The 56652-nt window shown below is 48.5% G+C and carries 55 protein-coding genes, 1 pseudogene and 3 riboswitches; of the genes and pseudogenes, 40 read left to right on the top strand and 16 right to left on the bottom strand.

The features are described from left to right. Positions 1-145: 145 nt before the first annotated feature. From J7E21_RS12305 to J7E21_RS12295, 3 genes are all read left to right on the top strand, one after another. Positions 146-622: a metal-dependent hydrolase gene (locus J7E21_RS12305; protein ID WP_215108152.1), complete on the top strand. Its 477-nt coding sequence runs from the start codon at positions 146-148 to the stop codon at positions 620-622. Positions 623-682: 60 nt separating this feature from the next. After that, a complete protein-coding gene (locus tag J7E21_RS12300) occupies positions 683-871 on the top strand; it encodes a hypothetical protein (protein WP_215108150.1) in 189 nt (62 codons plus the stop codon). Between the two features lie 256 nt (positions 872-1127). Next, positions 1128-2771: an SLC13 family permease gene (locus J7E21_RS12295; RefSeq protein ID WP_215108148.1), complete on the top strand. Its 1644-nt coding sequence runs from the start codon at positions 1128-1130 to the stop codon at positions 2769-2771. 15 nt (positions 2772-2786) lie between these two features. On the opposite strand, the gene J7E21_RS12290 is transcribed toward J7E21_RS12295, so the two are convergent. Both J7E21_RS12290 and J7E21_RS12285 read right to left on the bottom strand, forming a co-directional pair. Next, the gene (locus tag J7E21_RS12290) at positions 2787-3983 is read right to left on the bottom strand and encodes an MFS transporter (protein WP_215108146.1); all 1197 of its coding nucleotides are present in this window, start codon (positions 3981-3983) and stop codon (positions 2787-2789) included. A 119-nt stretch (positions 3984-4102) separates the two neighbouring features. After that, a complete protein-coding gene (locus tag J7E21_RS12285; protein WP_215108144.1) occupies positions 4103-4534 on the bottom strand; it encodes a hypothetical protein in 432 nt (143 codons plus the stop codon). 162 nt (positions 4535-4696) lie between these two features. Between J7E21_RS12285 and J7E21_RS12280 the strand changes: the two genes are divergently transcribed. The 13 genes from J7E21_RS12280 (at position 4697) to J7E21_RS12220 (ending at position 17239) form a co-directional block, all read left to right on the top strand. Beyond that, positions 4697-5374, top strand: coding sequence for an SOS response-associated peptidase (locus J7E21_RS12280; protein WP_215108142.1), 678 nt, complete (start codon positions 4697-4699; stop codon positions 5372-5374). Positions 5375-5404: 30 nt separating this feature from the next. Further along, complete coding sequence (locus J7E21_RS12275; protein ID WP_215108140.1) at positions 5405-6283, top strand: patatin-like phospholipase family protein; 879 nt, start codon at positions 5405-5407, stop codon at positions 6281-6283. Then, entirely contained in the window at positions 6283-6729 is a 447-nt protein-coding gene (locus tag J7E21_RS12270) for a GNAT family N-acetyltransferase (protein ID WP_215108138.1), read from the top strand. Before J7E21_RS12275 ends, J7E21_RS12270 begins: the two co-directional genes overlap by 1 nt. Positions 6730-6896: 167 nt before the next feature. Next, a complete protein-coding gene (locus tag J7E21_RS12265; protein WP_483313496.1) occupies positions 6897-7100 on the top strand; it encodes a DUF896 domain-containing protein in 204 nt (67 codons plus the stop codon). Between the two features lie 15 nt (positions 7101-7115). Beyond that, positions 7116-7988, top strand: coding sequence for an Hsp33 family molecular chaperone HslO (gene hslO, locus J7E21_RS12260; protein ID WP_215108136.1), 873 nt, complete (start codon positions 7116-7118; stop codon positions 7986-7988). 110 nt (positions 7989-8098) lie between these two features. Beyond that, positions 8099-8701: an alpha/beta hydrolase gene (locus J7E21_RS12255; RefSeq protein WP_215108156.1), complete on the top strand. Its 603-nt coding sequence runs from the start codon at positions 8099-8101 to the stop codon at positions 8699-8701. Between the two features lie 99 nt (positions 8702-8800). Then, positions 8801-9772 carry a glutaminase A gene (glsA, locus tag J7E21_RS12250; RefSeq protein WP_215108134.1) on the top strand — a complete coding sequence of 324 codons (972 nt, stop codon included), beginning with the start codon at positions 8801-8803 and terminating at the stop codon, positions 9770-9772. Positions 9773-9926: 154 nt separating this feature from the next. After that, positions 9927-11975, top strand: a complete 2049-nt coding sequence (locus J7E21_RS12245; RefSeq protein ID WP_215108126.1) for a catalase — start codon at positions 9927-9929, stop codon at positions 11973-11975. 123 nt (positions 11976-12098) lie between these two features. Beyond that, positions 12099-13172 carry a YsnF/AvaK domain-containing protein gene (locus tag J7E21_RS12240; RefSeq protein WP_215108124.1) on the top strand — a complete coding sequence of 358 codons (1074 nt, stop codon included), beginning with the start codon at positions 12099-12101 and terminating at the stop codon, positions 13170-13172. Positions 13173-13268: 96 nt separating this feature from the next. After that, complete coding sequence (locus tag J7E21_RS12235) at positions 13269-13469, top strand: YwbE family protein (protein WP_215108122.1); 201 nt, start codon at positions 13269-13271, stop codon at positions 13467-13469. Between the two features lie 19 nt (positions 13470-13488). After that, positions 13489-13665 (top strand): hypothetical protein, encoded by a 177-nt coding sequence (locus J7E21_RS12230; protein WP_215108120.1) that lies wholly within the window; start codon positions 13489-13491, stop codon positions 13663-13665. A gap of 77 nt (positions 13666-13742) precedes the next feature. After that, the gene (locus J7E21_RS12225) at positions 13743-15872 is read left to right on the top strand and encodes an ATP-dependent helicase (protein WP_215108118.1); all 2130 of its coding nucleotides are present in this window, start codon (positions 13743-13745) and stop codon (positions 15870-15872) included. A gap of 86 nt (positions 15873-15958) precedes the next feature. After that, positions 15959-17239 (top strand): MDR family MFS transporter, encoded by a 1281-nt coding sequence (locus tag J7E21_RS12220; protein ID WP_215108116.1) that lies wholly within the window; start codon positions 15959-15961, stop codon positions 17237-17239. Positions 17240-17282: 43 nt separating this feature from the next. Here the strand turns inward: J7E21_RS12220 and J7E21_RS12215 are convergent, their stop codons facing one another. Further along, the gene (locus tag J7E21_RS12215; RefSeq protein WP_215108114.1) at positions 17283-17594 is read right to left on the bottom strand and encodes a DUF3243 domain-containing protein; all 312 of its coding nucleotides are present in this window, start codon (positions 17592-17594) and stop codon (positions 17283-17285) included. 161 nt (positions 17595-17755) lie between these two features. On the opposite strand from J7E21_RS12215, the gene J7E21_RS12210 reads away from it, so the two are divergent. Beyond that, positions 17756-18619, top strand: a complete 864-nt coding sequence (locus J7E21_RS12210) for a VLRF1 family aeRF1-type release factor (protein ID WP_215108111.1) — start codon at positions 17756-17758, stop codon at positions 18617-18619. 28 nt (positions 18620-18647) lie between these two features. Here the strand turns inward: J7E21_RS12210 and J7E21_RS12205 are convergent, their stop codons facing one another. Both J7E21_RS12205 and hmpA read right to left on the bottom strand, forming a co-directional pair. Further along, positions 18648-19328 (bottom strand): hypothetical protein, encoded by a 681-nt coding sequence (locus J7E21_RS12205; RefSeq protein WP_215108109.1) that lies wholly within the window; start codon positions 19326-19328, stop codon positions 18648-18650. A 119-nt stretch (positions 19329-19447) separates the two neighbouring features. Continuing rightward, entirely contained in the window at positions 19448-20629 is a 1182-nt protein-coding gene (hmpA, locus tag J7E21_RS12200; protein ID WP_215108107.1) for an NO-inducible flavohemoprotein, read from the bottom strand. Between the two features lie 216 nt (positions 20630-20845). Here hmpA and J7E21_RS12195 point away from each other — a divergent pair, with 216 nt between their 5' ends. Continuing rightward, on the top strand, positions 20846-21280 hold the full coding sequence (locus tag J7E21_RS12195; RefSeq protein WP_215108105.1) for an RrF2 family transcriptional regulator: 435 nt from the start codon (positions 20846-20848) through the stop codon (positions 21278-21280). A gap of 145 nt (positions 21281-21425) precedes the next feature. Here the strand turns inward: J7E21_RS12195 and J7E21_RS12190 are convergent, their stop codons facing one another. Together J7E21_RS12190 and J7E21_RS12185 are read right to left on the bottom strand one after the other, a co-directional pair. Then, positions 21426-21848, bottom strand: a complete 423-nt coding sequence (locus tag J7E21_RS12190; protein WP_215108103.1) for a pyridoxamine 5'-phosphate oxidase family protein — start codon at positions 21846-21848, stop codon at positions 21426-21428. A gap of 46 nt (positions 21849-21894) precedes the next feature. After that, positions 21895-22116 carry a hypothetical protein gene (locus tag J7E21_RS12185; RefSeq protein ID WP_215108101.1) on the bottom strand — a complete coding sequence of 74 codons (222 nt, stop codon included), beginning with the start codon at positions 22114-22116 and terminating at the stop codon, positions 21895-21897. Positions 22117-22250: 134 nt separating this feature from the next. Here J7E21_RS12185 and J7E21_RS12180 point away from each other — a divergent pair, with 134 nt between their 5' ends. The 3 genes from J7E21_RS12180 (at position 22251) to lipA (ending at position 25392) form a co-directional block, all read left to right on the top strand. Continuing rightward, positions 22251-23270, top strand: coding sequence for an STAS domain-containing protein (locus J7E21_RS12180; RefSeq protein ID WP_215108099.1), 1020 nt, complete (start codon positions 22251-22253; stop codon positions 23268-23270). A gap of 148 nt (positions 23271-23418) precedes the next feature. After that, a riboswitch (TPP riboswitch) is annotated at positions 23419-23524 on the top strand. A gap of 144 nt (positions 23525-23668) precedes the next feature. After that, on the top strand, positions 23669-24451 hold the full coding sequence (locus tag J7E21_RS12175) for a lipoate--protein ligase family protein (protein WP_215108154.1): 783 nt from the start codon (positions 23669-23671) through the stop codon (positions 24449-24451). Next, positions 24448-25392, top strand: coding sequence for a lipoyl synthase (gene lipA, locus J7E21_RS12170; RefSeq protein WP_215108091.1), 945 nt, complete (start codon positions 24448-24450; stop codon positions 25390-25392). The genes J7E21_RS12175 and lipA overlap by 4 nt, the downstream gene beginning before the upstream one ends. A gap of 77 nt (positions 25393-25469) precedes the next feature. On the opposite strand, the gene pepT is transcribed toward lipA, so the two are convergent. The 5 genes from pepT to J7E21_RS12145 all read right to left on the bottom strand — a co-directional run bounded on the left by pepT (position 25470) and on the right by J7E21_RS12145 (position 30562). Beyond that, positions 25470-26687 (bottom strand): peptidase T, encoded by a 1218-nt coding sequence (gene pepT, locus J7E21_RS12165; RefSeq protein WP_215108089.1) that lies wholly within the window; start codon positions 26685-26687, stop codon positions 25470-25472. 87 nt (positions 26688-26774) lie between these two features. Further along, the gene (locus J7E21_RS12160) at positions 26775-27980 is read right to left on the bottom strand and encodes a M20 family metallopeptidase (RefSeq protein ID WP_215108087.1); all 1206 of its coding nucleotides are present in this window, start codon (positions 27978-27980) and stop codon (positions 26775-26777) included. Positions 27981-28000: 20 nt separating this feature from the next. Beyond that, positions 28001-28834, bottom strand: a complete 834-nt coding sequence (locus J7E21_RS12155; protein ID WP_215108085.1) for a MetQ/NlpA family ABC transporter substrate-binding protein — start codon at positions 28832-28834, stop codon at positions 28001-28003. Between the two features lie 56 nt (positions 28835-28890). Then, entirely contained in the window at positions 28891-29541 is a 651-nt protein-coding gene (locus J7E21_RS12150; protein ID WP_215108083.1) for a methionine ABC transporter permease, read from the bottom strand. Beyond that, positions 29531-30562 (bottom strand): methionine ABC transporter ATP-binding protein, encoded by a 1032-nt coding sequence (locus J7E21_RS12145; RefSeq protein ID WP_215108081.1) that lies wholly within the window; start codon positions 30560-30562, stop codon positions 29531-29533. Before J7E21_RS12145 ends, J7E21_RS12150 begins: the two co-directional genes overlap by 11 nt. Before the next feature lie 129 nt (positions 30563-30691). Next, positions 30692-30804: riboswitch (SAM riboswitch) on the bottom strand. A 186-nt stretch (positions 30805-30990) separates the two neighbouring features. Next, positions 30991-31106, top strand: a riboswitch (SAM riboswitch). Positions 31107-31214: 108 nt separating this feature from the next. Between J7E21_RS12145 and J7E21_RS12140 the strand changes: the two genes are divergently transcribed. Together J7E21_RS12140 and metX are read left to right on the top strand one after the other, a co-directional pair. Beyond that, positions 31215-32504, top strand: coding sequence for an O-acetylhomoserine aminocarboxypropyltransferase/cysteine synthase family protein (locus J7E21_RS12140; RefSeq protein ID WP_215108079.1), 1290 nt, complete (start codon positions 31215-31217; stop codon positions 32502-32504). A gap of 12 nt (positions 32505-32516) precedes the next feature. After that, the gene (gene metX / locus J7E21_RS12135; RefSeq protein WP_215108077.1) at positions 32517-33536 is read left to right on the top strand and encodes a homoserine O-acetyltransferase MetX; all 1020 of its coding nucleotides are present in this window, start codon (positions 32517-32519) and stop codon (positions 33534-33536) included. 52 nt (positions 33537-33588) lie between these two features. Here the strand turns inward: metX and J7E21_RS12130 are convergent, their stop codons facing one another. Beyond that, complete coding sequence (locus J7E21_RS12130; RefSeq protein ID WP_215108075.1) at positions 33589-33819, bottom strand: helix-turn-helix domain-containing protein; 231 nt, start codon at positions 33817-33819, stop codon at positions 33589-33591. Between the two features lie 447 nt (positions 33820-34266). Here J7E21_RS12130 and J7E21_RS12125 point away from each other — a divergent pair, with 447 nt between their 5' ends. The 9 genes from J7E21_RS12125 to trhO all read left to right on the top strand — a co-directional run bounded on the left by J7E21_RS12125 (position 34267) and on the right by trhO (position 43996). Beyond that, complete coding sequence (locus J7E21_RS12125) at positions 34267-35130, top strand: EamA family transporter (RefSeq protein ID WP_215108073.1); 864 nt, start codon at positions 34267-34269, stop codon at positions 35128-35130. Positions 35131-35237: 107 nt separating this feature from the next. Next, complete coding sequence (locus J7E21_RS12120) at positions 35238-35606, top strand: histidine kinase (RefSeq protein WP_215108071.1); 369 nt, start codon at positions 35238-35240, stop codon at positions 35604-35606. Positions 35607-35859: 253 nt separating this feature from the next. Beyond that, positions 35860-37110: a mechanosensitive ion channel gene (locus J7E21_RS12115; RefSeq protein ID WP_215108069.1), complete on the top strand. Its 1251-nt coding sequence runs from the start codon at positions 35860-35862 to the stop codon at positions 37108-37110. A 508-nt stretch (positions 37111-37618) separates the two neighbouring features. Continuing rightward, entirely contained in the window at positions 37619-37888 is a 270-nt protein-coding gene (locus J7E21_RS12110; RefSeq protein ID WP_215108067.1) for a hypothetical protein, read from the top strand. Positions 37889-37891: 3 nt separating this feature from the next. Further along, entirely contained in the window at positions 37892-39541 is a 1650-nt protein-coding gene (locus tag J7E21_RS12105) for a solute symporter family protein (protein ID WP_215108065.1), read from the top strand. After that, positions 39542-40108 (top strand): hypothetical protein, encoded by a 567-nt coding sequence (locus tag J7E21_RS12100; protein WP_215108063.1) that lies wholly within the window; start codon positions 39542-39544, stop codon positions 40106-40108. Between the two features lie 21 nt (positions 40109-40129). Next, positions 40130-41701 (top strand): acyl-CoA synthetase MbcS, encoded by a 1572-nt coding sequence (gene mbcS, locus J7E21_RS12095; RefSeq protein ID WP_215108061.1) that lies wholly within the window; start codon positions 40130-40132, stop codon positions 41699-41701. A 224-nt stretch (positions 41702-41925) separates the two neighbouring features. Beyond that, positions 41926-42876 carry a 2-hydroxyacid dehydrogenase gene (locus J7E21_RS12090; protein ID WP_215108059.1) on the top strand — a complete coding sequence of 317 codons (951 nt, stop codon included), beginning with the start codon at positions 41926-41928 and terminating at the stop codon, positions 42874-42876. Between the two features lie 157 nt (positions 42877-43033). Then, the gene (gene trhO / locus J7E21_RS12085; protein WP_215108057.1) at positions 43034-43996 is read left to right on the top strand and encodes an oxygen-dependent tRNA uridine(34) hydroxylase TrhO; all 963 of its coding nucleotides are present in this window, start codon (positions 43034-43036) and stop codon (positions 43994-43996) included. Positions 43997-44055: 59 nt separating this feature from the next. Here the strand turns inward: trhO and J7E21_RS16445 are convergent, their stop codons facing one another. Together J7E21_RS16445 and J7E21_RS12080 are read right to left on the bottom strand one after the other, a co-directional pair. Next, a complete protein-coding gene (locus J7E21_RS16445; protein ID WP_285228750.1) occupies positions 44056-44184 on the bottom strand; it encodes a hypothetical protein in 129 nt (42 codons plus the stop codon). Next, the gene (locus J7E21_RS12080; protein ID WP_483313495.1) at positions 44177-44977 is read right to left on the bottom strand and encodes a MerR family transcriptional regulator; all 801 of its coding nucleotides are present in this window, start codon (positions 44975-44977) and stop codon (positions 44177-44179) included. Before J7E21_RS12080 ends, J7E21_RS16445 begins: the two co-directional genes overlap by 8 nt. A 198-nt stretch (positions 44978-45175) precedes the next feature. Between J7E21_RS12080 and J7E21_RS12075 the strand changes: the two genes are divergently transcribed. The 3 genes from J7E21_RS12075 to J7E21_RS12065 are packed head-to-tail and all read left to right on the top strand — an operon-like array spanning position 45176 to position 49049. Continuing rightward, the gene (locus J7E21_RS12075; RefSeq protein WP_215108053.1) at positions 45176-46657 is read left to right on the top strand and encodes an aldehyde dehydrogenase family protein; all 1482 of its coding nucleotides are present in this window, start codon (positions 45176-45178) and stop codon (positions 46655-46657) included. Between the two features lie 13 nt (positions 46658-46670). Next, a complete protein-coding gene (locus tag J7E21_RS12070; RefSeq protein ID WP_215108051.1) occupies positions 46671-47837 on the top strand; it encodes a saccharopine dehydrogenase family protein in 1167 nt (388 codons plus the stop codon). A 15-nt stretch (positions 47838-47852) separates the two neighbouring features. Next, positions 47853-49049, top strand: coding sequence for an acyl-CoA dehydrogenase family protein (locus J7E21_RS12065; protein ID WP_215108049.1), 1197 nt, complete (start codon positions 47853-47855; stop codon positions 49047-49049). A 70-nt stretch (positions 49050-49119) separates the two neighbouring features. Here the strand turns inward: J7E21_RS12065 and J7E21_RS12060 are convergent, their stop codons facing one another. Next, complete coding sequence (locus J7E21_RS12060) at positions 49120-50031, bottom strand: diacylglycerol/lipid kinase family protein (protein WP_215108046.1); 912 nt, start codon at positions 50029-50031, stop codon at positions 49120-49122. 94 nt (positions 50032-50125) lie between these two features. On the opposite strand from J7E21_RS12060, the gene J7E21_RS12055 reads away from it, so the two are divergent. From J7E21_RS12055 to J7E21_RS12035, 5 genes and pseudogenes are all read left to right on the top strand, one after another. After that, the gene (locus J7E21_RS12055; RefSeq protein WP_215108044.1) at positions 50126-51304 is read left to right on the top strand and encodes an alanyl-tRNA editing protein; all 1179 of its coding nucleotides are present in this window, start codon (positions 50126-50128) and stop codon (positions 51302-51304) included. Between the two features lie 70 nt (positions 51305-51374). Beyond that, entirely contained in the window at positions 51375-53513 is a 2139-nt protein-coding gene (locus J7E21_RS12050) for a beta-propeller domain-containing protein (protein WP_215108042.1), read from the top strand. Positions 53514-53642: 129 nt separating this feature from the next. After that, a pseudogene (locus J7E21_RS12045) lies at positions 53643-54783 on the top strand (zinc-dependent alcohol dehydrogenase). Positions 54784-54876: 93 nt separating this feature from the next. Further along, the gene (locus tag J7E21_RS12040; RefSeq protein WP_215108040.1) at positions 54877-55632 is read left to right on the top strand and encodes a threonine/serine exporter family protein; all 756 of its coding nucleotides are present in this window, start codon (positions 54877-54879) and stop codon (positions 55630-55632) included. Positions 55633-55644: 12 nt separating this feature from the next. Then, positions 55645-56112: a threonine/serine exporter family protein gene (locus J7E21_RS12035; protein WP_215108038.1), complete on the top strand. Its 468-nt coding sequence runs from the start codon at positions 55645-55647 to the stop codon at positions 56110-56112. Positions 56113-56652: the final 540 nt, after the last annotated feature.

The raw sequence follows: 56652 nt of genomic DNA, 5'->3' as shown, positions 1-56652 counted from the left end.
CCTCCTGATTTGGTTTGTTGTGGTGACTACCATTATACAGGATTTGGGGAGGTGCTCTATTTTCTTGGCGTTACACACTTAGAGCCGCAAGGGCTCGGAATTATGAAATTAACTCACATAATTAAGAAAAGGAGCGCACACAGCTATGACAGGGAAAACCCACATCACAGGCGGCATCGCAGCAAGTCTGGCATTTGCGCAAATCACCAATTACGAACCCACGATTTTACTAATCGGCGGCGTGGCGGGGGCATTGATCCCAGATATTTGCCACGGCTCCAGCAAAATCGGAAGAAGATTGCCTATTTTGTCAAAACTAATCAGTACTATTTTCGGGCACCGAACCCTTACGCATAGCCTGCTGTTTCTGCTTCTGGCGTCCCTGCTGTTCCAGGCCGTGTTGCCCAATGAGGCTCTAGCAGCCGGTATTTTGGTCGGCATGATCAGCCATATTGTGCTGGATATGGCAACTAAGCGAGGCGTGAAGCTGTTGTTTCCGCTTTCTTTGACCGTGCGCCTACCGATTACCACATCGACGGGAAGTTTCGCAGAACATCTGGTCTTTGTTGCATTGTCGGTGCTATCGGTTTATTTCGGCTATGATTTGTTCATTTCAGCTTAAAACGTTTTAAGCGGTGTTCTTCGGGAATAGAAAAGAAAATAGCCCAAAGGAGGAAACGCAATGCCTAGAGATGATTTTTCTAAAGATGCCAATCCATCCTCGGGAGGCGACCGAAGAAAACGGGAAGAATTCGAAGGAATCGACCGCGAATCGCGGGAGGATGGCCAGAAGATGAGAAAACAAGGCGCCCATAGCAATACAGGCGTGGGCGATGAACGGAATCCAATCGGCGAATCGGAAGAAAAATAAATATCACCAATTAAGAGGAAGAGCTCGCGAATTTGATTCGGCGGCTCTTTTTCTATGGGGGCAGCCATCAGGAATCCAACCATTAAATAGGATTTTTGTTGAAGGAGCGTTGAGGAACACAGTATCCGCTTGCGTAATATAACGAAAAAGCTGTAAAGTATGTCCTTTTTTCTCTTGTTATGGAAAATGAAACACGCTACACTTAATCAGGTTAAATAGTTAAAAAATTCATTTTTTTCGAAATGGGGAGACTCTTATGATTTCAGCTACTTGGAACTGGATGTGGGAAAAGCATTACCAGGCAAAGGATACGATGCGCTTTTTCGCAAAGCCTGGCTCAGTGCCGAAATCGGATGACCGGGACCGTGCAGAAGATGCAGGTACATACGATGAACGTTTTAAAAAGAAAAGCTATAACAGGCCGCAGCTGATCGGCTTAGTGGTTGGCCCGCTGTTGTTTATTTTGACGATGCTGTTTTTTAACCCCGAAGGCTTGCAACCGGAAGCAAAAGCGATTTTAGCCAGTACACTTTGGATTGCTACATGGTGGATCACCGAAGCGATTCCGATTCCGGCGACTTCTCTTTTGCCGATTATTTTGTTTCCGCTTTCAGGCGGCTTGGAAGTCGGTGAAACCACCTCAGCTTATGGCAATGATACGATTTTCCTGTTCATGGGCGGTTTTATGATTGCCTTGACGATGGAAAAATGGAATCTCCATAAAAGGATTGCGTTGACGATCATTTCTGCGATTGGTACAAATACCGAGCGGATTATTCTCGGATTTATGGTAGCGACAGGATTTTTGTCGATGTGGATCTCCAATACGGCGACAGCGATGATGATGGTGCCAATTGGTCTTGCGATCATTTACCAAGTATCGGAAGCGCTCAAGGATGATGACTCGATCGATACATCCCAGGAAAACTTCGGGTTCGGCAAAGCACTCATGCTCGGGATTGCGTATTCCGCTTCTCTAGGCGGGATCGGCACGTTGATCGGAACACCGCCGAATACGCTTCTTGCGGGTGCAGTAAATGAAATCTACGGCATCGAAATCACATTTGCGCAGTGGATGCTGTTCGGTGTGCCGCTTGCCTGGATCTTTATCATGGTTGCCTGGTTCTACTTGATTAAAATTGCTTATCCGCAGAAATTAAAAGAGTTGCCTGGGGGAAGTGGTGTCATCAAAGAACAAAAGAGGGAGCTTGGCAAAGCGTCTTATGAAGAAAAAGTAGTATTTGCCGTTTTCCTTCTGGCGGCATTTGCCTGGATTACACGCTCGTTCTTGCTCGTCGGCTTTTTGCCTGGACTGAACGATGCGATGGTCGGTTTGATCGCAGCAATGATCTTGTTCGCGATTCCTTCGAAAAATCGTTTAGGCGATAATTTGCTGGACTGGTCGACTGCTGTGAAATTGCCATGGGGCATCTTGCTGCTCTTTGGCGGTGGCTTGGCGATTGCGGCTGGCTTTACCCAATCGGGATTGTCCGAATGGGTTGGCGGCCAATTGATCGGCTTGCAAGGTGTTAACGTCTTGATCATTGTTCTTGTCGTTTCGGCGTTCGTGTTGTTCCTGACGGAAATTACGTCGAACACGGCGACTGCTTCGATGATGTTCCCGATCATGGCTTCTTTAGCGGTAGCGCTCGGCATCCATCCATATGCATTGATGGTGACCGCTGCAGTGACGGCTTCTTGTGCGTTTATGCTGCCGGTAGCGACACCGCCGAATGCTGTTGTGTTCGGCTCCGGCTATTTAAGAATCATTGATATGGCCCGTACAGGGTTCATCTTGAATATTTTCGGGATTATCTTTGTCGGCCTAGCCGTCTATTACTTCCTGCCGATTGTGTGGAATATCGACTTAATGACCACTCCTGACAGATTCCTGGAGTAGCAAAAAAGAGCCGCCTCATGTAAATGAGGCGGCTCTTTTTCTGTACCAAGTGACGGCTAACACGTAAACGATGGGCAACGCTGCACAAAGAATGATCAACACATCCCAGCCGAACTGTGTCCAGATCGGGCTGAGCAGCGAGCTTCCAGCGGCCACACCGATATAATAGGAAACCAAGTACAGGCTCGAAGCGCTGCCTTTATGGTGGGCCGCTTGCATGCCGACAGAAGCGGCGGTCAGTGAATGAGCAGTGAAAAACCCGAGGCATGTAATGCATAAGCCAAGCGCGAAGATCCATAGCACAGGGGAGAGTGTCATTAAAATGCCTGCAGACAGGATGAACACGCCGATGATGCGCACGCGCCGCAAGCCGAAAGTCTCGGCGGCTCTTCCTGCGAGCGGCGATCCGATTGCACCGATGCCGTAGGCGAAGAACAGATAGGAAATGGCTTGCAGCGACATGGAGTAGGGAGGCGCCTGCAAATAAAACGGCAAATACGTCCACACACCGGTGAAAGAGACTTGGAGAATGGCACCTAAGCCGAAAACGACGAGCAATGCCGGGTTTTTCAAATGGAATAAAAATCCTTCGATGTCTTTTGAGAAAGTTAGCTGGCTCGCCTCAAAATGGTGTGAGCGCGGCAGCAGGAAAAGCACGGCGATAAACAAGGCGATGCCGGTTACACCGAATGCGATAAACGTAAACTGCCAGGAAAACGCATCGGTCAAAAATCCAGTCAAAACGCGGCCGAGCATGCCGCCGAGTGCGTTGCTCGATATGTATAAAGCGGTAGCGTAAGCGATATTTTTGCGGTCGATTTCCTCACTGATGTATGCGAGTGCAGCGGCGGGGACGCCGGCAAGCGCAAACCCTTGGATAAACCGCAAGACCAGGAACAAGGTGAACGACTCGACAAATGGAAGAATAAAAAATGGAATGGCCGAACCGAGCAGCGACCAGATGATATATGAACGGCGGCCATTGCGGTCAGAGAGAAATCCGAGAATGATCAATCCTGCAATCAATCCGATAATCGTCAGCGACATGGACAGACTTGAAGTGGCGACCGTCACATCAAAATCCGTCACAAAAAGCGGCAGCAACGGCTGGACAGCGTATATATTGGCAAAAATGAACAGCGAAGCTAAAAGCAGGCTTGCGATGATTTTCCAGAATCCACGGTCACGTACCGTATATTTGCGGTTTTCCATAAGAGCGCGTCACTTCCGTTTCGTCGGTGCTTGATTGTTTTCCATTCTACCATTCATCAGTAAAATATTGTAAGGATGAAAGGGATTAAAAAAACCCGCATAAAGTATGCGGGCAGGTGTTAAAGCTTATCGAAATACGCGAGAATTTGTTTGCGAGAAGGTTCTTGCAGACGATAGCGCAATTCTTTGTTTTGAGTGTTGACGAGATGATAGGCCGGGTTTTCGACGATCGTAAACTTCCAATGCGGTTTTACATTCTTTTTCTTCAATTGAAGTTCAGGAGGCAACATCTTATCTATAAAACTCTCCAGTTTAGCCATCAGGAATGTGTCCATATAACGGACGATGACGAACCCTTGATGTTTTTCCGGATCATATTTTGACAAATTGTATTCACTGACATCAAAGCCCTTTTCATATCGTTGGACAGACGGTGAAAGGACGAAAAAATCTTCATTGTAAAAAACATTTGAGTTGCCGAATTGTTTGAGGCCCAATTCCTCAATCAAAAGATCCTTATTGACCAAATTCATTTCGCGCGCAGTAGCCATGAAATTCCTCCTCATTTCCTTATAGTCACTCTATTATACCATTCTTTTGGCTCAAACGCTGTAAGGGCCGTCTAATAGGTAGGAACAGCGGATTGCTGGAAAAGTCTGAAAAATCTGTTATATTGGAGGTAAGAAAATCCGTCACGTGAGGAGTGGATTTTGTTGTGTGGAAGATTTGCATTATATGCGGATTATGAAGCCTTGCTTGTTAGGTTCAGTGTAGGAGAGTCAGCCCTAGACCAAAGCTCATATGAAGCGAACTACAACGTTGCACCATACCAACAAATTGTGGCGATTATCAATGATGGAGAGAAGAACCGCCTTGGTGCGCTGCGGTGGGGCCTGATTCCTTCTTGGGCAAAAGATAAAAAAATTGGCTACAAGATGGTCAATGCCCGCGCGGAGACAGCGGCGGAGAAGCCAAGCTTCAGGCATGCATTCAAGAGAAAGCGCTGTTTGATTCCGGCGAATGCATTTTATGAATGGAGAAAAGATCAGTCGGGAAAAACGCCGATGCTGATTCACTTGGCGTCCGATGAGCTGTTCGCATTTGCAGGCTTATGGGAGTCTTGGACCGCTCCAGATGGCGAACTGATCCATAGCTGTACGATTTTAACGACGCAGCCGAATGCATTAATGGCGGATATTCATGACCGCATGCCGGTGATTTTATCGAAACAAGCGGAGGGAGTTTGGCTAGACCCGGCTGTGCAGGATCCACATGTATTGCAAGAACTCATCAAGCCTTACGATGCGGAAGAGTTGCAAGCATACCCGGCGTCGGAAGCTGTGAACTCACCGAAAAACAATGGGGCGGAATTGATTCGGGAAATTGGATGAGCAAATTAGACATGAAAGGGGAGTGCAGTGATGAAGAGCGGGCTGATTCTAGAAGGCGGCGGCATGCGCGGCGTCTATACAGCAGGGGTTTTACAGAAATTCTTGGAAGAAGACTTATTTACGGATTATGTCGTTGGGGTTTCCGCAGGTGCTTGCAATGCGGTTTCGTATCTTTCCCGGCAAAGCGGCAGAAACCGGGAAGTAATGATCGACTACGTCAAACACCCCGATTATATTTCAGTCAAGAATTTACTGACGAAACGCGAACTGTTCGGCATGAACTTGATCTTTGATGAGATTCCGAATCGGCTCGTCCCGTTCGATTACAACGGGTTCGGAGCAGCCGGAGAAGAATTTGTCGTCGGCACGACAGATTGCATGACCGGTGAAGCGGTTTATTTCCACAAGCCGTTGCCGCCGGAAGAGCTGCTCGCAGTCGTGCGGGCGTCCAGTTCATTGCCGTTTATGTCACGGCCAGTCGAATACGACGGCCGCTTGCTGATGGATGGCAGCCTTGCCGATCCGTTGCCGATCAGACGTGCGCTGTCGGATGGCGTCACCAAGCCGATTATCGTCTTGACGCGTGAAGGCAGCTACCGCAAACGGCAGACGCCGTTCATTCGGATCGCCCCAACGTTCGCTCGCCAGTATCCGGGACTCGCGCGGGCACTCGAAGAACGCCAGCGTGTCTATAACGAATCACTCGCACACATTGAAGCGCTTGAAGAAGAGGGGCGCGCCATCATCGTCCGCCCGCGCAGCCTGCACCGTTTGCGCGGCATTGAGCGTGACCAGGAGCGGCTTGCCGCCTTGTACATTCAAGGCTACCGCGATGCAGAACTGATTGTGCCGCGTGCCAAACGCTTTGTCGATTCTTCCGTGGCCTTAACGCTTGAAAGGAGTTTGTGATGATTACCACAATAGACCATACAGACGAGAAAATAGCCAAGGCGATTCAGTCTATCCAACGGCCGGCATACCGGATTGAAGCCGAGTTGATGGGGTTTGACGGCATTCCGCATATAACCGAGACTGTCGAAGAAATCCAGCAAAGCAGCGAGACCTTCCTGGGCTTCGTGGATGGCTATTTAAAAGGGTTCATTTCATATAAAGAACAAGACGGCATCGTCGATATTTACCGGCTCGTCGTCGATCCGATGCAATTTCGGCGGGGCATCGCCCGGCAATTGGTCGATCAATTGCTAAAGGATAAAAAGCCTGCTGAATTCATTGTCAGCACCGGCACCGCCAATACGCCGGCGCGCAAGCTTTACGAATCGTTTGGATTCGAAGAAGAAGAGACCTTTGAAGTCGCGGATGGGGTGACGTGTACGCAGTTTCGGTTAACGGTATAACAGAACAGCGCCTGCACAGCGATTTTTCGCTGCAGGCGCGTTTTGCATGCAAGCACATTTATTTATTTTTAATTCGAGATAATATAAAATGGAGAAAGTGGATATGTCCCTGTCCGCACAGAAAGGAGTGCGATTCAGATGATAAAAAGCTTACCGTGCATTAATGAATTATCAACAAAAGCACGCCTTCCGGATTGACCTATGCAAAAACACAAGAACAGCAAGCGCTCCGGAGTGAGTATCTCCTCCAAATCCGTGGCCAAGTCGAGATGCCGGTAACGAATATGACGGTAATCGACCCACTTGGAGCGGATGTTACACCCGGCAAAGAAAGCATTAAAATAAGCGAAACACGCCTAATGGCATTTTAGAGAGGAAGAAAATAGATGAGTGATTATTTAGTGAAAGCCTTGGCGTACGATGGCCAGATTCGTGCTTTCGCCGCACGCACGACGAAAACAGTGGGCGAAGCACAGCGCCGCCACTATACATGGCCAACCGCTTCTGCGGCGCTCGGCCGTTCGATGACAGCGAGTGTTATGCTCGGAGCGATGCTGAAAGGTGAAGAAAAACTGACGATCAAAATCAACGGCGGCGGCCCAATCGGCACGATTCTAGTCGATGCCAATGCCAAAGGGGAAGTGCGTGGCTATGTCTCCAATCCGCAGACGCATTTTGATTTGAACGAGTCCGGCAAACTCGATGTCCGGCGGGCGGTCGGCACAGAAGGGACACTGACCGTCTCCAAAGATATCGGGTTGCAGCATCCGTATGTCGGCCAAGTACCGATCGTCTCCGGTGAACTCGGCGATGATTTCACGCATTACATCGTCACGTCCGAACAAACTCCGTCTTCAGTCGGTGTCGGAGTAATCGTTAACCCTGACAATACGATTCTAGCATCAGGCGGATTTTTGATTCAGCTGATGCCGGGAACTGATGAAGAAGTGATCAGTCAGCTCGAACAGCGCCTCAAGATGATTCCAACCATTTCCAACATGGTGCGTGACGGCTTGACACCGGAAAATATTCTGGAAGAAGTGCTCGGCAAAGAAAACGTCAAAGCACTCGATACGATGCCGGTCCATTTCCAATGCCAATGTTCACGCGAACGCATCCACAATGCAATCCAAGGTCTCGGTTCAGTAGAAATCGAAGACATGATTGTTACCGATGGCCAAGCAGAAGCGCAATGCCATTTTTGCAATGAAACGTATATCTTCACGAAAGACCAGCTGCAAGAAATGCTGGTGCAATAAGCTTTTCAAGCCTGCGGCATGTTCCGCAGGCTTTTTGATTTGGATGAAGAGGAGAGGTATGATATGATTTTCTCGAATTCAAGATAATTGAAACGGGAGGAGTTTTTATGATGAAACATATTTATAACCCACCACAAGATGCATCAAAGCCGACATTTCTTCTTTTGCATGGCACCGGAGGAACAGAAACCGATTTATTGCCGGCTGCCGGCCATATCGATCCGGAAGCAGGCGTCTTGAGCGTCCGTGGGAATGTCTCCGAAAATGGCATGCCGCGTTTTTTCAAACGTTTGTCTGAAGGCGTCTTCGACATGGAGGACTTGCGCGAACGGACGGAAGAGCTGCATGCATTCATCGGCCAGGCCGCAGAACAATACGGATTTGAGCGGGATAATGTCATCGCGATTGGCTATTCAAACGGTGCGAATATTGCCGCGAATTTGCTGTTTACGTACAAGGATTCCTTAAAAGCGGCGATGCTTCACCATCCGATGGTGCCAGACCGCAACGCGGAATTGCCTGATTTAGGCGGCACGCGCGTCTTTATCGGTGCGGGTACGAACGATCCGATCTGTCCGAAAGAAGAATCTGAAGATCTGGATAAACTGCTCCGCGGTGCGGGTGCTGACGTGGAGCTGCACTGGGAACACCGCGGCCACCAACTGGCGATGGAAGAAATTGCAGCAGCAAAAGCATGGTATGAAAAAGGCTGAACAAAGCTCCTTCCAAATTAGGAGGAGCTTTTGCGACTTTAAGTTTTGACAAGCAGGCGGAGCTTCGGCCATGATTAAAGAAAATGAACCGGAGGAGAGATGGCGGTGCAAAACAACACGCGCATAACCGAGCAGCTTGAAGCTTGGGTAAAAGAAAACAAAGGGCATGCCATACTCGGTACAACCGCCCAGTATATTCCAGCCTTAGGGAAAGTCGATCCGGGAAAACTCGGAATTTGCATGATCGATGAAGACGGCCATTATTATTGTGCTGGTGATACAGATGTTGAATTTACATTGCAAAGCATATCAAAAGCGCTGACATTTGTAGCGCTCAGCCACCATTACGGTCTGGAGTTCGTGTTGGAGCGTGTGGACGTTGAACCGACGGGCGAAGCGTTCAATTCCATTATACCATTTGAAATCCACCGCCCGAACAAACCATTCAATCCATTCATCAACGCAGGAGCGATTACGATATCTTCGCTGCTTCCGGGGCAGAATGCGCAAAAGAAGTTCGAGTATTTAAAAGGGTTTCTCGAGGAGCTTCTTGGGCATCCGATCGAAATCGACAAAGAAGTGTACGACTCGGAATGGTCAACATCCCATCGGAACCGTGCGCTTGCGTATTATTTAAAAGAAGCGAAATTCCTTGAACTTGAAGTGGAAGAAGCGCTCGACATCTATATCAGCCAGTGTTCTATCAAAGTTTCAGTTAAGGACTTGGCGCTGCTCGGGCTAATCCTCGCTTATGACGGCTATAATCCGGTCACGAAGGTAAAGCATTTTTCAGAAGAAATCGCACAAGTGACGAAAGTGCTCATGGTCACATGCGGAATGTACAATTCGTCCGGTAATTTCGCCGCGCATGTTGGCATCCCAGCAAAAAGCGGTGTCGCAGGCGGCATTATGGGAGCTGTCCCGCCGAAACTGCACTCGCAAACTTATGAATTCCGAGCGGGTGCTGGCATTGGCGTTTACGGTCCGGCGATTGATGTCCAAGGAAACAGTGCAGCAGGAACGATGATGCTGCGCCAAATTTCAAAAGAATGGGACTTGAGCATTTTCTGAGTCCCGAAAAATATTGGACTAAGGTCTTGCAGTGGAATAAATTCGCTGCAAGGCCTTTTTTTGCGTTTTTTGTGATTTTTCTATTAATTTGTTTTCAAGCATTGTGAGTGGGTAGAGAAAGACTAATGTGAGAAATAGAAAGAGGAGTGAGACCATGTCGAAAGATCAAAAGAAAGTTGATGAAAATAGCAAGAACGAGCAATTAGAGCAGTTCCGGACTGATGACAGCGGCAAAGAATTGACGACAAATCAGGGGCTTAAACTATCCGAAGATGAGTTTTCGTTAAAAGCAGGTGACCGTGGCCCTACTTTAATGGAGGATTTCCACTTCCGCGAAAAAATGACGCATTTTGACCACGAGCGCATTCCGGAACGCGTCGTCCATGCGCGCGGATTTGCAGCACACGGCGAATTTGAAGCTTATGACTCTCTTGAGCATTTGACGAAAGCGAAGTTTTTATCTGAAAAAGGCAAGAAAACACCTGTGTTTGTTCGCTTCTCCACTGTAGCAGGGTCCCGCGGTTCAGCGGAGACGGTGCGCGATGCACGCGGCTTTGCCACCAAGTTTTATACAGAGGAAGGTAATTATGACCTTGTCGGGAATAATATCCCGGTGTTCTTTATACAGGACGCCATCAAGTTCCCGGATTTGGTCCATGCCATTAAACCAGAGCCGCATAACGAAATCCCACAAGCAGCTACGGCCCACGATACATTTTGGGATTTTGTAGTGAACAATCAAGAATCAGCCCATATGGTCATGTGGACGATGTCCGACCGGGCGATTCCACGCAGCTTCCGGACGATGGACGGTTTCGGGGTTCATGCGTTCCGCTTCGTCAATGCAGAAGGTAAATCGCATTTCGTGAAGTTCACCTGGAAATCGACGCTTGGCGTACACTCTCTTGTATGGGATGAAGCTCAGAAAATAAACGGAAAAAATCCAGACTTCCACCGCGCAGATTTGCATGAATCAATCGAAAGCGGCGACTATCCGGAATATGAACTGGGTGTTCAAATCGTTCCAGAAGAAGATGAGCATAAGTTTGACTTTGATTTGCTCGATGCAACGAAAATGTGGCCGCAGGAAGAAATCCCGATCCACATCGTCGGCAAGATGACTTTGAACCGCAATGTCGATAATGTCTTTGCGGAAACCGAGCAAGTGGCATTTCACGCAGGACATGTCGTTCCGGGCATCGATTTCTCAAACGACCCGCTTCTTCAAGGACGTTTGTTCTCTTACACCGATACGCAATTGATCCGTCTCGGCGGACCGAACTTCCACGAGCTGCCGATCAACCGCCCTGTTTGCCCGTTTCATAACAATCAGCGCGATGGCTACGGCCGCCAAACAATCAATAAAGGAAAAGTTTCTTATCAGAAGAGCTCGTTTACAAATGGCACCCCGGCACCCGTCAGTGAAGCAGACGGCGGCTTTGTCCATTACCAGGAAAAAGTGGAAGGCCAAAAAGTGCGCAAACGCAGCGACAGCTTTAAAGATCATTTCTCGCAAGCAACGATGTTCTGGAATAGCATGAGCGATCCTGAGAAAGAGCATATTATCGAAGCATTCAGCTTTGAGCTGGGCAAATGCGACAGTATAGAGATTCGCCAGCAAGTCGTAGACATGTATGCGAACGTCAATCTCTTACTGGCACAGGAAGTCGCCGACAATATTGGCGTAAAAGCGCCTGAGACCGGCAACACCGATACGAGCAAAAAATCACCGGCTTTAAGCCAGGAAAATACGATCAAATCCGCAAAAACCCGCAAAGTCGGAGTTATTATTGCGCCGGACTTTAACGGCAAGGAAGTCATGGACGTATTGGGCCAATTAGAATCGAAAGGCCTGCAATACGAAACCATCAGCGATAAGCAAGGCAAACTGGACGCCGGTGACGGCAAGCAATTAAAGGTCGATCATACTTTCACTACTGCGGATCCGGTATTGTTCGATGCGATCTATGCAGTCGGTGGCCCGGTCGTCAGCAAGAAGTTTGCAAGGTCAGCTGCTTATTATGTGACGGAAGCATTCGGGCATTTCAAGCCGATTGGCGCAACGCATGACGGCAAAAAATGGTTGGACGCAAATGGCTATACCGGAAAACCGGGAGTAGTGACGGGTGATTCCATGAAGAGCTTTGCTGACAGCTTTGTAGAGGCGATTGCAGCCCATCGCCACTGGTCGCGCGAAGTTTGAAGAATATGGTGGAAAAGTAGTAGTTTGGCACATTTTGAACTGGGAATGTTTAATACCATAGATGATTGGGAATTTCAAGACTAGAACGCAAAAAACTTATTTTAAAAAATGGAGGAATTCGAAATGACTAACAATAAATTCATGGGAACATTCGAAACAGAAACAGAAGTTCTGAAAAAGATTGACGAAATGAAAGCACAAGGATCACGTGAAGAAGACATGTACGTCATGGCACGCAACGAAGATCAGATTTCGATGGTGCGCGGACGCACAGATATAGACTATAAATCATCTGAAGGCGGCTGGATGGATAAGTTCATGGGCTTCCTTTCCGGAAACGAACCGACTCGCGAAGCTTTCTCTAACATGGGAGTAGACGATCAGGAAGCGGATCGCTACTATGAGGATGTACAAAGTGGCAAAATCTTGCTCTTTGTTGACCGTGAATTCGGCGCAAACTACGAAGGACAAGCTCCATATGACAACACGTCCACTGGCAATGTCGACAGCACGACAAGCCAGACAAAAGTCGACAACTCAGCAGTTGCAAGCGACGGCTTGACTGTCGATACGAACGAAGAAAATGATGTTGCTTACAACACAGAGCGCGATGCACTAGGTTCTGATACTGCAGGTGCCGGAAAAGATACGGGTACAGGGTTCGGCCTTGGAACAGATGATCGTGCCACTGGCGGGACACTTCCAAGTGGAGCTGGCCACGATACAACAGGAACAAACCGCTCAGTCGAAGATATCGACCGTGACCTAGGCCGCGTTGATACAGAAGAAGAGCGCTTGCAGCTTCATGAAGAACGTTTGCAAGTCAACAAAGAGCGTGTCCAAACGGGCGAAGTCCATGTGGATAAGCATGTTGTAGAAGAAGAGCAATCGCTGGAAGTTCCAGTTGAGCGCGAAGAAGTGTATGTCGAGCGCCGTCCAGTCAACGAAGAAACAACGACTGGCACGCATGATTACACAGAAGGCGAAGACATCCACGTACCGGTTTCTGAAGAGCGCGTCGACGTTACAAAAAAAGACGTAGTATCTGAAGAAATTGCAATCGGAAAAAATAAAGTCCAAGACACGGAGCATGTCAGCGAGACGGTCCGTAAAGAAGAAGTCGACATCCATAAAGATGGCGACCTTGTCGAAGAAGACGAAACTAGCCGCACCGACCGCAACCGTGATAAATTATAAAATGTGAAATATGAAAGGCGGGGGCAATCCCCCGCCTTTTTTGTATGCATGAAATAAATCGACTATAATGAAGACAGACTCTTAGGAGGGATGTATATGGACGGGAAAAAAAGAAGCGATGTAAAACCGGGTATCGAGGTGAACGTCATTTTGAAGCAAGACCAGCGAACCGGCAAGAAAACAAAAGGCGTCGTAAAGGATTTGTTGACGAATTCTGCAACGCACCCGCACGGCATTAAAGTGCGCCTGCAAGATGGGCAAGTCGGACGTGTTTGTGAAATCTTAAGCGGGAAATAAATGCGAGGAGGGATCTGCGGTGAGTGAGCAGCGAAAAAACGAGGATTTGCAGCAAGCGGATCCTCGAAGAATCGGAAAGAACCGCACGAGCAAAGAGCAAGATGAAGCCGAACGGGTACATGAAGATTTAGCTGCACGAAAAGATCAGCGCAAAACCGGCGATCCCGCCAAACCGCAGGAGCGGAATTTCATTTAAGCAAAAAGCGGGCCGCTAACTAGGGCCTGCTTTTATGCTATTATGATAAGGATTGCCAACGCATAAAGGAGTCTATTATGAGCGATTTTTTTGAACGCAAAAAACAACAACTCGGTGTCGAGTTAAATAAAATACAGAAAAAAGCTGTTACGAAAACACAAGGGCCGCTGTTACTGCTCGCGTGCCCAGGGTCGGGTAAGACAACGACGATGATCATGCGGATCGGCTATTTAATCGAAGAGCAAAAGGTCTCGCCAAAACGCATCAAAGCGATCACTTTCAGCCGGGCATCCGCCAAGGATATGCTCGAGCGTTACGAACGCTTTTTTCCCGAGCTTTCGCCGGTTGATTTTTCGACGATCCATAGCCTCGCCTTTCAAATTACACGGGAGCATTTAGCTTCGGACGATTACATCATGATCGAAGGAAATGATGTGAATCGCCTAAGTAAAAAGCGCTTGCTGCGCGATATGTATGCGACTGAGAATGATGAGCCGATCACCGATGATCAATTGGAAGAATTGGTGTCTTTCATCAGTTTTGTCAAAAATAAAATGCTGCCGAAGAAAAAATGGAAGCAGCTCGACGAACCGTTTCCAAGTGCCATCGATATTCTCACGACCTATGAAGAGTTCAAGGAAAACCACGAACCGCGGCTTGTGGATTTTGATGATATGCTGACGGTCGCTTTTGACGCGCTCAGCAAGAATTCGAAATTGCTGGCAAAATATCAACAGCGATGGGACTACGTTATGACAGATGAAAGCCAGGATACGTCTATGGTCCAACATGCCATCGTGGAAATGCTCGTCGAACGGCACCGTAATTTATGTGTTGTTGCAGATGACGATCAGTCGATTTATACGTGGCGCGCTGCAGAGCCAAGTTATTTACTGAAGTTCCGGGAAGTTTACCCGGATGCTTATATCATGAAGATGGAGCGCAATTACCGCTCATCGGGTCTGATTGTCAGCACCGCCAACCAGTTTATCAAAACGAACAAACTGCGCCATGACAAAAACATGTTCACCCATATGCCTGAAGGCGAGCCGGTCATGCTACGCCGGCTTGCCTCGCAGGAAGCGCAGCTGAAGTATATTGTGAAAGAACTTTCAGGATTAGAAGAATATGGAGATACAGCGATTTTATACCGCAACAATTCTTCCTCCACTTTGTTGATGGATGAGTTGGACCGACTCGGCATTCCGTTTTATATGAAAGACGCCGACAATCGATTTTTCAGCCATTGGGTCGTCCAGGATGTCCTGAATTTCATGCGCTTTATCTTGCGCCCTGACCGGGTGGATTTGTACTCTAAAGTCGCTTCCAAAACGAATGCCTATTGGTCTGCATCACAGTTGCGCCAACTCGGCCGTATGGAAGCGACGAAAAAGCATGCTTTTGATGAAATCACACTGGCGATCCAGTTGAAGGATTACCAACTGCGGATTATAGGAGAGCAGCGGAAAGTGATGGAAGCATCGAAAGAGATGACACCAGTGAAAGTGATACGGGCCATCCGCCGCGATATAGGCTATGACCAGATGCTCTCGAGCCGTGCAGAGAAATTCGGCATGAAGCTCGATTATTTGCAGCAGATCCTCAGCACGCTCGAACAAATTGCCGAACCGCTTCCGACGATGACCGATTTTGCAAAACGCCTGAAACAGCTTGAGGCGGCAACAAACCAAGCAAAAATCGAAAAAACCGATGACATGCTGACATTGTCTACAATGCATAGCTCTAAAGGCTTGGAATTTGACCGGGTATACTTGATCGATTTGGTGGAAGGCGTAGTACCGACAGAAGAAGATGCGGAAGACCCGGCTTTGCTCGAAGAAGCACGGCGCCTTTTCTATGTCGGCATGACGAGAGCAAAGCGCCATCTGGAATTGATCAGCTATGATAAGGAGTCCCGTTTTGTAGAGGAAGTGCGGCGCATCGCCTTGCCTAACATGAAAAAAACAGAAGCCCGCAAGCCTGCTCCTCTAGCAGCTCCGAAAGCGAAGATCACCATGCCGGATAATCCCGATGCGGTCAGCTCTATTGACGAACTGCACATAGGTGCGTCAATCCGGCACCGCGTCTTCGGAAACGGCAAGATTATAGAGGTTGACGAAGAGAAAATCGGGATTCAATTTGCTAAAGAGCATAAGGAATTCCTGCTGGAAATTTGCCTGCAATACCAATTGCTCGAATTAGTATAAGGAATTTCTCAGAATGCCGGCAGATGAAAATATATATTTATCACGGCTATTAGTTAGACCGATGACGGAAAAGTGAGGCGCCGAAGATGAAGATCAGGGATTGGAACCGCAGCCTGAAAGTCCGGCTTGTCGGCGAGTTTTTCATGAATACAAGTTTTTGGATGGTGTTTCCGTTCCTGGCGATTTATTTTGCAGAAGAATTCGGAAAAGGGATGGCGGGGTTGTTGCTCATTGTCTCTCAAATGTTTGCCGTAGCCGCCAATTTATTGGGCGGCTATTGTGCGGACCGCTTCGGGCGTAAGCGGATGCTTGTGTCGGCTGCTACCGCGCAAGGCTTCGCTTTCGCCTTGTTTGCCTTTGCGAACTCACCATGGCTCAGTTCACCGGAACTCGGCTTTGTGGCCTTTACACTGGCAAGTATGTGCGGCTCATTGTACTGGCCGGCGAGCCAGGCGATGATCGCCGACGTTATACCGGAGAAATACCGCAGTGATGTGTTCGCGATTTTTTACACGACCTTGAATATTGCGGTCGTTATCGGTCCGTTATTTGGTGCCATTCTGTTTTTCTCGTACCGTTTTGAACTTTTACTTGGTGTAGCGGTCATTTCGATGTTGCTCGGGTTAGTACTGCATTTGTTCACTGATGAGACTTTGCCATCTGAAGTGCTGGACAAATGGCAGACAGGACAGGTGTCAGGCTGGAGAGGCGCAGTGTTTAAGCAATTGAAAGAGTATGGCATCATTTTGAAAGACCGTGTCTTTTTGTTGTTCGTCATTGCAGGGGTATTGGGAGCGCAGACCTTTATGCAACTGGATCTGGTCATCCCGATTTATTTGAAGGAAACAATCGACCGCCAAGTGATTCTCGACTTTTTTGGGCGGGAATGGTCAGTCACGGGGGAAACGTCATTCGGTATTTTGCTTGCACAAAACGGGATGATCGTCGCGCTCTTGACCGTTGTGATTACACGCTGGGTGACGAAATTCCCGGAAAAATGGGTATTTTTCTTTTCAGCTTTATTGTTCGGCATGTCGATGGCGATCTTCCCGATGACGTCTTGGTTCTGGGTGTTCGTTGTCGCAATGGCGGTGTTCACGTTCGCGGAATTGATGATCGTCGGGTTGCAGCAAAGTTTTATCTCGAAACTCGCACCTGAATCGATGCGCGGGCAATATTTTGCTGCCGCAAGCCTTCGCTATACGATCGGCCGGATGATTGCGCCGATCTCCATCCCTATGACTGCCTGGTTCGGCTTCGGTTGGACCTTCATCATCCTTGGCATGTTTGCTGTATTCAGCGGGTTTGTTTATCTCTGGATGTTCCAGTTATATGAAAAGAGAACAGCCGGTAATACAGTTGGCTGACAATAAAAAAAGTCTGAGCATATAGCTCAGACTTTTTTGGTGTTTAATTTTGTTCTTTAGCTAATTTTACGAGCATGTGGGCTAGCATATGCTGTTCTTCTTTGTCACCGACTTGCCATAAGCGCTGTAAGAGGTATTCTTCGCTGTTTTTCGGATCTTCTTTTTTCGCCAAATAATCGGCTACTTTCGTTGCGAGCTGTGCGATGCGCTCTTCACTTAATCCCATTTTCTCGCCCATTGCGACTTTGTCGCCTAAGTAATCGATGAATGTCGAGAACTCTGCCAAAATTTGTTCTTTCTTTTTACTGTCTGTGTTTTGCAGTTTTTCTTCTACTTTTTTATCGATATTTTCCATGAATAGTTCACTCCTCATCGTTTTGCAGCTATTCATTGTTTACCACTGTCTCCATGCTTTAAACGTGTGAATATTGAAAAATAAACAATTAGGTTTCGTTTAAGTACGGCAGGTTGGGGTATTCAGATAACAAGTAAGGATTAAAGGAGGATGATGGCTGAATGACATTATACGACGAAATCCAAGAACTGAAGAATTTCGAGTGTCCAGATCGCTGCGTCTTGAGCGTTTACCTCAATACAAACCCAGCGGACCCGGAAGCTCAAAATGGTGCATGGAAAATCCAATTGAAAAATGGGTTGAAGCGCATCGAAGAATATTTGACTGCCTCGAACAATGAAAACGAATTGAAAGCGTATAAGCAATTGCGCAAAAAAGTGGAAAAGGAAATAGCGGACAATCAAGGCGACCTCCAGAAGGGTGTCGTTATTTTTGCATCACCCAAAGATGATCTATTCTGGGTGAAGCATTTACAGATCTCCGTCAAAACCGATTTCCAATGGGAAACAAAACCGGCACTCGATCAATTGCGTTATATTTACAAAGCGTATCCGTATGCTGGTGTTATTTTGCCGAGCTTTAAAGGCATCCGTGTCCTCGATACATCCGTTGGCATCGTCAACGAAGAGGTGTATTATGAATTCGATGCGGGACTTGAAGTGTGGACAGAGCAAAAAGGGGTCAGAAGTTCTGGGCGCATCCAAGGACGAAGCGCTGCAGGCTCTCAAGGCGGCGGTGCTGCTGGAGGAAACAGTCCAGTCATTGGCGGCAGCGGCGGCGGAAGCCCCACGGATCAACTCGACCACCGCTTAAAAGAAAATTTGGACCGTTTCTACAAAGATATGGGCTCGAAGATCGAGAAACTGAAAAAAGAACGCCGCTGGGAAGAAATTCACGTCATCGGAGAAGCCGAACATGCACAGTCCTTCGCAAAAGTGCTCAACCAAAAACCGAACAGCTGCATCCATAAAAACTTTATCAACAATAGTACAGATAAAATTCTCCACGAAGTATTCGAGAAATAACAAAAGCTCCGGCATTTGCCGGAGCTTTTTAGTTTGCTTGCGGACAGAACGTGCACGTGCCGAACGGCGGCAATTCCTTGTACAAGCAGCAAGTTTTTCGCAGCGGTGCAGATACTGCGCGTTCAAGTGGTACGTTGCCGACGAGCTTGTGCCAATAAGAAGTCCGGAGCGGTTGCCAGTTTGCCGGATCTGACAACCATTCCACATCTTCTGCTACCAGGCGCGGATGGTGTTGCTGCATGGTCGCGTAATGCCATATAAGAGAGCCAAGAACATTGTCCCAGCAGGTGATGGGAGAGATTTTCGCGTGCGCCCGCAATTGCTGGAGCAGTGCGTCTGTTTGGTCGACCAGAATATAATGATACGCTTCTCCGCGTTGCTCTTTTGGAACTTTGATAAAGTCAGCTGAATCCACGTGGAACGACATGAGCGGTAAGCCATAATTTTGCATACGGCCAAAGCGTAGGTTTTCAGGTGCCGTCTTGAAATAGCCGCCATGCTGGTGGATCAGGCTAAATTGTGCCGTAACGAACAATGCGAACTGACGGAAAAAGTAGGACACGGCGACGCCGTTTGTTTCGGTTCCGCACCATTCTTTTAATTCCTCGACCAATGGTTTCGGTTCTGCCGAAAAGGGGAGGGCAGCGGGCCGGTCAACGATGACCGTTTGCATTTGAAGTGCGTGTTTTGCCTCGGCAGGCAAGTTCATCTCGATTCCCCCTTTTTCTTCATGCTAACGGAAGAAAGATCGGCTGCCAAGTATCGCTCGTTAAACATGCTTTCAAAGAAAAAATGCCTCTTCCCGAATAAGGAAGAGGCATTTTAAGTTTAAACTGTTTGAAGCGCGACAGCAGGGCCGAAGAATTCATAATGGATCTGCTCATCAGACATGCCGAGTGCGTGCAATTCGCTGATCATTTTTTCCATGAATGGAACCGGACCGCAAACGTATACATCGCCGCTTACATCGACCATATCTTCCAATATTTCACGAGTGATATAGCCTTGCGGTTCGTCGGAATACAATGCTTTGTATTTCGCATTGTCCATGGACGCCACGTGTTTTTGGATGTCTTTGTCGAAGGCGTGCAAAGTTTCATTGCGTGCAGCATGCAGGAAGGAAACCGGGCGTTCCGGTGTTTGGGTTGCCACGGTTTCGAACATGCTCATCATCGGTGTGATGCCGACTCCGCCGCTGACAAATGCGACAGGAGTTCCACGTTTTGCATCGAGCACGAATTCGCCGGCAGGTGCACTGACTTCAATGCGGTCGCCTTCGTTTAGTTCTTCGTGCAAGTAGACGGAAACGATGCCGTTCGGGTCGTTGTCGGATTCGCGTTTGACGGAAATGCGGAACTCATCCGGACGTGATGCTTGGGATAGGCTGTACTGGCGGTTGAAGAGGAATTCTTCTCCAGGAATCGCCAAGCGCACTGTGATATATTGTCCAGCATCATATGATGGAACACTTTTGCCATCTGCCGGTTTCAAATAGAAAGAAGTGATATTTTCGCTTTCTTTGACTTTGCGGGCAATGGTGAAATCCTTGAAGAAGATCCAGCCGTTTTCTTGAGCAGCTACTTGTTCGTACATGCCGTCCTCCATGTTGATGAAGACATCGGCGATGACGCCGTAAGCCTCTGCCCAAGCGTTCATGATATCATCAGTCGCTGCATCGCCGAGCACTTCTTTGATCGCTTTCAGCAAATATTCTCCGACGATCGGGTAATGTTCTGCTTTTATACCTAAGCTGATGTGCTTGTTGGCGATCTTGACGACTGCCGGAAGGATCGCTTCCAAATTATCGATATGGACAGCAGCCGCGTACACTGTATTGGCAAGTGCCGCTTGCTGGCGCCCCTGTTTTTGGTTTGCTTGGTTGAATATATTTAAAAGTTCAGGATGCGCTTCGAACATATTGCTGTAAAAAACGGTTGTAATAGTCTTTCCGTGTTCAGCTAATACAGGGGCGGTGGATTTGACGATTGTTCTTGTTTGTTCGGATAACATAGTCAATCTCTCCTTTTGTTTTCTATAGTCTTACTATACAATGGATAATGATTTAAAGATATATTTAAAATACATCTTTAAAATTTGGACACATTTTCTTTCACAGAAAAGTCACACATGGAGTTTCCTGTTGAAATGCCGATATCCTTCCGAATGCGTTTCCTTTCCAGAAACTTGGGCGGCAAGTATAATGAACGTGCAGGGAAGGTGAAACTGATGAGGTTAACGATGTATACGGATTACTCATTGCGCGTGCTGATTTATTTAGGAACAAAAGAAGAAGATAAACTGACAACTATCCAGGAAATTTCTGATGCTTACAATATATCCAAAAACCATTTGATGAAAGTGACGTTTGAACTCGGTAAAGCCGGCTTTATCGAAACCGTCCGAGGGCGCGGTGGGGGCATCCGCTTGGCCGATCGTCCGGAGAATATCAATATCGGAACTGTCGTGCGCCAGATGGAAGAAGATTTTCAATTAGTGGAATGCTTCAGTTCTGAACACAACACATGTCCCATTTCTCCGATCTGCGGGCTGCGCGGAGTTCTCGGTAAAGCCTTGCATGCGTATTTATCCGTTTTGGATGAGTACAATCTGAAAGATCTCTTATTCAATAAAGAAGGATTGCGCGATTTATTGCGCACATAGAAAGATCAGCTGATTGTAATGGAGGTCGACGCTATCCGCGGGTATGGCTGGAATCGCCACCTCCATTACAATCAGTCGATTTATTTCAATATGAAAAGAGCTATCACCAAAAGTCATTTTCATGGCTTTTGGGATAGCTCTTTTTTTACAATTCGATTGTTTGCGGCTCTTTGCCTTTGCGGTTCATTAAACGTACGCGTGACGGTGTAATGGCGAGAATGATCAGATTCGTGTCGTCAGGGCCCTCGAACCAGCCGCGCAGATGTTCGGTCCATACTTTGTCGATCATTTCGCGGTCATCACGAAGCGACATTTGCCCTTCGATTTCCAAAAAACTGTCGCCTTCGCCTTCGCCTTCATAGCCTAGCAAAATGTGGGCATTCGGGTTTTTCTCGAGCTCATCCACTTTTTGGGTTTGCTTACTGGTCGCCGTATACAAAGTGAACTCGTCATTGAAGAAAGTCATATAACGGGAATGCGGCTTATTGTCTTTGATCGTCGCCAATGTTCCAATCATGCTGTCCTCTAATATTTGAAGTGCAGCTTTTTTTAGTTCTTGTTGTGCCATTGCAATCTCTCCTTTGCATTTTTATCCGAAGGTAAATTTAATCTGGTTATTTTTCGTCGCTTGATGAACTGTCCTTTGTCTCGCGTGGATTGGCTTCATCTTCCATGTCCTGCTTCAAGTCTTCCAAAGGGATAGCGTCGACGTTCATTTCCTCTTCGTGCATTTCGTGTAAGGTTTTTTTATCTGTCTTAACTTGCTCGGGGTTATCCATTGGAGCCGCATCACTTGTTTTACGGTCTTTTTCGTTAAAATGGTCTTTTTCTGACATAATTAGCACCTCTCCTTTAACGTTCTAGTCTATCTATTCCTTAATCGGAGTGCTTTAAAACATTAGAGCTTGCTGGTGGAAACTTGCTATCGTATGATTAATTAATGGGATTTAATAAGGAGAGTGGTTGTACAATGGCGCAACAATCAAAAATGACAGTAGGCGGTTTAAGTTTCGAATGGGATCTTTCGGAAGGGCGTTTCCTGTTTGAAGGACGGGATTCAGTGTTGTTTTGGACCTCAACTGCCATGAAAATGTTTTTTGACTCCATCGAAGAAATATCTGGCGAGGAAGCAGCAGCAGTTGTGTTGGAGACGACCGGTTTCCGCCAAGGGCAAGTTGTCGGGGATTATTTCCATAAAGCGGGCGGGATTTCAGTTCTTAAAGCGGCTGAACTCATCACCAATACATATGCATCGGCCGGATGGGGATTAGCAAAGATCCACAATCTGGATGTTGGAGCAGGTACGTTGGAAGTTGCTTTGAAAAACAGCTGGGAACATCAAATTAATGTCGCGCAAGAAAAAAAGGTAGGCGGCAGCTTTTTGCCGGCGCATTATGCGGGCATTTTCAGTTCACTACTCGAACGCAGCATTTGGTATAAAGTGGTTCATTACCAAATCGAAGGCTATGATGAGAGCCTGATCCGTTATTTCCCGTCGGATCAGACGATTGAGAAAAACATCCATTCACTGGCACGGCGCAAGGAAGCGGAAAAGATCCGCGAACTTGAGCAGCTTGTAGATGAAAAAACGGCCGACCTCCATGACATGATCCAGGAAATTTCATCGCCGCTTATCCCGGTGCTGGAAGGTATTGTGGTTGTGCCGCTTTTGGGCCGTTACGATGAAGCGCGGGCTGAAGAGCTGTTGATCAAGACACTCGAAAATCTACCGAGGCATAAAGCGAAATACCTGCTGCTCGATTTGACAGGGCTGAATGAAAATTTCAATCAGCACGCAGCGATGCTCATCGAAAAACTGGCAGCAACTGCATCCCTTATTGGAACCGAAACCTTGCTGGTTGGCATCTCACCGCATATGAGCATGACCATTACAGAAACAGGTGTCGATCTTTCAGGCAGTCAATGTTTCCGCACACTTCAACACGGCATTCATTTTGCCTTAGCTCAAAACGGCAGAACGATCGTTTAGCCAAAGCAGCTTTAGTCATCCTCCACGGGGATCACGAAGCTGCTTTTTTGTTTGCGGATGTTCAGAAAAAAATTAAAAGTGAAAAAATACTATTTTGTATATTGAGATTTCTTCAAGGGAATGGTAAGCTCAAAAAGAATAATACATAGCTGACTACTAGGGGAGCCGGAATTGACTGGCTGAGATGAGCAAAGCTCGAACCCTCTGAACCTGAACTGGACCATGCCAGCGGAGGGAAGTGGTGCGTATGCTTCTATCTGTCTGCATACACCGCTTTCCCATGGGGAAAGCGGTGTTTTTTGTGGCGCTGGAAGTCACACATAAGCGGAAAGGAGACGAGACATTTGGAGGAAACATGGAGCTATATCGAATCAGGACCCTGTACACCGGCTTATAATATGGCGATGGACGAAGCGATGATGAATTGGCAGCGCAAAACCGGTATGCCACCCGTCCTCAGGTTTTACAGTTGGGCACCGGCTGGAATTTCAGTCGGCTTTTTTCAGAAACTGAACGGCAGCATTGATCTCGAAGCGGCAGCGAACTTAGGCATACCGTTAGTCAGAAGACAGACCGGGGGAAAAGCTGTGCTGCATGATCAGGAATTGACGTATAGTGTCGTGATTCCAGAGCATCATCCATCCATGCCGAAATCGGTGAAAGAAGCATATTTGGTCATTTCGCGCGGATTGCTCGAAGGCTACCGGAACTTAGGGATCCATGCAGAACTCGCGGCTGAGACGAAGCGGCAAAAAGAGTCTTCTGCAGTGTGCTTTGAAGAGCCTTCGTGGCATGAGCTGACTGTAGCAGGCAAAAAAGCGGCGGGCAGTGCACAGACACGGAAACAAGGAATCATTTTGCAGCATGGTTCGATTCCGCTCTCGCTCGATGAAGCCATCTTGTTTGAACTGTTTGTTTATCCGAGTAGAGCGGTGAAGGAAAGAGCGCGCAACGCGTTCCGCAAACGCGCAGTAGCGATCAATGACTTAGTGGAAGAGCCAGCAGACTTCAACAAGGTGCAGGCAGCGTTTAAAAGCGGTTTCGAGACAGGGCTTAATATCCGATTGGAGAAATTCGAACCCCCGACTGAACTGCTCGAAGAAGTACGTTTACTGGAAGCGAAATATGCGAGTGAAGAATGGAACTATCGACGAGAAGAGAAAGGGGAGCTTATGCGATGACGAAAGCGAAACAGCGAGAACGGAAACCCGACTGGTTGAAAGTGAAATTGAACACGAACGAAACCTATAATGACATGAAGAAACTGATGCGTGAAAAGAACTTGAATACGGTATGCGAAGAGGCCAAATGCCCGAATATCCATGAATGCTGGAGTGAGCGGCGCACGGCCACCTTTATGATCCTAGGCGATACATGCACGCGGGCTTGCCGTTTCTGCGCCGTCAAAACAGGCGTACCGAACGAATTGGATTGGGGCGAGCCAGAGCGCGTAGCGGAGTCGACGGAAATCATGAACTTGAAGCATGTCGTCGTCACAGCGGTCGCGCGCGATGATTTAAAGGATGGCGGTGCTGCGGTGTTTGCCGAAACGGTCCGTGCAATCCACCGGAAAATGCCGGCCACAACGGTCGAAATCCTGCCGTCCGATATGAAAGGTGATTACGAAAGCCTGCACATGTTGATGTCCAGTGAACCGGATATTTTCAACCACAATATTGAGACAGTCCGCCGTTTAACGAAACGTGTCAGAGCGAAAGCGACGTATGATCGGTCATTGGAACTGTTGCTGCGCGTCAAGGAAATCGCGCCGCATGTGCCGACCAAGTCGAGCATCATGGTCGGGCTCGGGGAAACAAAGGAAGAAATCCTGCAGGCGATGGACGATTTATTGGCGCACAAAGTCGACATCATGACGATTGGCCAGTATTTGCAGCCGACGCTCAAGCATTTGGATGTGGACCGCTATTACCACCCGGATGAGTTCGCCGAGCTGAAGGAAATCGCACTCTCGAAAGGCTTCAAGCATTGCGAATCAGGGCCGATGGTGCGCTCGTCGTACCACGCCGATGAACAAGTAAGCGAAACCGCTGTGCAGCGGCGCATCAAGTATATGAAAGGCTACGAATCGGCTGGCGAAAAACTCGATCAAATTGATTTTTAACAATAGCAAAAGCCCGCTCTCCGCGAAATTTCTGCGCGGAGAGCGGGCTTTTGTAGTTGAAAATACGGTTGGAAAAACTATTTTGCTGTTTTTGCCACCTCGATGATCACTTGTGTCGCTTTTTCCATGTTCTGTGCGGAAATGAATTCGAATTTGCCGTGATAGTTTTCGCCGCCGGTAAAGATATTCGGTGTCGGCAAGCCCATATACGACAATTGGGAACCGTCCGTCCCGCCGCGCACCGGGAGAATGTCCGCTTGGATGCCCAGCGATTGGATCGCTCGTTCTGCCTGATCGACAATTTCCATCACCGGTTCGATTTTTTCGCGCATATTGTAATACTGGTCGTCCAATTCCAGTTCAATCGCGTCTTCACCGAATTCTTCTTGCAACTTCATGGTGACTTGTTGCATATGGCTCTTTTTCGCTTCGAACTGTTCTTTATCAAAGTCACGGATAATATACTGGAGTACCGCTTCTTCAACGGAACCGTTGAAATTATTCAAATGGATAAAGCCTTCATAGCCTTCCGTCTTTTCCGGTACCGCATCTTGAGGCATTTCGGCTTGGAAACGAATTGCAAGAGTGATGGCATTGACCATCTTGTCTTTTGCAGAACCAGGGTGGACGCTCGTTCCGTGGACAGTCAATTTACCCATCGCCGCATTAAAGCTTTCGTATTGCAGCTCGCCTAATGGGCCGCCGTCCATTGTATACGCATAATCGGCGCCAAAACGGGCGACATCGAATTTATGCGGGCCGCGCCCAATTTCTTCATCCGGTGTAAAGCCGACGCGGATTTTGCCGTGCTCGATTTCCGGGTGCTGGATCAAATATTCCATCGCTGTCATGATTTCCGCGATGCCGGCTTTGTTATCGGCGCCTAGCAGGGTCATGCCGTCCGTCGTGATCAAGGTGTGAGCGATGTAATTGTGCAATGCTGGGAAATCAGCGGTTTTCATCGTCACTTTATCATTAAGAGCAATGTCTTTGCCATCGTAGTTTTCGATGCGCTGCGGATTGACGTCTTTCCCAGTAAAGTCGGTGGCGGTATCGACATGCGCCAAAAAGCCGATGACGGGACGTGTTTCTTCCGTCGTAGCCGGCAAGGTGCCGAATAGGTAACCGTGTCCGTCCACTTCAACTTCCTCAAGCCCGATTGCTTTCATTTCTTTTTCCAGTTCTTTCACTAAATCCCATTGCCCCGGAGTAGAGGGGGTTGCTTCATTTTCAAAATCAGATTGCGTGTCGATTTTCGCGTAACGGACCAATCGTTCGATCAAAGTTTCGATCATTATAAAGCCTCCTATAATATGTAATGCTTCAATTTTACCATGAAATTCGGAATACATAGAAAAAACAGCGCCGGGGCACTGTTTTTGTTAGTCTTGCTGTTTGGCTGATAAAGCTTGCTGGTGGGCTTGTTTGACTTGTTCGAGTAAAGAAGCTTCCGTCAGCAGGCGGTAGCCGGTGTTCGCCAGAGCTTTTGCACCTTTGATCAATGCCTCGTTGCCTGCTTTTGAACGGGCCGCTTCGCGGAACTCTTCGGTATGGGCGATCAAGCTTTCAGGACCGATCTTGATGTAGCCATGTGCTGTCGGGACTTCGTAGCTGATGTTGCCAGCATCGGTGGAGCCGAGTCCAGAAATGCGCGACGCGGCAACTTCTTCGCCGAGCGTTTCGAGTTCCGCTTTGACGATTTCATCGAGTGCTGGAGTCACGACCAGGTCTTTCACTTCGTTTTGGAAGCGCTCGATTTCGACGCGGGCACCGGTCGCCAGGGCAGCGCCTTCTGCAATCGCACGGACTTTTTCCGCGGTATCGGCCGTCTTCTTCCATGAATTGCCGCGGATGTAAAAGCGGGCGGAAGCAAATTCCGGAATGATGTTGGGCGCGTCACCTCCGTGGGTGATGATGCCGTGGACCCGTGCGTCATCCGGCAATTGCTGGCGCAGGGCGTTGATGCCGTTAAAGAGCAAAAGTACCGCATCCAGTGCGTTAATGCCTTTTTCCGGAGACCCGGCAGCGTGTGCAGGTTTTCCGTAAAAGTGAAAACTTAGCGGGTCTACGGCGAGCGACGGACCAGTGACCGCAGAATTTCCGGAAGGGTGCAGCATCAGTGCAGCGTCGATCTCTTCGAGCAATCCGTGTTTGACGAAACTGCCTTTGGCGCTGCCATTTGGACCGCCTTCTTCTGCAGGAGTACCGAGGACGACGACGCGTCCACCAGTGGAATCCAAAGTTTTACTAAGTGCGATGGCTGCTGCGACACTTGTCGTGCCGATAATATTATGGCCGCATGCATGGCCGATTCCCGGCAAAGCGTCATATTCAGCGAGAAACGCGATGGTCGGGCCCGGCTTGTTGCTTTTTTTGCTAGCGAAAAATGCGGTATGGTGGCCCGCGACGCCCACTTCAACTTGGAAGCCGGCTTCTTCAAGCAAACCGGTGAGCAAATCGCTCGCAAAAACTTCCTCGTTGCCGATTTCTGGATTTTCATGGATGGCATGGCTGATCCGCAAGTATTGGGCGCGATTGTTTTCAATCGACTCGGTAATCGTTTCGCGCGCTTCAGTAATGATGGTCATCTGAATTCCTCCTTAATGGATCACTGATAATCGACTAATTCTTCAACGGATACGAAAGTTGGGATTTGTGCACCTTTTGAGTATTCGACGACAAATTCAGCGGTATCATCTTCCTGATACAGTTCGACGATGCGCTGGAACGCTTCGTTATCTTCCTGGCCGGCTTGTGCGGCAATTAAATTAATGTAAGGTTTAGCGGTATCGCTTTCGCGTGCAATCGGGTCTTCCGATGGATTCAATCCGGCATCGATTGCAACGCCGTTATTGATGATGGAAGCTTCGACATCAGCCATAGCGCGCGGTGTGTGGCCGGAAGTCATCGGCATGATTTCAATGTTTTTCGGGTTGTCGACGATATGTTCAGCCGTCCCGGTCAAACCGGCATCCTCGGACAAGGTGATGAGTCCTGCTTCATCCAATAGCAGCAAGGCGCGGCCCATATTGGTCGCTTCGTTCGGCATTGCGATTTGAGCGCCCTCCGGAAGGTCGTCGATCGATTCGTATTTTTCGGAATACAAGCCCATCGGTGCAATGACGGTAGAGCCGATCGGCACGATGTCGACATTATGCTCTGCCACGAATTCATCGAAATAAGAAATTGTTTGGAATGCGTTCAAATCGAGTTCACCTTCAGCGAGTGCCAAATTCGGCGCCACATAATCCGAGAACGTGATGATGTCGAGTTCGATGCCTTCTTCAGCGGCTTTGTCGCCGACATAATCCCAGATAGTCGTATCCGAACCGCTGATGCCGAGCGTGACGGTTGTTGTTTCGCCGGCAGAGTCGTCGCCTCCGCAGGCTGTGAGTAGAGTAGCTAAGCCGGCTGTTGCAAAAAGAGCTGTAATTTTTTTCATGATGAAATCCTCCAATGTTTTTTAAAGTAGTTGAATTAATGGTGTTTATAGAGTAACTAACTGCGCCTCACGCGGCGGGACATGAGGTTGCCGAGCGATTGGACGCCTTGGACGAGTACGACGAGTATCGCGACCGTCAAGAACATGACCATGGTGTCGAAGCGCTGGTAGCCGTAAGTGATGGCCAAGTCACCGAGTCCGCCGCCTCCGATGGCACCGGCCATGGCGGATGCCCCGATCAAGCCGACGATGGCGATAGTCAAAGCGAGTACCAGTGAACTGAGCGCTTCCGGAATGAGAAAGCGGAAAATGATTTGTCCTGGGGATGCACCCATTGCCTGGGCCGCTTCGATGACGCCTTTATCGACTTCGAGCAGCGAGTTTTCAATGAGCCGTGCGATATACGGACCGGCGTAAAACACTAAAGGCACGATGGCTGCGGCGGTACCGATCGAAGTGCCGACGATGAGCCGGGTCAACGGAATGATCGCAACCATCAAAATAATGAACGGAATCGAACGGAATATGTTGATGACAATGTTCAATATGTTGAACACCACTTCGTTTTCCAGTAAATGCCCTTTTCTCGTGACGACTAGCAAGATGCCGAGCGGCAAGCCGATGACGAGCGAGAAGACGAAGGAGGCGCCGGTCATATAGAACGTTTCCCATAAAGCTTCTAAAATTTGTGATTGATTAACCTGCATGCTGCTGAACCTCCTCTACATGAATATTGTCGTTGCGGATCGAAGCGAGTGCACGGTCGATTTCGGCGCGCGCACCGTCGAATTCAACAATCAAATTGCCATACGGAATGCCTTGGAGTTCAGTGATATTGCCGAACAACACATTCAAATCAAGCTGGAATTCGCGTGACACACGCGACATAAATGGCTGGCCGACAGAACTTCCGGTAAACTGCAAACGGTAAATCGGCCGGCTCTTATCGTTCTGATGGATCTGGTCGAGCAGCGAATCCGGCAATTCGTCGTTCATGACCGAGCGGACAAAGCGCTTCGTCGTGGTGTGTTGGGGTTTGGTGAAGACTTCGAACACGCTGCCTTGTTCGATGATGCGTCCTTCTTCGAGCACCGCCACTTTGTCGCATATTTCCCGGATAACGCCCATTTCATGGGTGATGAGCAAAATGGTGATATTGTATTCCTTGTTGATGCGGCGCAGTAAATCCAAAATCGACTGCGTCGTTTGCGGGTCGAGTGCGGAAGTTGCCTCATCGCATAAAAGAATCGATGGGTTGGTCGCAAGCGCTCTAGCGATGCCGATGCGCTGCTTCTGGCCGCCGGACAATTGATCCGGATATTTTTGAGCTTGGTCGGCAAGTCCGACAAACTCTAATAATTCACTGACTTTCCGGTCGATTTCAGCTTTCGGCGTCTTGGCGAGCAAGAGCGGCATCGCAATATTATGGTGCACCGTTTTCGAGTTCAGCAAATTAAAATGCTGGAAAATCATGCCGATGTCTTTGCGGATGTCGCGGATTTTTCTGGCAGTTAAAGCTGAAATGTCCTGTCCGTGGATAAACACCCGTCCGGAAGTTGGACGCTCGAGCAAATTTACCGTCCGGATCAAGGAGCTTTTTCCAGCGCCGCTAAAACCGATGACACCGTATATTTCACCGGTTTCAACGGTCAAGTCGATGCCGTTGAGTGCATGGACTTCCTGTTTGCCGGATACATACGTTTTCTTGACTGCTTCAAATTGAATCATGGTGTCCCTCCTGTGGCTGCAAATAACGATTCGAATGAGTGCGAACGAACACTTTTCTGAAATAACAAAGGAGCCCTCTTTTTTCTTATACGCAAGAAAAAAGAGGGCTCCAATTATGAAACCATCTCATTCTCATCTTCCAAATGCCGAAGCATTTGCAGGAATTAGCACAGTTTTCGCTGGTTGGCGAATCTGCTGCCGAAACGTCATAGGGCCTGTCCCTCGGTTTCTCTGGATAAGAAAGTGATGTAAGCTATTCAATTCGTGATTCCTACTCTATTTTGAAATAGCGAAAAAGTCAACGGGTTTGGTGAAAAAAATTTTTGGTGAAAATGTCACTATAGTAGTTATAATTTTTAGAAAATTATGCTTGACTTTAAACAGTGATGTCCTCTATACTTTGCCACAAGCAAAAAAATAGCTGAATACTCTTATCACGAGTGGCGGAGGGAATAGGCCCTACGATGCCCGGCAACCAACAGGCATATGTCTGGAAAGGTGCTAAATCCTACAGTTCTGCATTTGCAGTGCTGGAAGATGAGAGGAGGTAAATCCGTACATTACGGCCCTCTTCTTTCTGAAGAGGGTCTTTTCTGTCCTCCTCAAAACATCTCGACATCTCAAAATCACAAGAAAACAGGAGGAATTGACAATGACAAACTTTAAACCCGAAACACTTCTACTTCACGGCGGCCAGGAACCGGATCCAGTAACAGGTTCACGGGGAGTGCCGGTCCATAAAACGACTTCTTATGTATTTAAAGATACAGAGCATGCACAGAATTTATTCGGCTTGAAAGAAACGGGTAATATCTACTCCCGCATCATGAACCCGACTGTCGATGTGTTCGAACAGCGCGTCGCCTTGCTAGAAGGTGGAACGGCTGCAGTCGCTTTGTCATCCGGCATGGCGGCCATCGCATTCTCAGTGTTAAACGTCGCTGAAGCCGGTGACGAAATCGTTGCTGACAGCAATTTATATGGAGGGACGTACAATCTATTCGCTAACACCTTGCCGCGCTATGGCATTACGACAAAGTTCGTCGATGCGACCGATCCGGAAAACTTCCGTGCCGCGATTACCGATAAAACGAAAGCATTGTTCGGTGAAATTATCGGAAACCCGAGCTTGAACGTGTTCGATGTCGAGCGTGTCGCACAAATCGGCCATGAAAATGGCATCCCGCTGTTGATCGATAACACATTCGCGTCGCCGTTCGTCAGCAATCCGATTGAATTTGGGGCAGATGTGGTCATCCACTCCGCGACGAAATGGATCGGCGGACACGGAACGACGATCGGCGGAGTCGCGGTCGATGCCGGCCGATTCAACTGGGACAACCCGCGCTTCCCGAACTACACAGAGCCGGATGAATCGTATCACGGCATCCGCTTCGGCATCGATGTGCCGGAGGCTGCTTTCGCAACGAAACTGCGCGTTCAGTTGTTGCGTGATTTCGGTCCATCTCTCAGCGCGGACAGCGCACATGCATTACTGCAGGGACTGGAAACCTTACACTTGCGCATCCCGCGCCATAGCAGCAATGCACAAAAAGTCGCTGAATATTTAAAAGATCATCCGCAAGTGGAATGGGTCAATTACCTCGGGTTTGAAGATCATCCATCAAGTGAGCTCGCGAAAAAATATTTGAAAGATAGCTATGGATCGATCGTAAACTTCGGCATCAAAGGCGGACGGGACGCAGGACGGAAAGTGATCGATGGCGTCAATCTATGGTCTCACGTGGCGAATGTCGGCGATGCCAAATCGCTGATTATCCACCCGGCTTCGACGACCCACCAGCAATTGACGGCAGAAGAATTGGAAAATAGCGGGGTCACGGAAGAATTGATCCGTTTGTCTGTAGGATTGGAGAACCATGAAGATCTGATCGCTGATTTGGAGCAAGCTATCAAAGCGGCGGTACTCGAGAACGCGTAAGGAGGGATTCGGATGACGACAGTATCCATCGGCCAGCTGACACTTGAATCGAATGACAATTTACATGAAGTGGAATTGGCATATGAACGTGCCGGCAATAAGTCGGCACCGGCAATTCTCATTTGCCATGCACTGACGGGCGACCAATATGCAGTGGGAACTCCAGGAGAGCCAGGGTGGTGGGCAGGGTTGATCGGCCCGGGCAAAGCGGTGGATACCGAGTTGTTCCAAGTCATTACCTTTAACGTGCTCGGCGGATGCAACGGTTCGACAGGGCCGTTATCGATCAATCCGAAAACAGGGTCCCCTTACCGTGCATCGTTTCCTGAGCTAACTATCCGCGACATGGTAAGAGCGGAGCGGAAAGCGCTGGAAGCTCTCGGCATCGATCATCTTGCAGCCGTTATCGGCGGTTCTCTTGGCGGCATGAAAACTTTGGAATGGGCGAGGTTATATCCAGAGTTTCTGGACACGGCAATTGCGCTCGCGGTGACGCCTTATTACGGGGATTACGGTGTCGCGTTCAATCATATCGGCATTCAGGCAATCGAGAACGATCCGGATTTTCAGGACGGCGAGTATGATCCGAATGTCCGGCTCAAAGGGTTCGAAATTGCGCGGATGGCTGGGATGGTCACGTACCGGAGCGGCCAATTGTTCAATGGGCGCTTCGGCCGTGCGCGCTGCGGAGAAGATTTTGAAGTTCAGTCCTATTTGGATTATCAAGGACGTAAGCTGGCAGACCGCTTTGACCCGAACAGCTATCTGGTTTTGCTGAAAGCGATGAACACTCATGATGTAGAGGAAGCAGAACTATCTGCTGAACTTCTTTCGATTTCCTATAGCCATGATTTGTTATACCCGGGAGAATTAATGGTCCCATGGGTCGAAAACCAGCCGAACGCCAAGTGGGAAAAAATCAATACCGATTTCGGCCATGACGGGTTCTTGGTGGAATTCGAAAAATGGGATCATCATGTGCGGAATCAACTCAAAAAAACGGTGATCGCCAAAAGCCACGCATTAGCGTAAGCAACTAAAAAAGATCGGAGCCACGTCGGCTCCGATCTTTTTTTGCGCTTCGTCAATCCTCGTCTTTAATATCGATATCGTCCGGAATAGGCTTAGTGCGCCATTCCTCGAGCTCTAGTTTGGCAATTTCTAGCTGTTGGAAATGGCTTTCGAACTGAGAGGTGTTGATCATGTATTGTTCCCCATCATGGACTGCGCGAATCCGGCCTTCAAGTACATAGCGGTTGACTTGTTCTTCCGGCATCGACAAAAAAGTGGCAGTTTCCTGGACTGTCATATACATACGATCGCCTCCTCTTTTTTATCTATTATATTCCCCCTTTACCTCTATCTCAAACTATCTGGGCCGTGGTATGTTTAGCGGAGCGGATGGAATTTTTTTCATTATGTATTGTGAAAAATAGTCGGTTTTATTTACTGCAAAAAAATGAAGTTATACAAGTTGAACTAATAAATTTCCACTGTAGATATTCCGCAAAACCACTCCGAGAAAAGCTTTACTCAATTCTCACTGCGTTCGGGCATCGCAAATGAATAAGCTCAGGGCAATCCTTTGCGACGCAGTGCGCAGCACGGTTTTCTCCGTAGTTTTGCTCCATATCTGTTTGTTTGTTCGCAAATTGTTAGTGTTCAAGTAGTAGTGGTAATTCACTGATATTTCTTTAGTTCAACATATATATCAACAAGTGATTCAACTTTTTAATATATAGAAGGAAAGTGGTGGAAATACATGCAAAAAAAGGCATACATATGGGTGTTGTTCGCGGCGATGTTGTGGGGGACAACCGGAACAGCTCAAACTTTCCTGATAGGCGAAGCCCATCCGCTGACGATCGGTGCAGCGCGGCTCGCAATCGGCGGATTCGGGCTTCTGCTGTTCGTGTGGCTATCCGGAGCATTGCGCGGTGCACACATCCCTTGGTTGTGGGTTGGGCTATCTGCACTGTGCATGGCGTTATTTCAGCCCTTCTTTTTTTCTGCTGTCCAATTGACTGGCGTCGCGATCGGGACAGTCGTGGCGATCGGCAGCGCACCCGCTTTTTCGGGGGTCTTGGAAGCGCTCGTGATGAAACGTAAGGCGGAACGTGTCTGGGTGTTCTCGACGATCCTGTCGATTACCGGCTGTATTTTACTTTTTGCGAATAGCGGGGGCTATGTGGTGGAACCGCTTGGTGTTTTATTGGGTTTGCTGGCGGGATTGGCATTTGCAGGATATGCAATGTGCAGTAAAAATGTACTGGCAAAAATGGACGTTGTTCCAGCAGTGGCTGTTATCTTTTCATTGAGCGGCCTAGTACTTCTGCCGTTTCTCGTTTTCTTGGATACCGGCTATTTGGCAGAGCCGCGAAATCTGATCCTTGTCGCTTATCTTGGCCTCGCGGCGACAAGTTTAGCCTATTTATTATTTTCAAGCGGACTGAAAACAATTCCATCTTCTTCTGCGGTGACTTTATCGCTTGCCGAACCGTTGACCGCCTCGATTCTCGGGGTGGCGGTAGTCGGGGAGAGCTTAAGCGGGCAGTCATGGGCGGGGGTCGCCTTATTGCTTGGCGGCATTGCGTTATTAGCGTTCGGCAAAGGAAGCAAAACTTAAGAATTTCTTCAGAATTTCAGTGGGTTGCCCTTAAGATTTGTACTCTACATTGAACTACCCCACTTAAACGCTTTGGCGTTTTGAAGTGGGGCTTCCTAAGACCTGACATGAACCAGCTTCTGGCGCAAGCGCTGGCAGAACACGAGGAAGCGATCACGAAATCCCGATTGGATGTGCGGGTGACTGCTCCTGAGCAGCCACTGTATGCATCGGTGGATGGCCAGAAATGGTGGCGCCTTCTCGATAACCTGATCTTGAATGCGACCAAATATTCCTTGGTGAACAGCCGTGTGTATATTGCCCTCTCAGAACAATCAGGAGAAATCGTTATGACCATCAAAAACGTGACGCGCTATGAACTCGGTGATGGAAGAATTGCTGGCGCGACCGCGGCGATACACCGTGGCAGACTAAAGGGTCGGGCCTTGGCCTTGCGATTGCGCAGTTCATTGTCGACTTGCACGGGGGGCAGATGAAACTGGCAGTGGATGGGGACTTGTTTAAAGTGACCATCATCTTGCCGAAACCATAATATGCGAAGCAATCCGATTTACTGCGCCAGTTGAAGTGAAACTGGCGTTTTTTTGTGGAGTAATGCGCAGGAGAAAATTTGCAATGGGAGCACAAAAAACCATTAATTAAGATGGAAAAACTGACAATTTAAGTTTAGGAAATTTATAAGAGGGGATAATAAAATAGAATTATAAAATTGTAAAGGAGATGATACATTTGAACGATTTAACCAACTCATTCCGGAATGTTGGGAATACTATCATCAACTATATTCCGAATATTCTCGGTGCCCTGCTATTGCTTGTAGTCGCATGGGTCGTCGCGACGGTGGTCAAAGCAATCTTCGCGAAAGGGCTTAAGAAAATCGGTGCGGACAACGCCATGGTGAAAAGCCATATGGCTAAAACGAAGGAAGATGCGGATGACAAACTGGACTCTATCGGAAAAATTCTTTACTATCTAATCTTCATCCTCTTTATTCCAAGTGTTTTGCAAGCGCTCGATATGCAAAATGTCGCGCAGCCTATTTCGAACATGATGGATAAGTTCCTAGCATTCCTGCCGAACTTGTTCCTCGCACTTTTGATCTTGGTGATCGGTTACTTTGTTGCGAGATTTGTGAAGCGTTTAGTGGAAAGCTTGCTTTCGGCTTTAAACATCGACAAATGGTTCAACAAAATGACCAATAAAACAGGTTCAACTGAGCGCGTGGCACCTAGCGACCAGAACACCATGGCGAAAGTTTTGGCGAACGTGGTCTTCATCATCGTCTTGATTCCGATTGTGACTGTAGCGCTCGAAACATTGAACATCCAGTCGATCTCTCAACCGATTGTCTCGATGCTTAATCAAGTGCTCGGCATGATCCCGAATATTTTCGTCGGAATCATCTTGATCTTGGCAGGTGTTTTCATCGCCAAGTTTGTGGGCGACTTGCTCATCAGCTTGCTGAACGGCACAGGCATCAACCGCTTTTCAACTTACTTGAGCCCGGACAAAACGACAGAGCCGTCATTTGATATTGCTCAAATCATCGGCAAGGTTGTCCAGGCCATCATCATCATCTTCTTTGTAGTTGAAGCGATGAATGTTCTGCAACTCGAAGTGTTGAATTCGATCGGCAACGCGATTATTGCTTACTTGCCGCTTTTGATTAGCTCACTCATCATCTTGGGGCTAGGATTAATCGGGGGTAGCATGCTCGGCAGTTACATCAAGCGTGTATCGGGCAACAAATTGCTTGGTGGAATCGTCAAATATGCGATCTTTGTCATCGCCATCTTCATGACACTTGATCAGTTGAATTTTGCATCAAACATCGTGAATCTTGCCTTCCTGTTCATCATTGCAGGGCTTGCCGTGGCATTTGCCATCTCATTCGGTATCGGTGGACGCGAGTTTGCGAAAAATCAATTGGCTAAAATGGAACAGAAAATGGAAGAAGAAGATAACAAACCGAATATGTAAGAAATATTCTCTGCGCCTGAAAATTTCAGGCGCAGTTTTTTTGTGTTTTTTTGCAAGAGATAAAGAGAAGTTTCAGTCAGCGGGGTTTTCTTCATCCCTGCTGAGCGTTAAAGCGGGATAAAAACAACGAAATGCATAAAAAAACATTTATATTCAAAATTATTTTGAAAAAGCGGGCTTTTAGTTCGAATTAAAAATATATTAATATATTTTTTCAACCTTCTTATTTTTTTGCTGATTCGCTTGAAATTCATCGTAATAGAGGGTTTTTGGTATGAAAAGAGGAGGGATTTTGAATGTCGGTTGAAAGTGAAAGAACATAAAATATTATTAGTATAGTTATTTAAATTTTATAAAAATTCAGTTGACTCGTGTTTATGCAAGCAGTTACAATCAAAGGAGGTATTCCGAAAATAATTTTTCGAAGGGGGAGCGCGCGTAACGAAACTGAGCAATCGCTCAGTCTGGGGTGTATGAAGAGATAAATTACACAAATGGAGGGGAAATCATGAAAGCTTACAAAAAAGAAGTGCAGTTTACGATTTGGATGACCGCTGCTTTTATTCTCGTAGGCAACGTTGGGTTGATTTTTTCAATCTTTCCGGTAGACGCAATGCTATTCGGCTTTCCTGTCATGTACATCGTACCTATTTTGATGGGCTGGTTTGGCGTTTTCCTGCTGACACTCGTAGCTGGAAAAATTGGCAACCGAATTGACGATGATATCGAACGAGAAAATGACGCGCTCGGCCAAGCCGACGAAGCAAAGGAAGTGTAACTGATGGAAGGACAAAGCTGGCAACTGGAAAATCCCATACTTGGTCTTATAGTCGTAGGGGCGATATTCGTATTATTTTATGTCGTCGGTTATCTTTCAAACCGGAAAAGTAAATCAGCGAAAGAATTATATGTTGGTGGCTCGAACGTAGGAGCAATCACTAACGGTTTAGCTATGGCTTCTACATACATGAGTCTTGCAACATTCCTTGGTATCACCGCATTAATTCTGCAATTGCAAGTTCCGTTCATTATGCTATGGATTCAGCTGATTCTGGCGATTCCACTTATCACCATTATCTATGGAACGAGTTTGCGTCGGATGGGCGCATTTTCTCCGACTCATTTCATTCGTGACCGCTACGGGGTTACGGCATCGATTATTGCGGCATTATTCATGATTTTAGTTTCGGTTATGTATGCGCTCGGACAAATGATCGGAATCGCGATCACATTCGAAACCTTGCTTGGTATTCCTTATATTACAGGGCTATTCATTTTCGGTATTTTGATCGTTGGTTATATTACAATCGGAGGTATGGCTGGGGCAACGAATAATGCCGCAATCCAGATGGTCATCATTGCATTGATGTTCATCGTTCCGCTTGCTGCAATCATGAAAGCAATCGGGGCAACCGGTTGGTATTTCCCTCCATTGCTCTATTCCGATATGGTTCCGGCAATGTTGGACGCTTTGCCGACATTTTTTGATTACCAGTTTTCACCAAAGTGGTATTTCTCTATTATTCCGGCCTTAACCATCGGGGCACTTGGGTTGCCCCATTTGGCGATGCGTGTTTATACCGCTTCTTCTTTGAAAAGCGCACGCTTAGCGATGGTATGGTTTGCTTTTATTCTTGGACTGGTCTTTTCCGCGACATATGCGATGGGCTTTGTCGGGGTTTTTGCAACAACTACACAAGGTGTCACGATTTCGGATGCAGATGCGGACAAATTGACGATCATTTTGAATATGGTCTATAACCCGGAATGGGTGACGGCGCTTGTTATTGCCGGGGCGATTTCAGCAGGCCTTTCGACATTGAGCGGAAATTTGCTGGCGATCGGCGCACTGATTTCACAAGATATCATTGCGACTTTGAAGCCGGATATCCAACAGCGTTTAAGCTTGCGCATCGGGTTTGTAGCAATTTTCCTCGGTGGTATTGTGAGTATCCTGCTTGCGATTAACCCGCCAGCATTCCTGGTCGTCAGTATTCTTTGGGCCTTCGGACTTGCCGGCGTCACCAATGCGCCGCTGATTATTGTCGGTGTCTGGTGGAAAGAAGCCAATAAATTCGGTGCCATTGCAGCATCGGTCGTCGGCGGCATCATCTATATCATCGTCTCGCCTTTTGTCTTCCCGAGCATTGTCTTGACTGGACATGGCGTCACGGACGGCATGGGACTTTCCGGGGCAATGCTTGCTGTGCCGATCAGCTTTATCTTGCTGATTGTCATCTCATATATCACGAACCGTATGCCTTCACTTTCGGGCAAATTAACAAAGCAAGCCGATATCGAATTGATCGAGCGTATCCACGGCTGGAAAGATATTAAAGCATATCGCTACAATAGTACACTGGGCGCTAGCATCACTGTCGTCGTGTCGGCAGCAATCGCAATTTGGGCATTAATGCCTTGGGGAATGTAAATGACAGAGGGAGTGACGAAGTTGGTCGGAAAAATGATAAGCCTGGATGATTCATCTTATCGATCATTCCTGCAATTACCGAAAACTGAAACGGTGAGCCGAATTTTATTGCTCATCGTTGGAGTGGGCTATGGCGCGATTTCTATCGCGTCACAAGCCTCATACATAAGCGGCTTCGAATCTTCACTGCTGCAGAATTTCATCGTACCGGCAGTATTCATCATCTTTGGCCTCTTGACGGCATTCATTACGAAAGTCGGAATGGCGGCATTATTATGGGCAGGATCAAAAGCATTCGGTGGCACTGCGCGCTATCGCACGCTTAGTGTTGTAACGCCGGTCGCCCTATTGCCGGGCTTACTCGGGGTACCGCATTTGGCTGGTCTTGGCGAAGGAGCCTTATGGGTGAATTTGCTTCTGGTTATTGGCGTGATTTGGATGTATTTGGTCAGTGCGAAGATTATTCAAGCCGTACAAGGATTCACAGCAGCGAAAGCCTATCTTTCTGCCATGATCGCATTGTTGTTTTTAGCTAGTGTTTATTATTTGATCGTCCCTGCAAGTTAATTGTGAATAGGAGGAAATTAGATGAATATTGAACAATTGATCGCACCGGAACAATATAATATCACGTCCGAATTGGAAGCGTATAAAAATGATGCTGAGCGGCTCGCTGTGCGTTGGTTCGATGCTGAAGGCAACCGTGAGGATGTATCGTACAAGGACTTATTCGCCCAAATGAACCAATACGCACAAGCAATGTTGGGATTGGGGCTCACAAAAGGCGACCGCGTGTTGATTATCTTGCCGCGTATACCTGAAGCCTATATTACGTATCTGGCTTGTTTGCGGGCAGGCCTTGTGGCGATTCCATGTTCGGAAATGCTGCGCAAAAAAGATTTGAGTTACCGGATGGAGCATTCCGGGGCAAAAGCAATCGTCGCACATTACAAAACGACTGCTGAGACGAATTCCATTGAAGAGCATTATGAAGCATTGGACAATAAGTTGATCATCGGCGGCAAAGAAGACGGCTGGAAATCACTCGAGGAATTGGCTGCTGCGGAATCGAAAGAATTTGAAGCGGTCGACACGAACCGTGAAGATATGGCGTTTCTATCGTATACTTCGGGAACGACAGGAAACCCTAAAGGCGTCGTCCACGTCCATGGGTGGGGCTATGCGCACGTCCGCACTGCTGCGACCGAATGGCTCGGCGTAGAAAGCGGCGACGTCGTTTGGGCGACGGCGGCTCCAGGATGGCAAAAATGGATTTGGAGCCCGTTCCTTTCTACCATTACGCTTGGGGCAACGGCGCTCGTCTATAATGGCGGGTTTGACGCCTTGAAATATTTGGATATTTTAAAAGAAGAGAAAGTCAATGTACTGTGCTGCACCCCGACCGAATACCGCATTATGGCAAAAGTCGAAAACTTGAATGACTATAAACTGCCGCATCTCCGCAGTGCCGTTTCAGCCGGGGAACCGCTGAATCGACAAGTCATCGATGCATTCCAGGAAGCGTTCCATTTGAATGTGCGTGACGGCTATGGGCAGACGGAAAACACATTGCTTGTATGCATACTGCAGGATATGGAAATGAAACCCGGCTCGATGGGGAAACCGACACCAGGAAATCCGGTCGAAATCATTAACGAAAATGGAGCACCGACGGCACCGGGTGAAGTCGGAGACATCGCCGTGCACAAGAGTTGCCCGGCGCTGTTCCGTGAATATTACCGGGATCCCGAGCGGACAAAAGCTTCATTCCGTGGGGACTGGTATTTGACGGGTGACCAAGCTTCACGCGATGAAGATGGCTATTTCTGGTTTGAAGGCCGCAGCGATGATATTATCATTTCTTCCGGTTATACGATTGGGCCGTTCGAAGTCGAAGATGCGCTTATGAAGCATCCGGCCGTTCAGGAATGTGCAGTGGTTGCCGCACCGGACGAGATTCGCGGAAATATCGTCAAAGCATTTGTCGTGCTCAGGGACGAAGCTGATCAAAATGATGCGATGGTGAAGAAATTGCAGGACCATGTAAAAGGAATTACAGCGCCTTATAAGTATCCGCGTGTTATCGAATTTTTGACGGAGCTGCCGAAAACAGCTTCCGGAAAAATCCGCCGCGTGGAATTGCGCAAATTGAAAGGTTAAGAAACCAAGCTGGCCGCGCTGTCGAAAGCGCGGCTTTTTTCTGGATTTTGGCTGAAAAAAAGGTCCGCAGCGTTTTTTTCTAAGGCTGCAGGCAATCCGACAAAGCAAAGACTGTTTAAGAAGCCGCGCTTTCGTCAATATATATAGGTAGACGGATATATGGAAAGCACAAGCTTGAACGCAAAGCAAAACACTTTAATTTTGAAGAAGGGCGGAGGAGTTTCATGAAACCGATTTTATTCATTACGCAAAAGTTGCCTGATCAAGCCGTAGCGGATCTTCAGGAAGTATACGAAGTTCGCATGTGGCCAGAGGAAGAACAAACTGCACCGCGCGAGAAATTGCTCGAAGAGGCAAAGCAAGCTCAAGCGCTGTGGACGATGCTCGGCGACCAAATTGACCGTGAACTTCTTGAAGCGGCGCCGAACTTGAAGATCGTGGTGAATTTGGCGGTCGGCTATGATAATATCGACCTCGATACAGCAAGAGAACATAAAGTGATCGCCACGAACACACCGGACGTCTTGACGGAGACGACGGCTGATTTGACATTTACTTTGATGCTTGCCACAGCCCGCCGCTTGATTGAAGCGGAGAGGACTGTGAGGAACGGTGAATGGCAGGCATGGACACCGATGGGGATGACCGGGCAAAATGTCCACGGCACCACATTGGGCATTATCGGCATGGGGCGTATCGGAGAAGCTGTATGCATGCGTGCACAAGGATTTGATATGGAGGTAATTTATCATAACCGGACGCGCAAGAGTCTTGAAGAGGCGCAGTATGCAGAACTCGATGATTTATTGAGGCGCTCCGATTTTGTGGTGGTTTTGGCGCCGCTGACAGAACAAACAAGAGGCATGGTCGGTGAACGCGAATTGTCGCTGATGAAGGATTCTGCAATTCTTATCAACTGCGGAAGAGGCGGAATCGTCGATGAACAGGCACTGTATGAGGCTTTGAAGAATAAAGTCATATGGGGAGCGGGGCTCGACGTCTTCGAAGAAGAGCCGTTGCCGCTCGATCATCCGCTGCAAAAGCTCGACAACTTGACTGTCACCCCGCATATCGGAAGTGCGACTGTGCAGACCCGGTTTGCGATGATGGAACTGAATAAAGAAGCATTGAAAGCGAGTGCTAACGGCAAGCCGGTAAAAAATCGGGTTTGCTGAGACAAGTTGCCCCTTCTGGCTGGAGGGGCGGCTTTTTGTGTGAACGCAAAGCAGTGTCTTAGAGAAAGTTGATTTATTAGGCTGTATAAGGTAAAATGGGCTAGGTTTTTCCTGTATCAGCGGAACGAGCCAAATCGAAAATCAGGAGGTATGATTCATGCAAAATCATACACATAATGTCTTATTGTATTACCTTTATACACCGCTTGAAAATCCAGAAGAATTTGCAGCCGGGCATTTGGCAGCCTGCAAAGAACTCGAATTGAAAGGCCGCATCCTCATTTCGCACGAGGGCATCAACGGCACTTGCTCTGGCACGCTTGAGCAAACAGAACAATACATGGAAATGATGAAGAACGATTCGCGCTTTGCTGATATCGTCTTCAAAATTGATGAAGCGGATGGCCATGCCTTCAAAAAAATGCATGTCCGTGCGAAAAAAGAAATTGTCCATCTCGGACTTGAGGAAGATATCAACCCGAAAGAATTGACCGGCAATTATTTGGAGCCGGAGGAATTTTATAAATTGATGCAAGACCAAGATACAGTCGTCATCGATGCACGCAACGATTACGAGTATGACCTTGGCCATTTCCGCGGTGCCGTTCGTCCGGATGTTGAAACATTCCGCGACTTGCCAGAGTGGATCCGCGACAATAAAGAGCAGTTCGAAGGCAAGAAAATACTGACGTATTGTACAGGCGGAATCCGCTGTGAAAAATTCTCAGGCTGGTTGAAGCGCGAAGGCTTTGAGGACGTCAACCAATTGCACGGAGGAATCGTCACGTACGGCAAAGACCCGGAAGTGCAAGGGAAACTTTGGGATGGCCAATTGTACGTCTTTGATGAGCGGATTGCTGTACCGGTCAACCAGGTCGAGCATACAATCGTCGGAAAAGACCATTTCACCGGAGAGCCTTGTGAGCGCTATGTCAATTGTGCAAACCCTGAATGCAACGCGAAAATTTTGTGTTCTGAAGAAAACGAACACAAATATATGCGCTCCTGCTCGGATGAATGCCGCGAACACCCGCGCAACCGCTATGCTTTTGAGCACGGCTTGACCGGGGAACAAGTACAGCAGCGCCTTGACGCGTTGAAAGAAACGACACAATCTTAAATTGAATCGAAAAAGCCTGAACGGATTATTCCGTTCAGGCTTTTTTTTATGTGCACTGTTCAGTTGTTGAGTTCTTCCGCACAGTCGTGGCAGATCAGTTCCCCATCGATATAGACGCCGTCCAAAAAACCGTCACGGCAGTACACATCTTTACCGCAATTGCTGCACGGGCCGATGAGTTCAGACATGCTGCAAACTTTCCGCGTGCATATGCATCGCGTCTTTCAAGTATGCTGATAACCCGTTCCCATGCTGATCGATCGTTTGGGAGAAACGGCTATCGTTCGCATACAAATTGCCCAAGTTCCGGAACATGTTCGGCGTACATTCATAAAAGCGGTCGAGCAGATGGTAATAAGCGACCATTTCCTGTTGCACTGCAGGAGCGCTTGGCGGCAAATGCATGAGGTTCGCGACCGCGCGATAAATGCGGTTCGCTTCACGGTCGATCTCTTCCGGGTTTTCCGCTTCTTTTTCCGGTTTAGCGGATTCCGCTTCAGGAGAAACGGCAGCCGCCTCTTCCGTGATATTTTCGAGTCCGTCTGTTACAAAAACTTCCACTTGCGGTTTTTGATATAGGTCGATGCGGTCCGGTGTGTGGTGAATCGAAAATGCAGCAAAGCGCTGTTCGTTGCTCAAGCCTTCACCTGTGGAAAACTCCTGTTGTGTTGTCCGTGCGTTGCCGATCAATTGCTCGATGCGGAATTTCTTTTGCTCGAGCAGTTCAATATGGCGTGCCATCGCATAGTCGGCGTCATAGCCATTTTTGATGATTTCCTGAATTTTCTTCAAGGAGAAACCGAGTTCTTTTAGAAAGAGTATTTGCTGCAATAGCTTCAAATCTTCGTCGCTGTAATAACGGTAACGATTCGAGCCTTTATTGCTCGGTTTCATCAAATCAATGCTGTCGTAATGGTGCAGTGTCCGAACGCTGACGCCTGCGATTTTTGCCACTTCCTGTACTTTGTACAAATTAATCACCTCTACTCTTGATTAGACTATGACGAATGGTCAGTGTCAACCGGGTAGAGACATTTTTTTACGAAATGAACACGAATTTGTTGGCTTTTTCAAAGCGTTGCAGGAACTTGGAAAACGGTGTAGGAGTTTTGAGGTTTGTATGGAATAGTACTATATAGTGAAAGCGTTTACATTCTTGGGATGGGAAGGGGTATTGAGATGAAATTAATGAATTTTGTGAACGGAAAGTTTCAACAGGAAGCAGGCACTGATTTTGTGCCAGTCGTCAATCCGGCGACAGGGGAAGAACTGGCGAAAGTGCAGCGCTCGACTGCTGCCGATGTCGATGAAGCGGTGAAAGCCGCACAAAAGGCGCAGAAAAAATGGGCGCTTGTCCCGGCTCCGAAACGCGCGGATTATCTCTATGAAATCGGTCGCTTAATGAAGGAGCGGAAAGAACATCTCGCGACGGTGTTGACGAAGGAGATGGGGAAAGTCATCGAGGAAGGGCGCGGCGAAGTGCAGGAAGGCATCGACATGGCGTTTTATATGGCCGGGGAAGGAAGAAGGATGTTCGGTGAAACGACACCATCGGAACTTGCGGATAAGTTCGCGATGAGCGTACGGGCTCCAATCGGCGTCGTCGGACTGATTACTCCGTGGAATTTTCCTGTGGCGATTGCGACGTGGAAATCGTTTCCGGCAATCGTAGCGGGCAACACCTTTTTATGGAAACCGGCAACAGAGACGCCGATGATGGCATACGAAATGGCGCAAATTTTCCAGGAAGCGGATTTGCCGGACGGAGTCGCAAATATCGTCTTCGGTTCCGGTTCGGAAGTGGGGACGGCGATGATCGAACACGAGGGCATCCGGGTCATTTCCTTTACCGGCTCGACGGATACAGGGCGTAAAGTGGCAGAACTCGGTGGCCGTCATCTGAAGAAAGTGTCGCTTGAAATGGGCGGGAAAAATGCAGTCATCGTCATGGACGATGCGGATTTGGACCTCGCTGTCGACGGGATTCTTTGGAGCGCGTTCGGGACAGCGGGCCAGCGCTGCACAGCTTGCAGCCGGGTTATTGTCCATAAAGACGCTAAAGAACAACTGCAAAAACGCTTGCTCGACAAGATGGACAAATTGACAATCGGGGATGGTATGGATGAGTCCATCAAAGTCGGCCCGGTCATCAATAAGAAGGCGCTGGAAAAGATCCATTCCTATATCGAAATCGGCAAGCAAGAAGGAGCGGAAGTTGTCAGAGGCGGTGAAATTCTAAGCGGTGGCCATTATGATAAAGGGAACTATTACGCGCCGACATTGTTTACAGGTGTAACGCCTGGAATGCGCATTGCCCAGGAAGAAATTTTTGGGCCGGTCATATCCTTGATTGAAGTTGCAAGTTTCGAGGAAGCAATCGAGGTGAATAACGGTGTCATTTACGGTTTGTCGAGCTCGATTTTCACAGCTGATGTCAACCGGGCCTTTAAAGCACAGCGCGACCTTGATACCGGCATCGTTTACATCAATGCCGGAACGACGGGCGCAGAGATCCATCTGCCGTTCGGCGGAACAAAAGGAACAGGCAACGGACACCGGGATTCCGGCGTTGCGGCACTGGATGTCTTCACCGAATGGAAGAGCGTCTATGTGGATTTCAGTGGCCGTTTGCAGCGCGCACAGATTGATAACGAAGTATAAGGGGGCGGCTAATATGAAATTTGCGGTACTTGGTGCAGGGTTGATGGGCAAGCAGGCAGCACGTGACCTGCTCGGCAATGATCAGGTGGAGAAAGTGATTCTGGCGGACAGGGCGACTGAAAAAGTGGAAGGTTTTCGCCAGCAGTTGAACGATCCAAGGCTCGAACTCGCCAAAATGGATGCGGGTAATGACGAAGAGCTTAAAGCGGTCATGGAACAAGTGGATGTTGTCATCAACGCGCTCTTCTATACTTTCAATGAAAAAGTGGCAAAGCTCGCCATCGAATGCGGCGTCCACGCTGTCGACCTTGGGGGGCATATCGGTGGCGCTACGGATAAAGTGCTCGGCATGCATGAGCAGGCACAGCAAAACGGCGTGACGATTATACCTGACCTCGGTGTAGCGCCAGGCATGATCAATATCTTGGCCGGCTATGGTGCGAGCCAGCTGGATCATGTGGATTCGATGCGGATTTATGTCGGCGGAATTCCGCTCCACCCGGAACCACCGCTCGAATACAAACGTGTTTTTTCCTTAGAAGGCGTATTTGACCATTATACCGACCCGTCCCATGTTATCCGCGGCGGAGAATTGAAAACAGTCGAATCGCTGTCGGAAATCGAGCTGGTTGCATTTGACGGCTTCGATGAACTCGAGGCTTTCCACACATCAGGCGGCACCTCGACATTGACGCGTACGTTCCGTGATATCGACTCGCTGGAATACAAAACGATCCGCTACCGTGGGCACGCTGACAAATTCCGGCTGCTCGTCGACCTTGGCCTGACTAGCCGTGATGGAAAAGTGACGGCGGGCGGACATGAAGTGTCGCTGCGGGAAGTGCTGCTAAAAGTACTTGAGCCGATCACCGAACTCGGGGAAGACAAAGACGCGGTGTTATTGCGCGTCATCGTCTCCGGAGTGAAAGGCGGCGAAGAATGCAGTTACCAGTATGAAATGGTGGCAATCCGCGACATGGAAACCGGAGTTACTGCGATGGCGCAAGCGACAGCTTACAGTATTTCCGTCGTGGCGCAAATGATTGCTGATGGCCGAATCGAAAAAAGAGGCGCTTATCCTCCCGAAGAAGTTGTGCCGGGTGCTGAATATATCGCTGAGATGGCAAAGCGCGGCGTGAACATTAAGGAAACGGTGCAGCGGGCCACTCATCAGAACTAGCAAGGAGGGAAAGGCATGGATTTTGAGCATAGCGAAGAACAAGTGATGCTGCGAAAAACCGTCCGGAAGTTTGTCGATGAAGAAATTATGCCGCATGTAAAAGACTGGGACGCACAAGGCAGTTTCCCGGAAGAAATCTGGCAGCGTCTTTCAGCTCTTGGGCTGATGGGCGTCTGCATTCCGGAAGCATACGGAGGAAGCGGTATGGATTATAATTCCCTTGGAATTGTCTGCGAGGAGCTGGAGCGCGGCGATACGACGTTCCGGACGGCGGTTTCTGTCCATACCGGCTTGAATTCACTGTCGCTTCTTCAATGGGGCACGGAGCAGCAAAAGCAGCAGTTTCTTGTGCCGCAAGCAAAAGGAGAGAAGATTGGTGCATTCGGCCTGACGGAACCTGGCGCCGGGTCGGATGTGGCGGCGCTTTCGACGACAGCGAAGCGGGACGGCGAGGAATATATATTGAACGGGCAGAAAACGTGGATTTCCCTTTGCGACCAGGCCGATCATTTTTTGATTTTCGCCTATACCGACAAAACGCTAGCGCATAAAGGCATTTCGGCGTTTATAGTGGAGCGGGACCGGGAAGGGTTTTCGTCCAAAGCGATTAAAGGCAAATATGGCATTCGCGCCGGCAATACCGGTGAACTGTTTTTGGAGGACGTGCGCATTCCGCTGAGCAATCGGCTCGGGGACGAAGGCGAAGGCTTTAAAATTGCGATGGCGTCACTCGACAACGGGCGCTTTACGGTAGCCGCCGGCGCGTGTGGCTTGATTGAAGCCTGTTTGGAAGCAAGCATTGACTATTGCCAAACGCGCACAACTTTCGGCAAGCCGATAGGGGAGCATCAGCTCGTCCAGCAAATGATCGCCAATATGGAAGCGGGTTATCAAATGAGCCGTCTGCTCGTCTACCGTGCGGGCGAACTGAAAAACCGCGGCAAACGCAATACACGCGAGACGTCGCTCGCCAAATGGCAGGCGTGCAATTTCGCGAACAAGGCGGCGGATGATGCGGTGCAGATCCACGGCGCATACGGTTATTCCGACGACTATCCGGTCGCCCGTTATTTACGCAACTCTAAAGCGCCGGTCATCTACGAAGGGACGCGTGAAATCCATACGATCATGCAGGCCGATTACGTGCTCGGAAAACGCGAGGACAAAGAATTGAACCGGATGCTTCCTGCATGGCCATTCGAGGAAAAATAATAACAGGCGGACATGGAGTCCGCCTGTTCGATCGCCGGGCAGCTGCCCGGCGTTTTTTTGTTTCGAAGCGTCATACGAGTGCATCGTCCACATTCGGTACGAGCAAATTCAGATTCCCAGGCTGGACATTGATCGATGCCGGCGTCTTCATATAGATTTCGCCGTCCGTGTCGATATCCATCGGAGACGGCGTACGGATTTCGATCTGCTTGCCCTGTAAATGGATGATATGCTCGAGCCCTTCTGGCGGTTGCTCCGGATTCGACAATGAAAACCATTCCCGAATCGCAGCAAACGAGGAGCTCTGGATGATGAAGATATCCAACAAGCCGTCCGCGGGGTCGATGCTTTGCAGCGGGAATAGGTGCGTGCCGATCGATTTTCCGTTCATGACCAATACGAGCACGGCTTCTTCTTCGTAGTTTTCGCCATCAACGGTTAGCGAAACGTTAAACGGTTCGGCTTGTCTCATCGTCTGCATGGCGCTCATGAAATAGCTGAGCTTGCCGTAGCGTTCCTTTAAATCGGGGTCGATATTAAAAGATGCATCCGTAATCATCCCGACACCTGCAAAATTCAAGAAGGTGCCTTCGTTGATGGTGGCTGTGTCAACTTTTTTGACATTGCCTTGGCTGACACTGCTCGCTGCTTCGTCGAGGAGCAGCGGGATGTCCATCGTTCTGGCAAAATCGTTGCACGTACCGCTTGGCAAGATGCCTAAAGGAGGCGGATTTTCAATAGGTGCCAGGGCGCGTGCAGCCAAATGCACCGTACCGTCTCCGCCTGCGACAAATAAAGCATCCGCGCGTCCCGCAGAAGAGCGGCAGACCGCCTCGAACTCTTCCGGCGAATCGGTTTTGATGAGTTCGAGTGTTTTTGAAATAGTCGCGAGTTTCGGCACTGCTAAACTCATCACGGCATCTAACGTGGACGGTCCAGCCTGTGCATTATACAATAATATGGAATGTGTAAATCCGGACATGCTTGAGCCCTCCGTTCGGTTTCGTTACTCATCCATTCCACCACAAGTGAACCCGTAAACGCAAACAGCAGCGTAGTTGAAAAGGAGTGTAAATATGACGGAAAAATTATATTATGAAGATTCATTTCTCCAGCAGGCACAAGTTTCTGTAACCGCGAGCGGAACAGATGAACGCGGTGACTACGTCTTGCTTGACCAAACATGTTTTTATCCCGAAGGCGGCGGGCAGCCGGCAGATCACGGAACGATCGGCGATGTTTCTGTAATCGATGTGCAAAGCCATGATGGGGACATCCGCCATTACATAAACCGTCCGCTCGGTGCAGGAAGGTTTCTTGCAACGCTCGACTGGCAGCGCAGATGGGACCACATGCAGCAGCACGCCGGCCAGCATTTGCTCAGCGCATTATTGGAAGACGGGCACGGCTATCAGACGACAAGTTTCCACCTCGGAGCGGAGCGGGTTTCCATCGACCTCCACAGGGCGTCGATCGATCCGTTTGTGTTGCAGCAAGTAGAGCTTGAAGCCAATCGACTGATCAGCCGCCATTTGCCGATGCGCACCTGCACAGTGAGCGAAACCCAACTGCATGAGTTGGAGCTAAGAAAACCACCGGCGGTCAGTGGAGCCATCCGGTTGGTGGAAATTGAAGGAATCGATTTAAATGCTTGCGGCGGTACGCATCCTGACAATACGGCCGGCATTGGTTTGTTGAAAATTGTCGGAACGGAAAAAGCGAAAGGCGGCACACGGCTTTATTTCCTTTGTGGAGAGCGGGCACTCGATTATTTCGCCCGTTTGAATGAGACAGCAGATGCACTGGTTGCAAAACTTCATGCACCGCTTTCTGAGCTCGCACAAGCGGCGGATAATTTACTCGCCGAAAAACTGTGGGCAGACAAAGAAATAATGGAGTTGAAAAAACAGCTGATTCAGGCGGAGGCGAAGAGTTTGGCACCGGAACGCGGCTTGATCATCCAACAATTCGGCGGCCGTCCAGTAAAAGAATTGCAGCAACTCGCCCGGTTGACAGTCGAACAGCATCCGTCAATCAGCGTGCTGTTTGCAGCGCAAGAGGACGGGAGCATGCGCTTTGTCTGTGCACGCGGAAATGAAGCCACATCAGATATGCGCGAAACTTTGAAGCGGCTGTTAGAGGAGACAGACGGCAAAGGCGGGGGAACACCAGCCCTTGCGCAAGGAGGCGGCCAAACCAATGTCCCGTTTGACCGCTTCCGTGAAATTTTCCAGCAGCTTCACGCCACAAACTGAATGGGGGGTGTAACTTTTCCTTGTGTCAAAGGTCTAATTATTAAATGGCACGGGAAAGGTCGTGGTCTTCATGAAATTGAGCAGAGCTTGGTGGATAGGGGCGATTCTTTTGGTGCTTTCAGGGGCAGCTTTTTTCCTGCTGACGGAGAAAGTGGCGATCAGCGCTTCTCCCACGGCCCTTTCAGAATTCGGCTGGCGGGCGAACTTCTCGGCACCGCTCGACCCGCAAGCGATTGAAAAAGGGGCTGTTTTTATTACAGATGGGGACGGGCGAAAGCTTGATTTGGATATGCGATTGACGAATGGGGACAGAACGCTGGAGGTTCCTGAAATCCAAAGCGGCGATTATACGCTTCACCTTAAAAAGTCCGCGCTCGCAAGCAACTTCCTGAAAACGCTTCCGACAGACCAACTGGCGTTCTCGATACAAGACGAAGTCGAAAACTTGGCAGGCGAGGAAGAGCTGCGTGCTTATTTCACGCAATTGTTGCAACTGCAAAAAGACAATCCGTTCTATCGAGGGTTCGGCGCAGGGGTAGATGAGGCGGAAGACGGCGCATCTGGAGAATCCAACGGGATGGGCGGGGGTGAACACTCGACGACCAATAGCCAAGTGGCGGGGATAGACGAAGGCGACGTTGTGAAAACAGACGGCGATTACCTTTATTCCATCAGTGAATCCCGTGTCGTCGTCTCTGATGTACGAAATCCTGAAAACATGAAAGTGACGGCAGTTGTGGAGTTCGACCGTGAAACATATCCGCAGGAGCTGTTCTTGTCAGGCGAAACGCTTGTTGTCATGTCCAGCCGTTATTCGATTATGGAGGCTGAAGACGGAGCCGGTATGGATAGCTTCATGCCTTATTCAGGCATCACGGTTGTGTCGCTTTACGACGTTACAGCGCCTGGAACTCCTGAGCTGGTCCGTGAATTCGGCAATGAAGGTTCATTCAATAGCGCGCGACTTGCCGGTTCGACTTTGTATTATGTCAGCAACGTGTTTCCGGATTATTGGGTATTGGAAGAACAGCCAGACACGGAACTGCGTCCGCGCTTATTCGACTCACAGAGTGATGAAAAACTGATGCCGATGCCTTACGAGGACTTGACCATTTTGCCGGGTACGATGGAAGGCAGCTATAGTGTCATCACTGCCATTAGCCTGGATGAGCCGGAAACGAATGAAGTTTCAACAAAAGGCTTTTTGGGCGGCAGTGAAAGCATGTATATGAACGAAGAGCATCTCTATTTGACTGCTTCTGTCTATCAAGCGGCAGAAAATGGATTCGAAGACTCGATTATGTGGGTTCCGCAGCAAGCAGATACGGAAATCTTTAAATTTGACTTGGACGGAATTTCCGTCGATTTTCTGGCATCGGCGCGTGTTCCGGGCGCGTTATTGAATCAGTTTTCGATGGATGAATATGAAGGGTATTTCCGCTTGGCGACGACAGAAGGTGTTATGTGGGCGCCGACTTCCGTACCGAAAAACCATCTATATGTATTAGACGGAAACCTGGAGCAAGTCGGAGCTGTGGAAGATTTGGCGCCGAGCGAACGGATCTATTCCGTCCGCTTTATCGGCGATAAAGCTTATATGGTGACGTTCCGCGAAACGGATCCACTGTTTGTCATCGATGTGTCGGACCCGGTAGCGCCAAGTGTGCTCGGGGAATTGAAGATTCCGGGCTTCTCCAATTACCTGCATCCGCTCGGGGACCATCATTTAATCGGATTCGGCTATGAGACGAAAACGGAACCTGTCAAAGGCGGTGAACCGCGCATCGTTACAGGCGGGATGAAGATTTCGCTGTTTGATGTCAGTGATTTGTCCAATCCGAAAGAAGCAGATACGGAAATCATCGGCGGCCCTGGCACTTATTCCGCTCTGCAATACGATCATCGCGCACTGTTCCGCTATGATCAGCAAAGCCTGTTCGGTTTTCCGGTGTCGGTTTATACAGGGGACGGAACGAATTATATCGAGTTTCAGGCAGAGGGAGCCCTGCTGTATTCGATTACGACGGATGGCATCGAACAAGTTGCGGATTTAACAAAGCCTGCCGAACAGCCGTATGAAGATTGGAGTACTTCGATCCAAAGGCTGGCTTACGCCAAAGATACGCTTTTTACTATCGCAAACAATGAAGTGGCCAGCTACCGGCTGAGCGATTTTGAACCGCTCGGTGCTGTGCGGTTGAATAAATAATGACAAGCGTGTATCCAATCGGATGCACGTTTTTCTTTGTTTTCAAGTTAAGGGAGAGGCTGCTCTGACGTTTGCATTTACTGAAAGGGGCAATAGGTGAATGTTCTGACATCTTTAGGCAGGGAAAGCATGAAGGCAGTAACGTTCCAAGGTGTGAAAGATATAAAAGTCAAAGACGTCAAAGCCCCGGAAATCGAAAAGCGTGATGACATTATTGTAAAAATAACCGCTACAGCTATTTGCGGTTCGGATTTGCATATTTACCAAGGTGCATTGCCAGCGCGCAAAGATTATATCATCGGCCATGAGCCGATGGGCATCGTTGAAGAAGTCGGGCCTGACGTGACAAAAGTGAAAAAAGGCGATTGTATCGTTCTGCCATTTAATGTGAGTTGCGGTTGTTGTTTCTATTGTGCACATGAAATGGAGAGTCAATGCGACAACTCAAACGGCAATCCCCATTTCGACACCGGTGGCTATTTCGGGTTCACGGAACGCTATGGCGATTATTCCAGCGGACAAGCGGAATATTTGCGTGTGCCGTACGGCAACTTCATGCCGTTCGTTATTCCGGAAACTTCGGAGCTTGAAGATGAACAAGTATTGTTTCTGTCTGACGTGTTGCCGACGGCCTGGTGGAGCGTGGAAAGCGCCGGTGTCAAAGAAGGTGACACGGTTGTCGTCCTCGGCTGCGGACCAATTGGCCTGATGACGCAAAAATTTGACTGGATGAAAGGCGCGGCACGGGTCATTGCAGTAGATGAACTGCCGTACCGCATGGAACTGGCTAAAAAAATGAATAATGTGGAAATTGTGGACTTCAGCCAACACGACAATACGGGCGCTTTGATCCACGAAATCACGCAAGGCGGAGCGCGCATCGTCATTGATTGCGTCGGGATGGACGGCAAGAAATCAGCAGCGGAAGCGGCTCAGCAAAAAATGATGCTGCAAGGCGGAACACTCAGCGCGATCAATATCGCAAAAGACGCCGTCAGCAAGTTCGGGACGATTCAATTGACAGGCATTTACGGAATGAAATACAATCAATTTCCACTCGGCAATATATTCGAACGCAATGTGACGATGAAAATGGGGCAGGCACCAGTCATCCACTTGATGCCGATGCTCTTTGAAAAAAATCGATAAAGGCGAGTTTGATCGCCGGGAAATCATTTCACATGTTTTGCCGCTTGATTAGGCAAGCGAAGCATACCGCATCTTCAACGACCATGAAGATGACTGCACAAAAGTCATTCTAAAACCGTAATAAGGAAAGCCGAAACGCTCCGGTTGACGGAGCGTTTTAATTTTGGCTTCCCTGAGTTATGATGGAACAGAAGAAAAAGGGGGAAGACACAGAATGGCCGAAATATCTGAAGTCAGAAGAGAGCTTGCGCTGGACTGCTTTTTACTGGCTGGTAAAGTCATGATGGAAAGCGGCGCGGAGACGTACCGGGTGGAAGATACGATGATCCGGATGGCGGTGTCACAAAATATGATGGATTCCCACTGCTTTGTGACACCTGCAGGCATCATGTTTTCCCCTAGAAATGATTTGCCTACACATTTTGTGCGGATCCACGGACGCCGTACAGACCTTGAGCGCGTCGCCCGTGTCAACGCTGTATCAAGGCGGCTTGTCGCTGGGCAACTGAGCTTGTCGCAAGCTTACGAGGAAATGTCGGAAATTGAAAAAAACCATTACTTGTTCCCTCTTTGGATGCAGGTGCTTGCCGCAGCTGTTGCAAGCGCGTGTTTCTTGATTTTGATGGGCGGCGGTTGGGCGGATATTCCCTTCGCCTTCTTGATCGGGGGAACCGGATTTTATATTGTGGAAACGGTGCTCATTAAAACACGGGTCAAGTTTTTCGCCGAATTTATCGGGGCGGTCGCAATCGGTACTTTGGCGGTGCTTGCTGTTTACAGCGGATTCGGCACCGACCCGGATACGATCATTATCGGTTCGGTTATGCCGCTCGTGCCGGGTTTGCTCATCACTAATGCAGTGCGTGACTTGATGGCTGGCCATTTTGTATCGGGCCTGTCGATGGGCGCGGAAGCATTTTTAACGGCATTTGCAATCGGAGCGGGCATTGCCTTAGTTCTGTCATTTTAAGGAGGAGATCGGATGAACTGGCTTTTGGAGGCACTTCTTAGTTTTTTGGCAGCCGGCGCATTCGGCATCATTTTTAACATCCCGAAGAAAACGCTCATCAGCTGCGGACTTGTCGGCATGAGCGGTTGGATGTTTTACCGTAGTTATCTTTTTCTGTTCGACGATCCGATTCAAGGGACGTTCGTCGGTGCCTTTATTGTTGCGATTGTCGCGCATATTTTGGCGAAGATCTTTAAGATGCCGATGATCATTTTCAGTGTGGCTGGCATCATCCCGCTCGTTCCCGGAGGCAGAGCCTATAACTCGATGCGCAATATCGTGGAAAATGATTATATGGAAGCCATTGATTTCGGGGCTCAGGCGCTGATGATTTCAGGAGCGATAGCGATGGGGCTGGTATTCGCAGAAGTGCTCATGCAATTGTATTTCAAGTACCAGGCACGTCGGACGCAGAAGAAGATGGGCTTGACCCAGGAATAAAATATGGAGTTATAGGCTGCTTGCCTTGCGAGCGGTCTTTTTTGCGGCGTTTTTACATAATGAATGCTTTGAGATTGCACTCCGGGCGGACGCCGGATCGATTCACAGGCGTCGGCCCTTTCACTCCGTCTCAAGGTTTAGAGGAGGTGAATTTTTTTTGCCTTTTGATAATTAAGATGTAAGGAAAGTGGTCCTAGCTTTTCATCTTTAAATAGCTGGCGCTATGAGACTGCACTTCAGGGGCACGCTTGCCGGGGGGCGGCGTCGAACCAAGGTGGCGCAGAGAACGCGCCACACATCCTTTACTAAACAGAATCACAAAAAACCGTTGCTCCCACATCTGCAAGCAGATGCGTCGCAAATGAATGGGCTCAGTTTCCCCTCGCCATTCATTCGGCCTCTTCCGCTCCGTCTTTAGATTTATAATGGGTGATAGTTTCTTTGATCTCTCAAACTAGTCGAATCAATTTCATAAATCGCACTTTTAAAAAAGTGTAGACGACTTTACCGACCATTTTTTCTGTTTTTTAAATTTAATCG

It is taken from the genome of Planococcus sp. ISL-109, assembly GCF_018613655.1.
Taxonomy (GTDB): domain Bacteria; phylum Bacillota; class Bacilli; order Bacillales_A; family Planococcaceae; genus Planococcus.
This window is presented reverse-complemented; position numbering and strand designations above follow the sequence as displayed.

What these genes read in the sequence shown, in the direction of transcription:
- J7E21_RS12305 (WP_215108152.1), top strand. Translation starts at nt 146, where the DNA reads ATGACAGGGAAAACCCACATCACAGGCGGCATCGCAGCAAGTCTGGCA.
- J7E21_RS12300 (WP_215108150.1), top strand. Translation starts at nt 683, where the DNA reads ATGCCTAGAGATGATTTTTCTAAAGATGCCAATCCATCCTCGGGAGGC.
- J7E21_RS12295 (WP_215108148.1), top strand. Translation starts at nt 1,128, where the DNA reads ATGATTTCAGCTACTTGGAACTGGATGTGGGAAAAGCATTACCAGGCA.
- J7E21_RS12290 (WP_215108146.1), bottom strand. Translation starts at nt 3,983, where the DNA reads ATGGAAAACCGCAAATATACGGTACGTGACCGTGGATTCTGGAAAATC.
- J7E21_RS12285 (WP_215108144.1), bottom strand. Translation starts at nt 4,534, where the DNA reads ATGGCTACTGCGCGCGAAATGAATTTGGTCAATAAGGATCTTTTGATT.
- J7E21_RS12275 (WP_215108140.1), top strand. Translation starts at nt 5,405, where the DNA reads ATGAAGAGCGGGCTGATTCTAGAAGGCGGCGGCATGCGCGGCGTCTAT.
- J7E21_RS12270 (WP_215108138.1), top strand. Translation starts at nt 6,283, where the DNA reads ATGATTACCACAATAGACCATACAGACGAGAAAATAGCCAAGGCGATT.
- hslO (WP_215108136.1), top strand. Translation starts at nt 7,116, where the DNA reads ATGAGTGATTATTTAGTGAAAGCCTTGGCGTACGATGGCCAGATTCGT.
- J7E21_RS12255 (WP_215108156.1), top strand. Translation starts at nt 8,099, where the DNA reads ATGAAACATATTTATAACCCACCACAAGATGCATCAAAGCCGACATTT.
- glsA (WP_215108134.1), top strand. Translation starts at nt 8,801, where the DNA reads ATGGCGGTGCAAAACAACACGCGCATAACCGAGCAGCTTGAAGCTTGG.
- J7E21_RS12245 (WP_215108126.1), top strand. Translation starts at nt 9,927, where the DNA reads ATGTCGAAAGATCAAAAGAAAGTTGATGAAAATAGCAAGAACGAGCAA.
- J7E21_RS12240 (WP_215108124.1), top strand. Translation starts at nt 12,099, where the DNA reads ATGACTAACAATAAATTCATGGGAACATTCGAAACAGAAACAGAAGTT.
- J7E21_RS12235 (WP_215108122.1), top strand. Translation starts at nt 13,269, where the DNA reads ATGGACGGGAAAAAAAGAAGCGATGTAAAACCGGGTATCGAGGTGAAC.
- J7E21_RS12225 (WP_215108118.1), top strand. Translation starts at nt 13,743, where the DNA reads ATGAGCGATTTTTTTGAACGCAAAAAACAACAACTCGGTGTCGAGTTA.
- J7E21_RS12220 (WP_215108116.1), top strand. Translation starts at nt 15,959, where the DNA reads ATGAAGATCAGGGATTGGAACCGCAGCCTGAAAGTCCGGCTTGTCGGC.
- J7E21_RS12215 (WP_215108114.1), bottom strand. Translation starts at nt 17,594, where the DNA reads ATGGAAAATATCGATAAAAAAGTAGAAGAAAAACTGCAAAACACAGAC.
- J7E21_RS12210 (WP_215108111.1), top strand. Translation starts at nt 17,756, where the DNA reads ATGACATTATACGACGAAATCCAAGAACTGAAGAATTTCGAGTGTCCA.
- J7E21_RS12205 (WP_215108109.1), bottom strand. Translation starts at nt 19,328, where the DNA reads ATGAACTTGCCTGCCGAGGCAAAACACGCACTTCAAATGCAAACGGTC.
- hmpA (WP_215108107.1), bottom strand. Translation starts at nt 20,629, where the DNA reads ATGTTATCCGAACAAACAAGAACAATCGTCAAATCCACCGCCCCTGTA.
- J7E21_RS12195 (WP_215108105.1), top strand. Translation starts at nt 20,846, where the DNA reads ATGAGGTTAACGATGTATACGGATTACTCATTGCGCGTGCTGATTTAT.
- J7E21_RS12190 (WP_215108103.1), bottom strand. Translation starts at nt 21,848, where the DNA reads ATGGCACAACAAGAACTAAAAAAAGCTGCACTTCAAATATTAGAGGAC.
- J7E21_RS12185 (WP_215108101.1), bottom strand. Translation starts at nt 22,116, where the DNA reads ATGTCAGAAAAAGACCATTTTAACGAAAAAGACCGTAAAACAAGTGAT.
- J7E21_RS12180 (WP_215108099.1), top strand. Translation starts at nt 22,251, where the DNA reads ATGGCGCAACAATCAAAAATGACAGTAGGCGGTTTAAGTTTCGAATGG.
- J7E21_RS12175 (WP_215108154.1), top strand. Translation starts at nt 23,669, where the DNA reads ATGGCGATGGACGAAGCGATGATGAATTGGCAGCGCAAAACCGGTATG.
- lipA (WP_215108091.1), top strand. Translation starts at nt 24,448, where the DNA reads ATGACGAAAGCGAAACAGCGAGAACGGAAACCCGACTGGTTGAAAGTG.
- pepT (WP_215108089.1), bottom strand. Translation starts at nt 26,687, where the DNA reads ATGATCGAAACTTTGATCGAACGATTGGTCCGTTACGCGAAAATCGAC.
- J7E21_RS12160 (WP_215108087.1), bottom strand. Translation starts at nt 27,980, where the DNA reads ATGACCATCATTACTGAAGCGCGCGAAACGATTACCGAGTCGATTGAA.
- J7E21_RS12155 (WP_215108085.1), bottom strand. Translation starts at nt 28,834, where the DNA reads ATGAAAAAAATTACAGCTCTTTTTGCAACAGCCGGCTTAGCTACTCTA.
- J7E21_RS12150 (WP_215108083.1), bottom strand. Translation starts at nt 29,541, where the DNA reads ATGCAGGTTAATCAATCACAAATTTTAGAAGCTTTATGGGAAACGTTC.
- J7E21_RS12145 (WP_215108081.1), bottom strand. Translation starts at nt 30,562, where the DNA reads ATGATTCAATTTGAAGCAGTCAAGAAAACGTATGTATCCGGCAAACAG.
- J7E21_RS12140 (WP_215108079.1), top strand. Translation starts at nt 31,215, where the DNA reads ATGACAAACTTTAAACCCGAAACACTTCTACTTCACGGCGGCCAGGAA.
- metX (WP_215108077.1), top strand. Translation starts at nt 32,517, where the DNA reads ATGACGACAGTATCCATCGGCCAGCTGACACTTGAATCGAATGACAAT.
- J7E21_RS12130 (WP_215108075.1), bottom strand. Translation starts at nt 33,819, where the DNA reads ATGTATATGACAGTCCAGGAAACTGCCACTTTTTTGTCGATGCCGGAA.
- J7E21_RS12125 (WP_215108073.1), top strand. Translation starts at nt 34,267, where the DNA reads ATGCAAAAAAAGGCATACATATGGGTGTTGTTCGCGGCGATGTTGTGG.
- J7E21_RS12120 (WP_215108071.1), top strand. Translation starts at nt 35,238, where the DNA reads ATGAACCAGCTTCTGGCGCAAGCGCTGGCAGAACACGAGGAAGCGATC.
- J7E21_RS12110 (WP_215108067.1), top strand. Translation starts at nt 37,619, where the DNA reads ATGAAAGCTTACAAAAAAGAAGTGCAGTTTACGATTTGGATGACCGCT.
- J7E21_RS12105 (WP_215108065.1), top strand. Translation starts at nt 37,892, where the DNA reads ATGGAAGGACAAAGCTGGCAACTGGAAAATCCCATACTTGGTCTTATA.
- J7E21_RS12100 (WP_215108063.1), top strand. Translation starts at nt 39,542, where the DNA reads ATGACAGAGGGAGTGACGAAGTTGGTCGGAAAAATGATAAGCCTGGAT.
- mbcS (WP_215108061.1), top strand. Translation starts at nt 40,130, where the DNA reads ATGAATATTGAACAATTGATCGCACCGGAACAATATAATATCACGTCC.
- J7E21_RS12090 (WP_215108059.1), top strand. Translation starts at nt 41,926, where the DNA reads ATGAAACCGATTTTATTCATTACGCAAAAGTTGCCTGATCAAGCCGTA.
- trhO (WP_215108057.1), top strand. Translation starts at nt 43,034, where the DNA reads ATGCAAAATCATACACATAATGTCTTATTGTATTACCTTTATACACCG.
- J7E21_RS16445 (WP_285228750.1), bottom strand. Translation starts at nt 44,184, where the DNA reads ATGTCTGAACTCATCGGCCCGTGCAGCAATTGCGGTAAAGATGTGTAC.
- J7E21_RS12075 (WP_215108053.1), top strand. Translation starts at nt 45,176, where the DNA reads ATGAAATTAATGAATTTTGTGAACGGAAAGTTTCAACAGGAAGCAGGC.
- J7E21_RS12070 (WP_215108051.1), top strand. Translation starts at nt 46,671, where the DNA reads ATGAAATTTGCGGTACTTGGTGCAGGGTTGATGGGCAAGCAGGCAGCA.
- J7E21_RS12065 (WP_215108049.1), top strand. Translation starts at nt 47,853, where the DNA reads ATGGATTTTGAGCATAGCGAAGAACAAGTGATGCTGCGAAAAACCGTC.
- J7E21_RS12060 (WP_215108046.1), bottom strand. Translation starts at nt 50,031, where the DNA reads ATGTCCGGATTTACACATTCCATATTATTGTATAATGCACAGGCTGGA.
- J7E21_RS12055 (WP_215108044.1), top strand. Translation starts at nt 50,126, where the DNA reads ATGACGGAAAAATTATATTATGAAGATTCATTTCTCCAGCAGGCACAA.
- J7E21_RS12050 (WP_215108042.1), top strand. Translation starts at nt 51,375, where the DNA reads ATGAAATTGAGCAGAGCTTGGTGGATAGGGGCGATTCTTTTGGTGCTT.
- J7E21_RS12040 (WP_215108040.1), top strand. Translation starts at nt 54,877, where the DNA reads ATGGCCGAAATATCTGAAGTCAGAAGAGAGCTTGCGCTGGACTGCTTT.
- J7E21_RS12035 (WP_215108038.1), top strand. Translation starts at nt 55,645, where the DNA reads ATGAACTGGCTTTTGGAGGCACTTCTTAGTTTTTTGGCAGCCGGCGCA.